This is a genomic window from Burkholderia sp. SR8, from assembly GCF_052851275.1.
In genome coordinates, this window is the sequence record NZ_JAULUC010000013.1 from 1 (window position 1) to 57,671 (window position 57,671).

The 57,671-nt window shown below is 68.7% G+C and carries 45 protein-coding genes; 26 read left to right on the plus strand and 19 right to left on the minus strand.

Annotation, left to right across the window (positions count from 1 at the left end; all coding sequences use genetic code 11):
* Nucleotides 1-4,874: beta strand repeat-containing protein (locus Q3A80_RS17750; protein ID WP_446330228.1), on the plus strand; the 4,874-nt coding region annotated here is incomplete at its 5' end.
* 460 nt (nt 4,875-5,334) lie between these two features.
* On the opposite strand, the gene Q3A80_RS17755 is transcribed toward Q3A80_RS17750, so the two are convergent.
* Nucleotides 5,335-5,889, minus strand: a complete 555-nt coding sequence (locus Q3A80_RS17755) for a kelch repeat-containing protein (protein ID WP_446330229.1) — start codon at nt 5,887-5,889, stop codon at nt 5,335-5,337.
* Nucleotides 5,890-5,941: 52 nt separating this feature from the next.
* Nucleotides 5,942-6,955 carry a LacI family DNA-binding transcriptional regulator gene (locus Q3A80_RS17760; RefSeq protein ID WP_446330230.1) on the minus strand — a complete coding sequence of 338 codons (1,014 nt, stop codon included), beginning with the start codon at nt 6,953-6,955 and terminating at the stop codon, nt 5,942-5,944.
* 262 nt (nt 6,956-7,217) lie between these two features.
* On the opposite strand from Q3A80_RS17760, the gene Q3A80_RS17765 reads away from it, so the two are divergent.
* The 6 genes from Q3A80_RS17765 (at nt 7,218) to Q3A80_RS17790 (ending at nt 14,840) form a co-directional block, all read left to right on the plus strand.
* Nucleotides 7,218-8,372, plus strand: coding sequence for an ABC transporter ATP-binding protein (locus Q3A80_RS17765; RefSeq protein WP_446330231.1), 1,155 nt, complete (start codon nt 7,218-7,220; stop codon nt 8,370-8,372).
* Between the two features lie 63 nt (nt 8,373-8,435).
* Nucleotides 8,436-9,674 (plus strand): ABC transporter substrate-binding protein, encoded by a 1,239-nt coding sequence (locus Q3A80_RS17770; RefSeq protein WP_446330232.1) that lies wholly within the window; start codon nt 8,436-8,438, stop codon nt 9,672-9,674.
* 85 nt (nt 9,675-9,759) lie between these two features.
* Nucleotides 9,760-10,677 (plus strand): carbohydrate ABC transporter permease, encoded by a 918-nt coding sequence (locus Q3A80_RS17775; protein WP_446330233.1) that lies wholly within the window; start codon nt 9,760-9,762, stop codon nt 10,675-10,677.
* A gap of 11 nt (nt 10,678-10,688) precedes the next feature.
* A complete protein-coding gene (locus Q3A80_RS17780) occupies nt 10,689-11,540 on the plus strand; it encodes a carbohydrate ABC transporter permease (protein WP_446330234.1) in 852 nt (283 codons plus the stop codon).
* A gap of 35 nt (nt 11,541-11,575) precedes the next feature.
* Nucleotides 11,576-13,546 carry a beta-galactosidase gene (locus Q3A80_RS17785; RefSeq protein ID WP_446330235.1) on the plus strand — a complete coding sequence of 657 codons (1,971 nt, stop codon included), beginning with the start codon at nt 11,576-11,578 and terminating at the stop codon, nt 13,544-13,546.
* Nucleotides 13,547-13,550: 4 nt separating this feature from the next.
* Complete coding sequence (locus Q3A80_RS17790; RefSeq protein WP_446330236.1) at nt 13,551-14,840, plus strand: sugar efflux transporter; 1,290 nt, start codon at nt 13,551-13,553, stop codon at nt 14,838-14,840.
* 43 nt (nt 14,841-14,883) lie between these two features.
* Here the strand turns inward: Q3A80_RS17790 and Q3A80_RS17795 are convergent, their stop codons facing one another.
* The 4 genes from Q3A80_RS17795 to Q3A80_RS17810 form a co-directional block, all read right to left on the minus strand.
* Nucleotides 14,884-16,044: a glycoside hydrolase family 53 protein gene (locus Q3A80_RS17795; protein ID WP_446330237.1), complete on the minus strand. Its 1,161-nt coding sequence runs from the start codon at nt 16,042-16,044 to the stop codon at nt 14,884-14,886.
* Nucleotides 16,045-16,186: 142 nt separating this feature from the next.
* Nucleotides 16,187-16,366 carry a hypothetical protein gene (locus tag Q3A80_RS17800; RefSeq protein ID WP_446330238.1) on the minus strand — a complete coding sequence of 60 codons (180 nt, stop codon included), beginning with the start codon at nt 16,364-16,366 and terminating at the stop codon, nt 16,187-16,189.
* Between the two features lie 113 nt (nt 16,367-16,479).
* Nucleotides 16,480-17,568, minus strand: a complete 1,089-nt coding sequence (locus Q3A80_RS17805; RefSeq protein ID WP_446330239.1) for an aldose epimerase family protein — start codon at nt 17,566-17,568, stop codon at nt 16,480-16,482.
* A 27-nt stretch (nt 17,569-17,595) separates the two neighbouring features.
* The gene (locus Q3A80_RS17810; RefSeq protein WP_446330240.1) at nt 17,596-18,789 is read right to left on the minus strand and encodes a XylR family transcriptional regulator; all 1,194 of its coding nucleotides are present in this window, start codon (nt 18,787-18,789) and stop codon (nt 17,596-17,598) included.
* A gap of 266 nt (nt 18,790-19,055) precedes the next feature.
* On the opposite strand from Q3A80_RS17810, the gene xylA reads away from it, so the two are divergent.
* The 5 genes from xylA (at nt 19,056) to Q3A80_RS17835 (ending at nt 25,834) form a co-directional block, all read left to right on the plus strand.
* Entirely contained in the window at nt 19,056-20,378 is a 1,323-nt protein-coding gene (gene xylA, locus Q3A80_RS17815) for a xylose isomerase (protein WP_446330241.1), read from the plus strand.
* Nucleotides 20,379-20,382: 4 nt separating this feature from the next.
* On the plus strand, nt 20,383-21,861 hold the full coding sequence (gene xylB / locus Q3A80_RS17820) for a xylulokinase (protein WP_446330242.1): 1,479 nt from the start codon (nt 20,383-20,385) through the stop codon (nt 21,859-21,861).
* Nucleotides 21,862-21,948: 87 nt separating this feature from the next.
* A complete protein-coding gene (gene xylF / locus Q3A80_RS17825; RefSeq protein WP_446330243.1) occupies nt 21,949-22,977 on the plus strand; it encodes a D-xylose ABC transporter substrate-binding protein in 1,029 nt (342 codons plus the stop codon).
* Nucleotides 22,978-23,078: 101 nt separating this feature from the next.
* Complete coding sequence (gene xylG, locus Q3A80_RS17830; RefSeq protein ID WP_446330244.1) at nt 23,079-24,638, plus strand: D-xylose ABC transporter ATP-binding protein; 1,560 nt, start codon at nt 23,079-23,081, stop codon at nt 24,636-24,638.
* On the plus strand, nt 24,635-25,834 hold the full coding sequence (locus tag Q3A80_RS17835) for a sugar ABC transporter permease (protein ID WP_446330245.1): 1,200 nt from the start codon (nt 24,635-24,637) through the stop codon (nt 25,832-25,834). The genes xylG and Q3A80_RS17835 overlap by 4 nt, the downstream gene beginning before the upstream one ends.
* A 9-nt stretch (nt 25,835-25,843) precedes the next feature.
* Here the strand turns inward: Q3A80_RS17835 and Q3A80_RS17840 are convergent, their stop codons facing one another.
* Nucleotides 25,844-26,746 (minus strand): LysR family transcriptional regulator, encoded by a 903-nt coding sequence (locus Q3A80_RS17840; protein WP_446330246.1) that lies wholly within the window; start codon nt 26,744-26,746, stop codon nt 25,844-25,846.
* A 100-nt stretch (nt 26,747-26,846) separates the two neighbouring features.
* On the opposite strand from Q3A80_RS17840, the gene Q3A80_RS17845 reads away from it, so the two are divergent.
* The gene (locus tag Q3A80_RS17845; RefSeq protein WP_446330247.1) at nt 26,847-27,722 is read left to right on the plus strand and encodes an aldo/keto reductase family oxidoreductase; all 876 of its coding nucleotides are present in this window, start codon (nt 26,847-26,849) and stop codon (nt 27,720-27,722) included.
* A gap of 135 nt (nt 27,723-27,857) precedes the next feature.
* On the opposite strand, the gene Q3A80_RS17850 is transcribed toward Q3A80_RS17845, so the two are convergent.
* From Q3A80_RS17850 to Q3A80_RS17895, 10 genes are all read right to left on the minus strand, one after another.
* Nucleotides 27,858-28,028: a hypothetical protein gene (locus Q3A80_RS17850; protein ID WP_446330248.1), complete on the minus strand. Its 171-nt coding sequence runs from the start codon at nt 28,026-28,028 to the stop codon at nt 27,858-27,860.
* Nucleotides 28,025-28,996, minus strand: coding sequence for a DUF72 domain-containing protein (locus Q3A80_RS17855; RefSeq protein WP_446330249.1), 972 nt, complete (start codon nt 28,994-28,996; stop codon nt 28,025-28,027). Before Q3A80_RS17855 ends, Q3A80_RS17850 begins: the two co-directional genes overlap by 4 nt.
* A gap of 171 nt (nt 28,997-29,167) precedes the next feature.
* Nucleotides 29,168-31,126, minus strand: coding sequence for a phosphatase PAP2 family protein (locus Q3A80_RS17860; protein ID WP_446330250.1), 1,959 nt, complete (start codon nt 31,124-31,126; stop codon nt 29,168-29,170).
* Between the two features lie 209 nt (nt 31,127-31,335).
* Complete coding sequence (locus tag Q3A80_RS17865; RefSeq protein ID WP_446330251.1) at nt 31,336-32,856, minus strand: diguanylate cyclase; 1,521 nt, start codon at nt 32,854-32,856, stop codon at nt 31,336-31,338.
* 229 nt (nt 32,857-33,085) lie between these two features.
* The gene (locus Q3A80_RS17870) at nt 33,086-34,558 is read right to left on the minus strand and encodes an NAD-dependent succinate-semialdehyde dehydrogenase (RefSeq protein WP_446330252.1); all 1,473 of its coding nucleotides are present in this window, start codon (nt 34,556-34,558) and stop codon (nt 33,086-33,088) included.
* Between the two features lie 105 nt (nt 34,559-34,663).
* Nucleotides 34,664-35,155, minus strand: a complete 492-nt coding sequence (locus tag Q3A80_RS17875; protein WP_006749694.1) for an Lrp/AsnC family transcriptional regulator — start codon at nt 35,153-35,155, stop codon at nt 34,664-34,666.
* Nucleotides 35,156-35,241: 86 nt separating this feature from the next.
* On the minus strand, nt 35,242-36,642 hold the full coding sequence (locus Q3A80_RS17880; RefSeq protein ID WP_446330253.1) for an aminotransferase class III-fold pyridoxal phosphate-dependent enzyme: 1,401 nt from the start codon (nt 36,640-36,642) through the stop codon (nt 35,242-35,244).
* 158 nt (nt 36,643-36,800) lie between these two features.
* Nucleotides 36,801-37,727, minus strand: coding sequence for a 2-hydroxyacid dehydrogenase (locus tag Q3A80_RS17885; protein WP_446330254.1), 927 nt, complete (start codon nt 37,725-37,727; stop codon nt 36,801-36,803).
* Between the two features lie 12 nt (nt 37,728-37,739).
* Complete coding sequence (locus Q3A80_RS17890; protein WP_446330255.1) at nt 37,740-38,600, minus strand: GNAT family N-acetyltransferase; 861 nt, start codon at nt 38,598-38,600, stop codon at nt 37,740-37,742.
* A 166-nt stretch (nt 38,601-38,766) separates the two neighbouring features.
* Entirely contained in the window at nt 38,767-38,946 is a 180-nt protein-coding gene (locus Q3A80_RS17895) for a hypothetical protein (RefSeq protein WP_446330256.1), read from the minus strand.
* 123 nt (nt 38,947-39,069) lie between these two features.
* Between Q3A80_RS17895 and Q3A80_RS17900 the strand changes: the two genes are divergently transcribed.
* Both Q3A80_RS17900 and Q3A80_RS17905 read left to right on the plus strand, forming a co-directional pair.
* Nucleotides 39,070-39,738: a haloacid dehalogenase type II gene (locus Q3A80_RS17900; protein WP_446330257.1), complete on the plus strand. Its 669-nt coding sequence runs from the start codon at nt 39,070-39,072 to the stop codon at nt 39,736-39,738.
* Between the two features lie 207 nt (nt 39,739-39,945).
* Nucleotides 39,946-41,484 (plus strand): methyl-accepting chemotaxis protein, encoded by a 1,539-nt coding sequence (locus tag Q3A80_RS17905; protein WP_446330258.1) that lies wholly within the window; start codon nt 39,946-39,948, stop codon nt 41,482-41,484.
* 140 nt (nt 41,485-41,624) lie between these two features.
* Here Q3A80_RS17905 and Q3A80_RS17910 read toward each other — a convergent pair whose 3' ends face one another.
* The gene (locus Q3A80_RS17910) at nt 41,625-42,254 is read right to left on the minus strand and encodes a hypothetical protein (protein ID WP_446330259.1); all 630 of its coding nucleotides are present in this window, start codon (nt 42,252-42,254) and stop codon (nt 41,625-41,627) included.
* Between the two features lie 125 nt (nt 42,255-42,379).
* On the opposite strand from Q3A80_RS17910, the gene Q3A80_RS17915 reads away from it, so the two are divergent.
* The 11 genes from Q3A80_RS17915 (at nt 42,380) to Q3A80_RS17965 (ending at nt 55,101) form a co-directional block, all read left to right on the plus strand.
* Nucleotides 42,380-43,963, plus strand: coding sequence for an ABC transporter substrate-binding protein (locus tag Q3A80_RS17915; RefSeq protein ID WP_446330260.1), 1,584 nt, complete (start codon nt 42,380-42,382; stop codon nt 43,961-43,963).
* A gap of 79 nt (nt 43,964-44,042) precedes the next feature.
* Nucleotides 44,043-44,996 (plus strand): ABC transporter permease, encoded by a 954-nt coding sequence (locus Q3A80_RS17920; protein ID WP_446330261.1) that lies wholly within the window; start codon nt 44,043-44,045, stop codon nt 44,994-44,996.
* Between the two features lie 30 nt (nt 44,997-45,026).
* The gene (locus Q3A80_RS17925; protein WP_446330262.1) at nt 45,027-45,986 is read left to right on the plus strand and encodes an ABC transporter permease; all 960 of its coding nucleotides are present in this window, start codon (nt 45,027-45,029) and stop codon (nt 45,984-45,986) included.
* A complete protein-coding gene (locus Q3A80_RS17930) occupies nt 45,986-47,851 on the plus strand; it encodes an ABC transporter ATP-binding protein (RefSeq protein WP_446330263.1) in 1,866 nt (621 codons plus the stop codon). The genes Q3A80_RS17925 and Q3A80_RS17930 overlap by 1 nt, the downstream gene beginning before the upstream one ends.
* 200 nt (nt 47,852-48,051) lie before the next feature.
* The gene (locus Q3A80_RS17935) at nt 48,052-49,329 is read left to right on the plus strand and encodes an NAD(P)/FAD-dependent oxidoreductase (protein WP_446330264.1); all 1,278 of its coding nucleotides are present in this window, start codon (nt 48,052-48,054) and stop codon (nt 49,327-49,329) included.
* 82 nt (nt 49,330-49,411) lie between these two features.
* Nucleotides 49,412-49,867, plus strand: a complete 456-nt coding sequence (locus Q3A80_RS17940) for a helix-turn-helix transcriptional regulator (RefSeq protein WP_446330265.1) — start codon at nt 49,412-49,414, stop codon at nt 49,865-49,867.
* A gap of 66 nt (nt 49,868-49,933) precedes the next feature.
* Nucleotides 49,934-50,107 (plus strand): hypothetical protein, encoded by a 174-nt coding sequence (locus Q3A80_RS17945; protein WP_446330266.1) that lies wholly within the window; start codon nt 49,934-49,936, stop codon nt 50,105-50,107.
* The gene (locus Q3A80_RS17950) at nt 50,104-50,838 is read left to right on the plus strand and encodes a cupin domain-containing protein (protein WP_446330267.1); all 735 of its coding nucleotides are present in this window, start codon (nt 50,104-50,106) and stop codon (nt 50,836-50,838) included. The genes Q3A80_RS17945 and Q3A80_RS17950 overlap by 4 nt, the downstream gene beginning before the upstream one ends.
* Before the next feature lie 2 nt (nt 50,839-50,840).
* Nucleotides 50,841-52,166 (plus strand): NAD(P)/FAD-dependent oxidoreductase, encoded by a 1,326-nt coding sequence (locus tag Q3A80_RS17955; RefSeq protein ID WP_446330268.1) that lies wholly within the window; start codon nt 50,841-50,843, stop codon nt 52,164-52,166.
* Between the two features lie 198 nt (nt 52,167-52,364).
* A complete protein-coding gene (locus Q3A80_RS17960) occupies nt 52,365-53,834 on the plus strand; it encodes an aldehyde dehydrogenase family protein (RefSeq protein ID WP_446330269.1) in 1,470 nt (489 codons plus the stop codon).
* 67 nt (nt 53,835-53,901) lie between these two features.
* Nucleotides 53,902-55,101, plus strand: a complete 1,200-nt coding sequence (locus Q3A80_RS17965; RefSeq protein WP_446330270.1) for a M20 aminoacylase family protein — start codon at nt 53,902-53,904, stop codon at nt 55,099-55,101.
* Nucleotides 55,102-55,342: 241 nt separating this feature from the next.
* Here Q3A80_RS17965 and Q3A80_RS17970 read toward each other — a convergent pair whose 3' ends face one another.
* Nucleotides 55,343-57,556 (minus strand): LamG-like jellyroll fold domain-containing protein, encoded by a 2,214-nt coding sequence (locus Q3A80_RS17970; protein ID WP_446330271.1) that lies wholly within the window; start codon nt 57,554-57,556, stop codon nt 55,343-55,345.
* Between the last annotated feature and the right edge of the window lie 115 nt (nt 57,557-57,671).

Below are 57,671 nucleotides of genomic sequence, written 5' to 3' on the forward strand. Positions count from 1 at the left end.
TCGGTACGGTCACGGGCGCCCTGGGCGGTGTCGGCGGGGCCGGTGGTCTCGGTGGTGTGGTTGGCACGGTAACCGGTGCACTGGGTGGCATCGGTGGTGGTAATCCGACTGGCGGTCTCGGTGGCGTCGTTGGCACGGTCGCGAACACGGCAACGGGTGCAGTCGGAACGCTGACTGGCGCACTGGGTGGCGTCGGCGGCGGGAGCGGTGGTGGGACTGGCGGGCTGGGCGATGTCGTCGGGACGGTGGGCAACGCGGCAAGCGGCGCAGTCGGTACGGTGACGGGTGCCTTGGGCGGTGTCGGTAATCCGACCGGCGGTCTCGGTGGTGTGGTTGGCACGGTGACCGGCGCACTGGGTGGCATCGGCGGTGGCAATCCGACTGGTGGCCTTGGTGATGTCGTCGGGACGGTGGGCAACGCGGCAAGCGGTGCAGTCGGCACGGTGACGGGTGCCCTGGGCGGTGTCGGCGATCCGACCGGCGGGCTTGGTGGTGTGGTCGGTACCGTAACCGGTGCACTGGGTGGTATCGGTGGCGGCAACCCGACTGGTGGCCTCGGTGGCGTCGTCGGGACAGTGGGCAACGCGGCAAGCGGTGCAGTGGGTGCGGTGACGGGTGCGTTGGGTGGTGTCGGCGATCCGACCGGCGGTCTTGGCGGTGTGGTCGGTACGGTAACCGGCGCACTGGGTGGCATCGGTGGCGGCAATCCGACTGGCGGCCTCGGCGGTGTTATCGGCACGGTAGCGAACACGACGACGGGCGCAGTCGGAACACTGACTGGCGCACTGGGCGGTGTCGGCGGCGGCGGGACCGGTGGCCTCGGTGGCGTCGTCGGAACGGTGGGCAATGCGGCAAGCGGTGCAGTCGGAACGGTGACGGGTGCCCTGGGCGGTGTCGGTGATCCGACCGGCGGGCTTGGTGGTGTGGTTGGCACGGTAACCGGTGCCCTGGGTGGCATCGGTGGTGGCAACCCGACTGGTGGTCTCGGTGGCGTCGTCGGCACGGTCGCGAACACGGCCACCGGTGCAGTCGGAACGCTGACTGGCGCACTGGGCGGTGTCGGCGGCGGGACCGGTGGTCTCGGCGGCATTGTCGGGACGGTGGGTAATGCGGCAAGCGGCGCAGTCGGTACGGTGACGGGTGCCCTGGGTGGTGTCGGTGATCCGACCGGCGGTCTCGGTGGTGTGGTCGGTACGGTAACCGGTGCACTGGGCGGCATCGGTAGTGGTAACCCGACTGGTGGCATCGGTGGCGTCGTCGGGACAGTGGGTAACGCGGCAAGCGGCGCAGTGGGAACGGTGACGGGTGCCTTGGGCGGTGTCGGTGATCCGACCGGCGGGCTTGGTGGTGTGGTCGGTACCGTAACCGGTGCATTGGGCGGCATCGGCGGTGGCAATCCGACTGGTGGCCTTGGTGGCGTCGTCGGGACGGTGGGCAACGCGGCAAGCGGTGCAGTGGGAACGGTGACGGGTGCGTTGGGTGGTGGCGGCGATCCGACCGGTGGCCTTGGTGGCGTGGTTGGCACGGTAGCGAATACGGCGACGGGTGCAGTCGGAACCCTGACCGGCGCACTGGGCGGTGTCGGCGGTGGCGGGACCGGTGGTCTCGGTGGCGTCGTCGGAACAGTGGGCAACGCGGCCAGCGGCGCAGTCGGTACGGTAACGGGTGCCTTGGGCGGTGTCGGCAATCCGACCGGTGGTCTCGGTGGTGTGGTCGGTACGGTAACCGGCGCGCTGGGTGGCATCGGTGGCGGGACTGGCGGCGTCGGTGGCGTCGTCGGAACGGTGGCGAACACGGCAACCGGTGCGGTCGGCACGCTGACCGGCGCACTGGGCGGTGTTGGTGGCGGGACCGGTGGCCTCGACGGTGTTGTCGGCACGGTCGCGAATACGGCGACGGGTGCAGTGGGAACGCTGACTGGCGCACTGGGCGGTGTTGGCGGCGGGACCGGCGGTCTCGGCGGTGTTGTCGGGACAGTGGGCAACGCGGCAAGCGGCGCAGTCGGTACGGTGACGGGTGCCCTGGGTGGCGTCGGCGATCCGACCGGTGGTCTTGGTGGCGTGGTTGACACGGTAACCGGTGCCCTGGGTGGCATCGGTGGTGGCAATCCGACGGGCGGCCTCGACGGTGTTGTCGGCACGGTCGCGAATACGGCAACGGGTGCAGTCGGCACGCTGACTGGCGCACTGGGCGGTGTTGGCGGCGGGACCGGCGGTCTCGGCGGTGTTGTCGGGACAGTGGGCAACGCGGCAAGCGGCGCAGTCGGTACGGTGACGGGTGCCTTGGGTGGTGTCGGTGATCCGACTGGTGGTCTTGGTGGCGTGGTTGGCACGGTAACCGGCGCATTGGGTGGCGTCGGCGGCGGGGCCGGCGGTCTCGGCGGCGTTGTCGGAACGGTCGCGAACACGGCAACGGGTGCAGTCGGCACGCTGACTGGCGCGCTGGGCGGTGTTGGCGGCGGGACTGGCGGCCTCGGTGGTGTCGTCGGCACGGTGGCGAATACGGCGACGGGTGCAGTCGGGACATTGACTGGCGCTCTGGGTGGTGTTGGCGGCGGGACCGGCGGTCTCGGCGGTGTTGTCGGGACAGTGGGCAACGCGGCAAGCGGTGCAGTCGGTACGGTGACGGGTGCCTTGGGTGGTGTCGGTGATCCGACCGGTGGTCTTGGTGGCGTGGTTGGCACGGTAACCGGCGCACTGGGTGGTGTCGGCGGCGGGGCCGGCGGCCTCGGCGGCGTTGTTGGAACGGTCGCGAACACGGCGACGGGTGCAGTCGGAACGCTGACTGGCGCACTGGGCGGTGTTGGCGGCGGGACCGGCGGCCTTGGCGGCGTTGTCGGAACGGTAGCGAACACGGCGACGGGTGCAGTCGGCACGCTGACTGGCGCACTGGGTGGCGTCGGCGGTGGGACCGGCGGTCTCGGCGGTGTTGTCGGAACGGTAGCGAACACGGTAACGGGTGCAGTCGGAACACTGACTGGCGCACTGGGCGGTGTTGGCGGCGGGACCGGCGGCCTTGGCGGCGTTGTCGGAACGGTAGCGAACACGGCGACGGGTGCAGTCGGGACGCTGACTGGCGCACTGGGTGGCGTCGGCGCCGGGACCGGCGGTCTCGGCGGTGTTGTCGGCACGGTAGCGAACACGGCAACGAGTGCAGTCGGAACGCTGACCGGTGCACTGGGTGGTGCTGGCGGCGTGACCGGCGGTCTCGGTGGCATCGTTGGCACGGTGGGTAACACGGCAACGGGTGCAGTTGGAACGGTGACCGGTGCCCTGGGCGGTGCTGGCGGTGCGACTGGCGGCCTCGGTGGCATCGTTGGCACGGTAGCTAACTCGGCAACTGGCGCAGCCGGAACGTTGGCTGGCGCAGCGGGCGGTCTCGGCGGCGTCGTGGGCGCGGTCGGCAACTCGGCAACCGGCGCAGTCGGGACGTTGGCCGGTGCAGTGAGCGGTGTCGGCGGCGGCGCGACCGGTGGCCTCGGCGGTCTCGGTGGCATCGTGGGTGCGGTCGGCAATACGGCAACTGGCGCAGCGGGAACGCTGGTCGGCGCGCTGGGCGGTGCCGGCGGCGTGACCGGCGGCCTCGGCGGCGTTGTTGGCACGGTAGCCAACTCGGCAACTGGCGCAGTCGGAACGCTGGCTGGCGCAGCGGGTGGTGTCGGCGGCGCGACCGGCGGTCTCGGTGGCATCGTTGGCACGGTCGCCAACTCGGCAACTGGCGCAGTCGGAACGCTGGCTGGTGCAGCGGGCGGTGTGGGCGGCGCGACCGGTGGTCTCGGTGGCATCGTCGGCACGGTTGCCAACTCGGCAACTGGCGCAGTCGGAACGCTGGCTGGCACAGCGGGTGGTGTCGGTGGCGCGACCGGCGGTCTCGGTGGCATCGTGGGCACCGTGGCCAACGCGGCAACCGGTGCAGTCGGAACGTTGGCCGGTGCAGCAGGTGGTGTCGGCGGAGGCGCGACCGGTGGCCTTGGCAGTCTCGGTGGTGTCGTTGGTACGGTCGCTAACTCGGCAACCGGCGCAGTCGGAACGTTGGCCGGCGCAGCGGGTGGTGTCGGTGGCGTGACCGGTGGCCTTGACGGTCTCGGTGGCATCGTTGGCACGGTGGGCAACGCGGCAACCGGCGCAGTCGGAACGCTGGCAGGCGCAGCGGGTGGTGTCGGTGGCGTGACCGGTGGCCTTGGCGGTCTCGGCGGCATCGTCGGCACGGTCGCCAACGCCGGCCCGGGCGTCGTCAACGCCGTCACCGGAGTCGCGGGCAACGGCGGCGCGCTGATCACGCCGATCACGAGCATCGTCGGCAATCTCGGTGGCTCGTTGCCGGTCGGCGCAGCCACCGGTGCGATCGGCGCGGCGCCCGGCGCGGTAACCGGCATCGCCGGCAGCGGCACCGCAGCGATCACACCGATCGCATCGACCGTCACGTCGTTGATCGGATCCGCCACGGGTGGCGCCGGCAACGTCGTCGGCTCGGGCACCGGTGCGCTCTCCGGCGCCACCGGTGCGGCGGGCTCGCTCGCGACGGTCACCACTGGCCTGACGGGCTCGCTCGCACACACCGTGACGGGCACCGCGGGCGCGGTCGCCGGAACGCTTCCGGCACTGAGCGTCGCGCTCAACGGCGGCACGGCAGCCGGTGCGGTCGGCGGGGTGACGAACGCCGCCGGGGCGCTCATCTCCGGCGGCGCGACGATCGCCAACGCGGCGGTGCAGTCGGTCGGTTCGGCTGTCGGCTCGGTGGCCGGCGTCGTTCCCGCACTGGCGGTTTCGCTGAACGGCAATTCCGCGCAAGGGGGAGGTAGCGCGTCGGGCGGTCTGCTGGCACCCGTGACGTCGCTCGTCACTTCGCTCACCGTCCCGGTGATCAAGAAGTAGGCGACGTCGATACCGCGGCCGCCGCATGCTTCGGGCGGCCGCCAATCTTCACGCGTCAGGCGCGTCACCCGTGACGCCCGCGAAACGACGAATCATGTCGAATCGCGCGGCGTTGTCGCGGTGACGCGCCATTTTGCGTTTTGGGGAGCCGCAGCATCGGATGCCGCCATCTCGAGCTTCCCGATCTCTTCCCGCCCGCATCGGTTCGCCGTGCTTCGAAGGTGGCGATGTGCCGCTTTCCGTCGCCGTCGGATGACGTCAGGCGCGACGCGGACGAACGCGTTCACCTGCCGCACCAAAGTCCCGTCTCATGGTTCAGTGGGATGGAGTGATATACGGAAGACTTATCCAGTAAGGCTCCCGCCCCGTGCTGTAGCACATCCGTGGCACGTGAAAAAACCCGCTCGCAGCGGGCTTGATATTGCTCGAACGACCAAGGTAGTTTCACTAGCGCGGTCCATTACGGGACGTACATTTCGGCACTGGCGGTCGAACTGTCGATGTCTGCAATGCCGGTGGCAACTAACACGGTGGCGTCGTGCAACAGCGTCGCGGTGTGACCTCGGCGTTTAACGATCATGTCGCTTGCGGGCCCCCAGGTCTTCGAGCGGCGGTGGTACAGCTCGGTGCGGTTGGTGCCCGCCTGGTAGCCAAAGCCAGCTGCGACAAGCCCGCTTCCGTCGGGTAACCGTGTGGCCGTGTGCTGATTGCACGCAACTTCCATGTCGCCCACGGGTTCCCAAGTCTTCGAGTCGGCACGATACAACTCGGTCCTTTGGAAGATAGCGCTGCCGCTCGTGCCTCCTGCGACGAGTACGGTTCCGTCGGACAGTGGCGTCGCGGTGTGTTGGCGGTGCGAATAAAAAGGTGAGGTGCGGGAACAGCCACACGCAATACCGCGACGCGTAGCAGGTGTCGATCGAACGAACCACGCCAGCAATTCGCCGATGCGGTTCAATGGAAGGCGCTGGACGGTACGGGCGTCGCGCTTGCCGACCGACGCCACGCCATTCATTCCCGACGCATACGCGGCATGCCACACGCGGCAACGCGCGCATATCGAACCATCAGTCCGGCGCCGTCGCGGTCGATTCGCGCACCACGAGCTCGGGCGCTCCGATCGTATGCACGGCCGCGGCCGGCTCGATTTCGTCGATCATGTCGAGCGTCAATGCGATCGCCCGTGCGGCGATCTGCGCGGTCGGGAACCGCACCGTCGTCAGCGCGGGGCGGAACTGGTGCGCGAGCTGGATATCGGTCATGCCGACTACCGACAGATCGGCCGGCACGCGCAACCCGAGATCGGCAGCGGCCTGCATCGCGCCGATCGCCATCAGGTCGTTGGTCGCGAACAGCGCGGTCACGCCGGGTTTCTCCTGCAGCAGCGCGGCGGCCGCTTCGTAGCCGCCTTCGATCGAATCGTGCGCCGACACGGTCGTCAGCGCGTCGGCCGAATGGCCGCGCGCCGCGAGTTCGTCGGCGAAACCGCGCAGGCGCACCGACTGCGGACCGCCCGACCCCTTTCCGACGAGCGCGCCGAACGCACGATGGCGCAGCCCGGACAGATGCGCAGCCGCCAGCGCGCCCGCCGCCGCGAAATCGACGGTCACGCACGGCAGCGTGCGCGACGCATGCACGTGCTCCCACATGCACAGCACGATCGATGCGCCGTGACGCGCGATGTCCGCGAGTTCCGCTTCGGCGAGATCGGTGTTCATCACGATCGCGCCGGCCGCGAGCGTGCCCGCGATCCGCTCGAGGTAGTTGCGCGTGATCGCCGGATCGTCGTCGGTATTGGACACGAGCAGGTAGTGGCCGCGCTTGCGCGCCTCGCGTTCGGCGGCCAGCACGAACTCCGGATAGAACGGGTTCGTGATGTTCGACAGCATCAGCGCGAGCGTCGACGTGCGGCCCTCGGCGAGCGCGCGCGCGGTCAGGTTCGGCCGATAGCCGAGTTCGCGGATCGCCGCCATCACGCGCTCGACGGTGGCCGGTTTCACCTTCTGCGGATTGCGCAGCACGTTCGAGACGGTGGCCGCCGTGACGTTCGCGCGCTGCGCAACCTGCGCGAGCGTCACCATGCGCGGCCTCCGGTCGGCCGGGCAGCGTGGTGCAGCGGAACTGAAGCGAGGGAGTGTCTGCTCATATTCTGGGAGTGTGTCCCACAAGTTGCACAGGGACAGCCGATACGCTAATTTCTCGACACATCAGAGGAAGGAGACGACATGGTACGGCGAACCGGGCGAATCGCGCCATCGAAATTTAAGCGTTTAAATTTTCGCGTGCGATCCGTGCGATCTGTGCGATCCGTGCGATGCATGCGACCGGCGTGAGGAGAGCGCGATGACCGCCATTTCATTGAAGGATGTCTCGAAGCGCTACGGCGACCACGCGCCGGTGCTGCGCGACGTGAACCTCGAGATCGCGTCGCACGAGTTCTGCGTGTTTCTCGGTCCGTCGGGCTGCGGCAAGTCCACGCTGCTGCGAATGATCGCCGGGCTCGAGGACGTGACCGACGGCGAGCTGCGGATCGGCGGCGCGCGGATGAACGATACGCCGCCCGCCGAGCGCGGCGTCGCGATGGTGTTCCAGAGCTATGCGCTGTTTCCGCACATGACCGTGTTCGACAACATCGGTTTCGGGTTGCGGATCGCCGGCACGCCGAAGGACGAGATCCGCCGCCGCGTGACCGAGGCCGCGCGCGTGCTGCAGCTTGAAGCGCTGCTCGATCGCAAGCCGAAGGCGTTGTCGGGCGGGCAACGGCAGCGCGTCGCGATCGGCCGCGCGATCGTGCGCGAGCCGCGCGTGTTCCTGTTCGACGAGCCGCTGTCGAATCTCGACGCGACGCTGCGCGGCCAGACGCGCGTCGAAATCGCGCGGCTGCACGCGCGCTTCACGCAATCGAGTTCGGTGTACGTCACGCATGACCAGATCGAGGCGATGACGCTGGCCGACCGGATCGTGCTGCTGCATGCGGGCGACGACGTCGCGCGTTTCGGCAGCATCGCGCAGGCCGGCGCGCCGCTCGAGCTGTATCACCGGCCGGCCAATCGCTTCGTCGCGGGCTTCATCGGCTCGCCGCGGATGAACTTCCTGCCGGCCGTGGTCGAAGCGGGCGATGCGCACGGCTGCCGGCTGACGCTGGAAGGCACCGGCGAAACGCTGATGCTGCGCGATCGTCCGCTGCCACGCCACGTCGGCCGCGGCGCGCGCGTGACGCTCGGGATTCGTCCGGAGCATCTGACGGTCGTTGCGTCCGGCGATGCCGACCTGTCGGCGATCGTGCGCGACGTCGCGCTGGTCGAGCAACTCGGCGAAGCCGCCTACGTGCACCTCGACCAGCCCGGCGGCGTGCCGCTGCTCGCGAAACTGCCGGGGCAGGCTGCGTTGCGGCGCGGCGAGCGGCATGCGTTTCACGTGGCGCCGTCGCGCTGCCATCTGTTCGACGAAGCCGGCATCGCGGTGCCGGCGCTTCACGCCGAAGCGGCGTTCGCATAGCGGGCGCGGCGAGTCCGGCCGCGCGCGACGCGGCACCCATCACACCAATACCAGGAGACAACGATGAGACTTCGTGCGAGCCGACTGCTGCTTGCCCTGACGACTGCCGCGGCCTTCACCGCGGGCATGGCCGACGCGGGTACGCTGAAAGTGAACGTGGCCGCGCGCGGCAACCAGCGCGCGACGTGGCAGGCGGTGTTCGACCAGTTCCACAAGGCGAATCCGGACGTGGACCTGAAGATCAGCTACGTCGGCGAGGAGGCGTACAAGGTGCAGATGTCCGGCTGGCTCGCGACCGATCCGCCCGACGTGCTGAGCTGGAACAACGGCGAGCGGCTTGCGTATTTCGCGAAGCGTGGATTGATCGAGGACCTGAGCGCGGACTGGCAGAAGAACGGCTGGAACGACACGTATGCGTCAGTCAAGCAGTCGTCGACCTACGGCGGCAAGCTCTACAGCCTGCCGCTCGGTTACGACGCATACGGGTTGTTCTACCGCAAGGACCTGTTCGAGAAGGCCGGCATTCACGGCGAGCCGGCCGACTGGCCGCAGTTTCTCGACGCATGCCGCAAGCTGAAGGCCGCCGGCATCGCGCCGATCGCGGTGGCGGCACGCGATGCATGGACGCTCGCTGCGTGGTTCGACTACCTCGATCTGCGGATCAACGGCTACGCGTTCCACCAGAAGCTGATGGCCGGAGACGTCGCCTATACCGATCCGCGTGTGCGTGCCGTGTACGCGGCATGGAAGAAGCTGATCGACGACAAGTATTTCATCGACAACGCGCTGTCCTACGACGTCGATTCGCTGAGCCCGTTGATCGTCAACGGGCAGGCCGCGATGACGCTGATGGGCACCTGGTATTCGGCAGGACTCCTGAGCGCGACGCGCAGCCCAATCAGCTTCTTCCGCTTCCCGGTGATCGACGCGTCGGTGCCGCTCGCCGAGGACGGTCCGGTCAACGTGCTGATCGTGCCGGCGAAAGCGCATAACAAGGCCGATGCGCGACGCTTCCTCGCGTTCATGGGGCAGCCGGCGGTCAACGGCGAGTTCGCGAAGGGAATGGGGCAGCTGCCGTCGAACAACAAGGCGCCCGAGCCGCAGGATCCGATCTCGAGGATCGGCTTCCATACGCTCGCGACGACGCCGGGCGGCATCGCGCAGTTCTACGACCGCGACATGACGAAGGAAATGGCGGACGAGGGCATGAAGGCGATGCAGCAGTTCCTGTCCGACCCGACGCAGCTCGATGCGATCCTGCAGCGCCTCGAGCAGACCCGCAAGCGCATCTACCGGAAGTAGCGCGCCGCGCGGCCGGGCCGGCGATGCCGGTCCGGTGCTTCGTCACCGCCACGTCCGTTTCGTTCGTTTCATCGAAGGTCATTACATGTCAACCAGCCTGTCCGAAAGCGCCGCGCGCCGCGATGCCGGCCCGCAGCGGCATGCGCGCGCGTCGCTCGCGCGGCGGCGCAACCGCGCGGCCCTGTGGTTCGTGCTGCCGGGTTTCGCGCTCTTCACCGTGTTCGTGCTGTATCCGATCGTCAGCAGCATCTGGCTGAGCTTCCATCACTGGGACGGAATGACGCCGATGACGTACGCGGGGCTCGACAACTACCGCGAGCTGCTGCAGTCCGATACGTTCTACGTCGCGCTGAAGAACAACGTGCTGTGGCTCCTGCTGTTCCTCGCCGCACCGCCGCTCGGCCTCGCGTTCGCGCTGTACCTGAACCAGAACGTGTTCGGGATCCGGCTCGTGAAGTCGCTGTTCTTCGCGCCGTTCGTGCTGCCGGGCGTGGTGGTCGGCCTCGTGTTCTCGTGGTTCTACGACCCGACGTTCGGGCTGCTGAAGCTGATCGTCGGCCACGGGATTCCGGTGCTCGGCGATCCGCGCTATGCGACCTACGGCGTGATCGCCGCCGCGCTGTGGCCGCAGATTCCGTTCTGCATGATCCTGTACCTCACCGGGCTGACCGGCATCAACGGCGAGATCGTCGAAGCGGCGCGGATGGAAGGCGCGCGCGGCTTCACGCTGTTGTGGCACGTGATCCTGCCGCAGCTGCGGCCCGCGACCTTCATGGCGGTCGTGCTGACGGTGATCGGCGCGCTGCGCAGCTTCGACCTGATTTCGGTGATGACGGGCGGCGGCCCGTTCGACAGCTCGACCGTGCTTGCGTACTTCATGGTCGACCAGGCGATCAAGTACTACCGCGAAGGCTATTCGGCCGCGATCGCAGTCGTGCTGTTCGCGATCATGCTCGTCTATATCGCGTGGCAGCTGCGCAAGCTGGTCCGCGTGGAATCGTAAGGATCACCAACATGTATCCGATGCCCGTGTCCCGCTGGGGACGTCCCGCCCGCCTGCTGTACCGGCTGTCGCTGCCGTGCGCGCTCGCGCTGTGGCTCGTGCCGCTGCTCGCGGTGCTCGTCACGTCGATCCGTTCGACCGACGAGATCGTGGCCGGTCATTACTGGGACTGGCCCAAGCAGTTTGCGCTCGTCGACAACTACGGCACCGCGCTCACGCAGACGCCGATGCTCCATTACTTCGCGAACAGCATTCTGATCACGGTGCCGTCGGTCGCCGCGTCGATCCTGCTCGCGTCGCTCGCCGGGCACGCGCTCGCGAACTACCGGTTCCGCGGCAATCTCGTGCTGCTCGGCCTGTTCGTCGCAGGCAACTTCGTGCCGATCCAGATCCTGATGATCCCGGTGCGGCAGATCATGCTCGGCGTCGGCCTGTACAACACCGTGTGGGCGCTCGTGCTGTTCCACACTGCGTTCCAGACCGGCTTCTGCACGCTGTTCCTGCGCAACTTCATCCGCGAGCTGCCGTTCGAGCTGATCGAGGCGGCGCGCGTCGAAGGCGCGTCCGAGTGGGCGATCTACTGGCGCGTCGTGCTGCCGCTCGTGCGGCCCGCGCTCGCGGCGCTCGCGATCCTCGTGTTCACGTTCGTATGGAACGACTACTTCTGGGCACTGTGCCTCACGCAAGGCGACGACGCGGCGCCGATCACCGTCGGCGTCGCCGCGCTGAAAGGGCAGTGGACGACGGCCTGGAACATCGTGTCGGCCGGCTCCGTGCTCGCCGCGCTGCCGTCGGTGCTGATGTTCTTCGCGATGCAGAAGCACTTCGTCGCGGGGCTCACGTTCGGCGCGACCAAGGGCTGACCCGTCCATCCTCTTTCTTCTGCAAGGAATCCACGATGTACCTCGGCGTTTGCTATTACCCCGAACACTGGCCGCGCGAACAATGGGAGCGCGATGCACGCCGGATGGCCGAACTCGGCCTGACCCGCGTGCGCATCGGTGAGTTCGCATGGAGCCGGATGGAGCCGGAGCCCGGCCGCTACGACTGGGCGTGGCTCGACGAAGCTGTCGATACGCTCGCCGGCCAGCAGTTGAAGATCGTGCTCGGCACGCCGACCGCCGCGCCGCCGAAATGGCTCGTCGATCGCCATCCGGAGATCCTGCCGGCCGGCGCGGACGGCGCGGTGTGGCAGTTCGGCTCGCGTCGCCATTACGACATCGCGAGTCCCGTGTATCGCGAGCATTGCGTGCGCATCGTCGACGCAATGGCGCGGCGCTACGGCGCGCATCCTGCCGTGATCGCATGGCAGACGGACAACGAGCTCGGCTGCCACAACACGCTGCCGAGCTATACGCGGGCGGCGCTCGAAGGCTTCCGTGCGTGGCTCGCCGTGCGCTACGGCGATATCGGCACGCTGAACCGCGCGTGGGGCAACGTGTTCTGGAGCATGGAGTATCGCGGCTTCGACGAGATCGAACTGCCGCGCCATACGCCGACCGATGCGAATCCCGCGCATCTGCTCGATTTCCGGCGCTACCAGTCGGACGAGGTCGCGCGATTCCATGCGGTGCAGGTCGACGCGATCCGTCCGCACGCGCCGGGCCGCGACGTGCTGCACAACTTCATGGGCTTTTTCACCGAATTCGATCACTACGCGTTCGCGCGCGGCGGGCTGGATGTCGCCGCGTGGGACAGCTATCCGGTGCCGCGTACCGAAGTGCTGCCGTTCGACGAAGCGGACAAGCGGCGCTGGGCTCGCACCGGGCATCCGGACGTGTCGGCGTTCTCGCATGATCTCTATCGCGGTGTCGGCAACGGCCGGATGTGGGTGATGGAGCAACAGGCGGGCCCCGTCAACTGGGGGCCGTACAACCCGGTGCCGCACGCGGGTGCGGTGCGCCTGTGGACGTGGGAAGCGTTTGCGCACGGCGCGGAGCTCGTGTCGTATTTCCGCTGGCGGCAGTATCCGCACGCGCAGGAGCAACTGCACTCGGGGCTCAACGCACCGGACGACCGTCTGTCGCCGGGCGGCCACGAAGTGGCGCACGTCGCGCGCGAACTGGCCGCGCTGGATCCCGCGCTCGTCGATGCGAGCCGCGGGCCGGCGCGTGTCGCGCTGCTGTTCGATTACGAGGCCGACTGGATGATTCGGATCCAGCCGCACGGCGCCGATTTCGACTATCAGCAGCATGCGTTCGACTGGTATCGCGCGCTGCGCGAGCTCGGGCTCGACGTCGATATCGTCGCGGCCGGCGCCGACGTGTCGCGTTACGCGTTCGTCGTCGCACCGACGCTGCCGGTCGTCACGGATCGCATCGTCGAGCAGGTCGCGAGCGGCACCGCACAGTGGCTGTTCGGGCCGCGCACGGGTTCGCGCACCGCGGAATTCGCGATCGCCCCGGGCCTCGCACCGGGCAAGCTGCGCGACCTGCTGCCGGTGCGGATCGGCCAGGTCGAGTCGCTGCGGCCGTCGCTTGCTGCGCGCGTGTCGTTCGACGGCGTCGACGGTCATGCGCTGAAATGGCGCGATCACGTCGATATGGACGAGGCACCCGGCGTCGACGTGCTCGCCGCATGCGACGACGGTGTGCCCGCGCTCGTGCGGCGTGGTCACGTGACGATGGCGACCGCCTGTTTCGACCGGACGCTGTTGCGCGCGATCGTCGCCCGCTGCGCACGCGATGCCGGCGTTCCGGTGCGCGCGCTGCCGGACGGTGTGCGGTTGCGGCGACGCGGGCGCGTAACGTTCGCGTTCAACTACGGCGACGCGCCGTGCATGCTGCCCGTGCCGGACGGTGCGCGCTTCGTGCTCGGCAGCCGCGAGCTCGGCGCGGTCGACGTGGCCGCATGGGTCGAGCCGGACTGACGCGATGCAGTCGTTGCGGTCTCTGCAGTTGCACTTCGCGCGCCTCGCCGGGATCGCGTACTTCGTCCCGCTGTCCGCGGCGGCGCTGATGCTCGGCGTCGCGATGTCGTTTACGGCGCCGTACCTGTCGCTGTTCGGCGTGGAAGCGGCGGGGATGTCGCCGTTTCTCGCCGGCGTCTTCATGACGCTGATCGCGGCGAGCGGCGTCGTCGCGAGCACGTGGGCCGGGCGCTGGTCCGATCGTCGCGACCGGCACAGGCCGCTGCTCGTGGCATCGCTCGTGGCTGCCGCGCTCGGCTTCGCGCTGCTCTGCGTGCTGCGCGCACACGGGCCCGTGATCGCGGCCGGCACGATCCTGCTCGGCGCGGGCGCCGTGTCGCTGTCGCAGATCTTCTCGTTCGCGCGCGCGGTGCTGCCGGTTGCCGACGACGCGCAGCGCGAGCTTGCATCGGCCGCGCTGCGCACGATGCTGTCGGTCGCGTGGGTGTTCGGTCCGGCGCTCGGTGCGCTGATTCTCGCGCAGGCGGGCTTTACCGGGCTCTTTCTTGCGGCTTCCGCGGGGTTCGTCGCCTGCGCGGTGATCGTCGCGCGGATTCCGGAGCACGCGCGGCGGCCTGCCGCTGCTCATGTGCAAGCAATGGACCGAGCTGTGCCTCTACCGGATGATGCGCGTGCTGCGGCCGTCGCCGCGCCGCCCGCCAGCGTGATGCGCACCCTCGTCGCGCTGACGCTGATGGGGCTCGCGGCGAACGCGACGATGATCGTGCTGCCGCTCTACATCGTGCGTGCGCTCGGCGGCACGCCGGCGAACGTGTCGGCCGCACTGGGCCTCGCCGCGTTGCTCGAGATTCCGATGATGCTGTGGCTCGGCATCCGTTCGACGCGGCTCGACAAGGCACGCTGGCTGACCGCTTGCGCGCTCGTGCATGCGCTGTATTTCATCGGGCTCGCGGCGATCACGCGGGTCGACATGATCCTGCCGCTGCAACTGTTGAGCGCGTGCGTGGTCGCGATCACGTCGTGCCTCGGGATGACGCGCGTATGCGACCTGATGCCCACGCGCCCCGGCACCGCGACCGCGATGTTCTTCAGCACCGCGCGCGTCGGTTCGATTGCGTCGGGCGTGCTGTCGGGTGCATCCGTCGACCTGTTCGGCTATCGCGCGACGTTCATCGGGTGCTGCGGGCTCGCGCTCGTGGCGTGCGTGCTGCTCGCCCGCGATGCGCGCGGCGAGCAGCGCGGTGCGGGCGGCACGACGGCGTCCGCGCGACGCCGGTTCGATACACCGCACTGACGCGGCATGCGCCGGTGCGGTGAAGGCGCGATGCGGCGACGCGTCAACGCCGACGATACGCGTCGAGCGACGACAGCGCGTTGCCGTGGAAGTCGAACAGCGTGTTGTTGTCCCACTGATCGCCCGCGCCGACCTTCCAGCCCACACCCGGCGTCGGAATCCATTCCGGCTCCCACCAGAACACGCCCTTGCCGCGATTGCCCGGCACGCCCTTCACGATATCGACGACCGCCGCGAGGAATTGCGCCTGCCCGGCCGGCGACGGCGGGAACGGCGTCGAACCGGTATTCGTCATCGCGTTCGGCTCCGAGTCGCCGTCGCTGGTGGTCCACGGGTACGCAGTCTCGACGACGATCAAATCCTTGTCGTAACGCACCGCGAGGTCATTCGCGTTGTTGCGCAGGTCGTCGAGCGAGCCTTGCCACTGCGGGTAATACGACAGGCCGATCACGTCGAACGCGACACCGCGCTGCGTCGCGCTGTCGAACCACCAGCGGCTTTTTCCGTTGTCGCCGCCGCTGTCGATGTGCAGCATCACCTTGATCCGCGGATCCACCGCCTTCACCGCGTCGTGGCCCGTCTTCAGCAGTTGCGCGAGGTTGTCCCACTGATCGTAGCGGCCGAGCGGCCACAGCATGCCGCCCGTGATCTCGTTGCCGATCTGCACCCACTCGGGCCGCACGCCGGCGCGCTGCAGCCGGCGCAGCACATCGGTCGTATAGGCCGACAGCAGCGCGCACGTATCGGCGAGATTCTTGCCGGCCCACGCATGCGGCGGATACTGCTTGCCGGGGTCGGCCCACCAGTCGCTGTAGTGGAAATCGATCAGGATGCGCATCCCGAGCGCGGCCGCGCGCTTCGCGAGTGCGACGACGTGCGCGGCATTGTTGTAGCCTGCGGCATCGCTCTGGTTCGCGGGGAAGAAATCCGGGTTGCCGGGATCGTTCCAGACCTTGATGCGGATCGAATCGACGCCGTGCGCGTGCAGGATCTTCAGGCAGTCGCGTGCATGCCCGCGGTCGAAGAACTGCGCGCCGTGTGCCTCGAGTTCGGGCAGCGTCGATACGTCGGCGCCCATCGCCAACGGCGCACCACTTGCGGCGCGCGACGCACCCTGCGCGAAGGCCGGCAACGTGCCGGCCAGGTCGACACATGCGAGCGCCGCGGTCGACACACTCCAGCGCAACATCGATCGTCTGTTCATCGTCATCCTCCATTGTTCGGCCCGGTCGGTTTCATGAGCGCGGGCTTTGCGGTTTAAGCGCTTAAATTTCGGCTTCGACGTGAAGCCGAAACGAGCGTAGCGCAGCAGCCGACGCGGACGCAAAGAACGCGTGCGTTGCCTACTATCTGGCGAACGAGGCGAACGAGGCGAACGAGGCGAACGAGGCGAACGAGGCGAACGAGGCGAACGAGGCGAACGAGGCGAACGAGGCGAACGAGGCGAACGAGGCGAACGAGGCGAACGAGGCGAACGGGGCGAACGAGCGAATGAGCGGCACCGGCCGCGATTCGCTATCGTTCACACGTCGAGCGCAGGCACGCGCGGCGCGAAGACCGCTGCGCGCTACCGGCGCGCCGACCGATCACCTCCATGACCGGCCGCACGATCGGCGAGACAATTCACCGGACGTATCGACTACCCGCGAACCCCGACCCGATACCGCGTCGTCTGCCGATAAGTGTCGCCCGGATGAAGAATGGTTTCGTCGCGCAACGCGTCCATGTTGACCTGGTTCGGAAAGAACCCGGCCTCGACGCACAGCGCCGCATGCCGCACGCACGACACACCGCCGCTCACGCGCACGCCATCGAGATAGTTGCCGGTATACAGCTGCAACCCGCGCTGATCCGTCGACACGGCGAGCTCGCGACCGCTTTCCGGATCGTAGATCGAAGCGACGGCCCGCACGCCGCGCTCCGGGTCGCGCAGCACGTAGCAATGATCGAAGCCGCGTCCGCGTACGAGCTGCGCATGCGGCCAGTCGAGCCGCGCGCCGATCGGCGCGCTCTGCCGGAAATCGAACGCGGTGCCCGTCACGTCGGCCGTGCCGGTCGGGATCAATGCGTCGTCCACTTCGACGAACGCATCGGCGTCGATCTGCAGCAGATGGCCGCGCACGTCGCTGCCCGCGCGTCCGCTCAGGTTGAAGTAGCTGTGATTGGTCAGGTTCAGCGGCGTCGGCGCATCGGTCACGCCCGCATAGTCGATCGTCAGCGTGCCGTCGTCGTCGAGCGTGTAACGCACCTGCACGCTCACGTTGCCGGGAAATCCCGCGTCGCCTTCCGGCGACTCGAGCCGCAGCGTCAGCCCGTCGCGATCGTCGATCACGTCCCAGCGGGCACGATGAAAGCCGCTGGCGCCGCCGTGCAGCAGGTTGCCGTTTTCGTTGCGGTCGAGCGGGTAGTCGACGCCGTCGAGCGAGAAGCGCGCGCCCGCGATCCGGTTCGCCCAGCGGCCGACCGTCGCGCCGAGGTACGCACCCGATTCGACGTAGCCGGCCGGCGTGTCGTGCGCGAGCACGATATCGGCGAGCCGCCCGGTGCGGTCGGGCGCGAGCCACGACACGACGGTCGCGCCGAGATCGCTGACGACGACGCGCATGCCGTGCGCATTGCGCAGCGTATAGCGCCGTACCGGGTCGCCGCCGGGCAGCGTGCCCCACGGCTCGGACGGAATGCGGCCGACGTCGGACGCCGGACGGGAAGAATCGGTATCGATACGCATGAGTGGGTTCGCTCGTGGGCGGTGAATTCAGTGGGCGGGCGCGGTGCGCTCCTGGTATTCGCGCGGCGTGCAGCCGAGTTCGCGGCGAAACACCGCATGCATGTACTGCAACGACGTGAAGCCGCAGCGGATCGCGACTTCCGCGCTCGACGCATGCCGTGCCGCGAGTAGCGCCTGCGCGGCCTCGAGCTTGTGACGCAGGATCTCCTGGTGCACGGTGCGCTGCAGCTCGCGCCGGAAGTGTTCCTCGAGCAGCGAGCGCGACACGCCGACATAGTCGGCGACCTGTTCGGTCTTGATGCCCTGGCACGCGTACTGCCGGATGAAGTGCCGCGCGCGCATCACGTGCGGGCTCGCGAGCGGCTGATGACGCGTCGATTCGAGCACGTTGATGCCGACCGGCGGCACGAGGATGCGCTGTCCGGGAAAACGCGCACCGCGCAGCATCCGGTGCAGCAGGTGCGCGGCCGTGCGGCCCATTTCCTCGGTGCCCTGGATCACCGACGACAGCGGAATGCGCGTCAGCGTGCGCGTGAGCGGATCGTTGTCGATGCCGATGATCGCAACCTGTTCGGGCACCGCGATGCCGGCGATCAGGCACGCCTGCAGCAGGTGCCGCGCGCGCGCATCGGTGACGGCGATCACGCCGACGGGCTTCGGCAGCGCATGCAGCCAGCCGATCAGCTGCTCGATCGCGTGATTCCACCCCGACGCGCTCGTCGACAGCCCGCGGTAGATCGGCGCATCGAGCCCGTCGGCCCGCGCGAGCCGGTCGAACGCGAGTTCCCGCTGCTGCGCCCAGCGGTTCTCCTGCGCGACCGGCAGGCTGTACATCGCGAAATGCGCGAGGCCCGCGCCGATCAGGTGTGTGTACGCGAGCGACACGAGCTTCGGGTTGTCCGTCGCAATATATGGGACGCCCACCGGATACTGCGCGGGATCCTCGTATGACGAACCGACCGCGACGATCGGCAGCGGCGAGCCGGCGAGCGCGTCGGCGACGGCCGGATCGTCGAAGTCCGCGATGATGCCGTCGCCGTCGAAGCGCTCGATGCCGGCGAGCCGGCAGCGGAAGTCGTCTTCGAGGAACAGGTCCCACACGACGCGCGTCGTATGCAGGTACTGGCCGATGCCCGCGATGATCTCGCGATCGTAGACCTTGTTCGCGTTGAACAGCAGCGCGATGCGGTGCGGCGTCTGGGCGGAAGGAGTGCGGGTCATTGCTGTCTCGGGGCGCGTGCCGCGCGGGCTTCGTGCCGTTGTCTCCGGGGCGCGCTCGTCACGCGCCGCGCGATCGTCAGGTGTCCGGCGATTGTAGGACGGAACGCGCGCCGCGCGAGCGCGGCTGGCAAGAAACATTACGCGGGCTGCGCAATTTCGCAATTGCCGGCCGGCAGGCGCGCGGGCACGATCCAGCCAACCGGATCAGGCAGCGTGCGTCGCCGCGACGCGCGTTGCGCTGCAACAAGACCCTGCACGGAGACGCCATGTCGTATTTCGAACACATTCCCGCGATTCGCTACGAAGGTCCGCAGTCGGACAACCCGCTGGCTTACCACTACTACGACCCCGAGAAGCGCGTGCTCGGCAAGACGCTGGCCGAGCATCTGCGGATCGCGGTCTGCTACTGGCACACGTTCGTGTGGCCGGGGCACGACATCTTCGGGCAAGGCGCGTTTCAGCGCCCGTGGCAGCAGCCGGGCGACGCGCTCGAACGCGCGCGGATGAAGGCCGATGCCGCATTCGAATTCTTCTCGAAGCTCGGCACGCCGTTCTACACGTTCCATGACACCGACGTCGCACCGGAAGGCGACAGCCTGCGCGAGTACGCGGCGAATTTCGCGCGGATGGTCGACTATCTCGGCGAGCGCCAGCAGGCGAGCGGCGTGCGGCTCTTGTGGGGCACCGCGAACCTGTTCTCGCATCCGCGCTTCGCGGCGGGCGCCGCGACGAACCCGAACCCCGACGTGTTCGCATGGGCCGCGACGCAGGTGCGCCATGCACTCGACGCGACGCACCGGCTCGGCGGCGAGAACTACGTGCTGTGGGGCGGCCGCGAAGGGTACGAGACGCTGCTCAATACCGACCTGAAGCGCGAGCGCGACCAGTTCGCACGGTTCCTGTCGATGGTCGTCGAGCACAAGCACCGGATCGGCTTTACCGGCGCGCTGCTGATCGAGCCGAAACCGCAGGAGCCGACCAAGCACCAGTACGACTACGACGTCGCGACCGTGCACGGCTTCCTCGTGCAGTACGGACTGCAGAACGAGATCCGCGTGAACATCGAGGCGAACCACGCGACGCTCGCCGGCCATTCGTTCCATCACGAGATCGCGAATGCGTTCGCGCTCGGCGTGTTCGGCAGCGTCGACGCGAACCGCGGCGATCCGCAGAACGGCTGGGACACCGACCAGTTCCCGAACAGCGTCGAGGAGCTGACGCTCGCGTTCTACGAAATCCTGCGCCACGGCGGCTTCACGACCGGCGGGATGAACTTCGACGCGAAGGTGCGGCGCCAGAGCGTCGATCCGGAGGATCTGTTCTACGGCCACGTCGGCGCGATCGACGTGCTCGCGCTCGCGCTCGAACGCGCGGCGGTGCTGGTCGAGAACGACCGGCTCGATGCGCTGCGCCGGCAGCGTTACGCGCAGTGGGACGATGCGTTCGGCCGCAAGATCCTGTCGGGCGGCTATACGCTGCAGTCGCTCGCCGACGATGCGCTCGCGCGCGGCGTCGATCCGCGGCATGCGAGCGGCGCGCAGGAGCGGCTCGAGAACATCGTGAACCAGGCGATCTACGGGCTGCGCTGACATCATGTATCTCGGACTCGATCTCGGCACGTCGGGCGTGAAAGCCGTACTGCTCGACCGCGACGGCGCGGTGCGGGCGAGCGCGAGCCGCCCGCTGACGGTCAGCCGGCCGCAGCCGCGCTGGTCCGAACAGGCGCCGCACGACTGGTGGGACGCCGCGTGCGGCGCGCTTGCCGCCGTCGTCGACGAAGCCCGCGCGGCCGGCATCGATGCGCGCGACATCGCCGCGCTCGGGCTGACCGGCCAGATGCACGGCGCGACGCTGCTCGACGAGCACGGCGACGTGCTGCGTCCCGCGATCCTGTGGAACGACGGCCGCGCGGATGCGGAATGCGCGGAGCTGGAGCGGCTCGCCCCCGCGTTGCGCACGGTCGCCGGCAACATCGCGATGCCGGGCTTCACCGCGCCGAAGCTGCTGTGGGTGCGCCGCCACGAGCCCGGCGTGTTCGCTCGTGTCGCGTACGTGCTGCTGCCGAAGGACTATCTGCGCTACCGGCTGACCGGCGCGTTCGCAACCGATCCGTCGGATGCCGCGGGCACGCTGTGGCTCGACGTCGCGAAGCGCGACTACGACGACACGCTGCTCGCCGTGTGCGGGCTGTCGCGCGCGCAGATGCCGGCGGTGTTCGAGGGCAACCGCGTGACGGGCACGCTGTTGCCGGCCGTTGCGCGCGCGCTCGGACTGCGGGAGATTCCGGTGGTCGCGGGCGGCGGCGACAACGCGGCCGGCGCAGTGGGCGTCGGGATCGTGCGGCCCGGCGATGCGCTGCTGTCGCTCGGTACGTCCGGCGTCTATTTCGCGGTGTCGGACGGATTTCGTGCGAACCCCGAATCGGCGGTGCACAGCTTCTGCCACGCGCTGCCCGATACGTGGCATCTGATGTCGGTGATGCTGAACGCGGCCGGCTGCATCGACTTCACCGCGCAGCTGGCCGGCTACGACGGCGTCGCGGCGCTGCTCGCCGATGCCGAAACGAACGCGCGCACCAGCCGGCCGTGGTTCCTGCCGTACCTGAGCGGCGAGCGCACGCCGCACAACGACGTGAATGCGAAGGGCGTGTTCTATGGGCTCACGCCCGACACGCAGCGCGCGGATCTCGCGAACGCGACGCTCGAAGGCGTCGGTTTCGCGCTGCTCGACGGGATCGACGCGCTGCACGCGGCCGGGCTCGCGCCTGACGGCATCACGGTGATCGGCGGCGGCTCGCGCAGCGCGTACTGGACGCAGATGCTCGCCGACCTGAGCGGCCGCGCGCTGACGCTGCGCGCGGGCGGCGAGGTCGGCCCGGCGCTCGGCGCCGCACGGCTCGCGCACCTCGCGCTCGAACCCGATGCGCGGCTGGCGGACGTGTGTCCGCAACCGCCGATCGTCGCGGTGCGCGAGCCGGATCGTGCGCGGCATGCGTGGTATCGCGACGCGCGGCGGCCGACGTTTCGCGCGCTTTACCGCGCGCTCGAACCGGTGTTTGCAACGGGCGCGTGACGCGCGTTGCAGTGACTCGATGCGGGCGGCCCATTCCGGCGGCCGTCCGGCATTGGTGACGTGGTTCCATAACAAGGAGTGGAGACAATGAAATCCGTGACGCGTCGTACCGTATTGAGTTCGCTTGCCGGCGCCGCTGCGCTGGCGATGCTCGCGCTGGGCACGCCGCTCGCGCACGCGAGCAAGGACAAGCCCGAGATCGGCTTCTGCATCGACGACCTGCGTGTCGAGCGCTGGTCGCGCGATCGCGACTATTTCGTTGCAGCCGCAACGAAGCTCGGCGCGAAGGTGTCGGTGCAGTCGGCCGACGCGAGCGAGGAGCGGCAGATCTCGCAGATCGAGAACCTGATCTCGCGCGGCGTCGACGTGATCGTGATCGTGCCGTTCAACTCGAAGACGCTCGGCAACGTGGTCGCCGAAGCGAAGAAGGCCGGCATCAAGGTCGTGTCGTACGACCGCCTGATCCTCGACGCGGACGTCGATGCATACATCTCGTTCGACAACGAGAAGGTCGGCGAACTGCAGGCGCAGGGCGTATTCGCGGCGAAGCCGAAGGGCAACTATTTCCTGCTCGGCGGCGCGCCGACCGACAACAACGCGAAGATGCTGCGCGAAGGCCAGCTGAAGGTACTCAAGCCGGCGATCGATCGCGGCGACATCAAGGTCGTCGGCCAGCAGTGGGTGCCCGAATGGAGCGCGTCGACCGCGCTGCGCATCGTCGAGGATGCGCTGACCGCGAACAACAACAAGATTGACGCGATCGTCGCGTCGAACGACGGCACCGCAGGCGGCGCGATCCAGGCGCTCGCCGCGCAGCATCTGGCCGGCAAGGTGCCGGTGTCCGGGCAGGATGCGGACCTCGCGGCCGTGAAGCGCGTGATCGCCGGCACGCAGACGATGACCGTCTACAAGCCGCTGAAGCTGATCGCGAGCGAAGCCGCGAAGCTCGCGGTCGATCTCGCGAAGGGCACGAAGCCCGCGTTCAACGCGCAGTACGACAACGGCAAGAAGAAGGTCGACACGGTGCTGCTGCAGCCGACGCTGCTGACCAAGCGCAACGTCGACGTCGTCGTGAAGGACGGCTTCTACACCCAGGCCCAGCTGGCGAGCCAGTAACGGCGTGATCGGCACGGTGCGCGCGGCCGGCCCGGTGCGGCCAGCCGGGTACGAGCGGAGTCATGCGGGCCGCCGCGCGCACCTCACGAGACGATGAACGTATGACCGAACCCCTGCTGACGATGCGCGGCATCGTCAAGGCATTCGACGGCGTGAAGGCGCTCGACGGCATCGACCTGACCGTGCGCCCCGGCGAATGCGTCGGGCTGTGCGGCGAGAACGGCGCCGGCAAGTCGACATTGATGAAGGTGCTGTCGGGCGTCTACCCGCACGGCACGTGGGATGGCGAGATCCGTTGGGAAGGCGCGCCGCTCGTCGCGTCCGGCGTGCGCGACACCGAGCGCGCGGGCATCGTGATCATCCACCAGGAGCTGATGCTCGTGCCGGAGCTGTCGGTCGCCGAGAACATCTTCCTCGGCAACGAGATCACGCTGCCGGGCGGCCGCATGCACTACGCGGAAATGGTGCGGCGCTCGGAAGCGCTGCTGCGCGAGCTGCGCATCGACGCGATCAACGTCGCGCAGCCGGTGATGAACTACGGCGGTGGCCACCAGCAGCTGATCGAGATCGCGAAGGCGCTGAACAAACGCGCGAAGCTGCTGATCCTCGACGAGCCGTCGTCGTCGCTGAGTGCCGCCGAGACGCGCATCCTGCTCGACATCGTGCGAGACCTGAAGCGCCGCGGCGTCGCATGCGTGTACATCTCGCACAAGCTCGACGAGATCGACGCGGTATGCGACACCGTGACCGTAATCCGCGACGGCCGCCATGTCGCGACCGAGCCGATGCGCGCGCTGACCACCGACCGGATCATCGCGATGATGGTCGGGCGCGAGATCAGCAATCTGTATCCGCGCGAGCCGCACGAGATCGGCGAGGTCGTGCTGGAAGCGCGCAACGTGACCTGTCACGACGTCGCGAACCCGCGCCGCAAGCGCGTCGACGACGTGTCGTTCAGCGTGCGGCGCGGCGAGATTCTCGGCGTCGCCGGGCTCGTCGGCGCGGGCCGAACCGAGCTGATGCAGGCGATTTTCGGTGCGTATCCGGGCGCGAGCACGGCGAGCGTGCGCATGAACGGCCGGCCGCTCGCGATCCGCGCGCCGGCCGATGCGATCCGTGCGGGCATCGCGATGGTGCCCGAGGATCGCAAGCGCCACGGGATCGTGCCGCAACTCGGCGTCGGCCACAACATCACGCTGTCCGTGCTGCGCCGGTTCGCCGCGCGCGGCCGGATCGACGCGGCGGCCGAACTCGACGCGATCCGCACCGAGATGCAGCGGCTGTCGGTGCGCGCCGCCCACCCGTTCCTGCCGATCGCGAGCCTGTCCGGCGGCAACCAGCAGAAGGCGGTGCTCGCGCGGATGCTGCTGGCCGACCCGCAGGTGCTGATCCTCGACGAACCGACCCGCGGCGTCGACGTCGGCGCGAAGGCCGAGATCTACCGGCTGATCTTCGCGCTCGCGAAACGCGGCGTCGCGCTGATCGTCGTGTCGTCGGAGCTGCCGGAAGTGCTCGGTCTCGCCGATCGCGTGCTCGTGATCGGCGAAGGCGAGCTGCGCGGCGATTTCGTCAACGAAGGTCTCACGCAGGAACAGATTCTCGGCGCCGCGCTCACGCCCGCGCGACGTCCGGCCGAACCCATTGCAGCGAGTGCGACATGAACACCGAACTTTCTTCCTCTTCCGCCGTACCGCCGGACGCCGATGCGCGCCGCATGCGCGGCCATCCGCTGCGCCAGGTCTTCGTCCGCTACAAGGTGCTCGCGCTGCTGTTCGCGGTCGCGGCGATCTGGGTGTTTTTCTCGGTGCTGACCGACGGCGCATTCGTCACGCCGCGCAACGTGTCGAACCTGCTGCGGCAGATGTCGATCACCGGGATGCTCGCGTGCGGGATGGTGTTCGTGATCATCGCGGGCGAGATCGACCTGTCGGTCGGCTCGCTGCTCGGGCTGCTCGGCGGCGTCGCCGCGATCCTCGACGTGAATCGCCACTGGCCGGTCGTTGCGACGGTGCCGGCGGTCCTCGCGCTCGGCGTGCTGGTCGGGCTGTTCAACGGCTGGTGGTCGACGTACCGGCGCGTGCCGTCGTTCATCGTCGGGCTCGGCGGGATGCTCGCGTTCCGCGGGATCCTGCTCGGCGTGACGGGCGGCTCGACGATCGCACCGGTATCCGACGGCTTCGTGTTCATCGGGCAGGGCTATCTGCCGCGCGCGGCCGGCGACGGCCTCGCGGTGCTGCTGTTCGCGCTGGTGGCGCTGCTCGTCATGCGGCAGCGCGGTACGCGGCACCGCTACCGGCTCGCGGTCGCGCCGCTGTGGCAGGACGTCGCGAAGATCGTCGGCGCCGGCGCCGTGCTGTTCGCGTTCGTCGCGACGCTCGACCGCTACGGCGGCATCCCCGTGCCCGTGCTGCTGTTGCTCGCGCTGCTCGGCGTGTTCTCGTGGATCGCGACGCAGACGGTGTTCGGCCGGCGCATCTATGCGGTCGGATCGAACCTGGAGGCGACGCGGCTGTCGGGCGTCGACACCGATCGCGTGAAGCTCGCGATCTTCGCGCTGATGGGGCTGATGTGCGCGTTCGCGGGTATCGTCAATACCGCGCGGCTCGCGGCCGGCTCGCCGTCGGCGGGCACGATGGGCGAGCTCGATGCGATCGCCGCGTGCTTCATCGGCGGCACGTCGATGCGCGGCGGATCGGGCACCGTCTACGGCGCGCTGATCGGCGCGCTCGTGATGGCGAGCCTCGACAACGGGATGTCGATGCTCGACGTCGACGCGTACTGGCAGATGATCGTCAAGGGCGCGGTGCTGGTGCTGGCCGTGTGGATCGACGTGGTGTCGCGGTCGAACCGGCGGTGACGCGCCGCGTTACGCGGCGTCCGCCTTGATGAAGTCGACGAACGCCCGCAGCGGCGCCGGCACGAAGCGCCGCCCCGGGTAGTACAGATACGGGCCCGAGAACGGCCGCCACCAGCCGTCGAGCACCGGCTCGAGCGCGCCGCTCGCAAGTTGCGGACGCAACCAGTCTTCGTACAGATGCACGATGCCGAGCCCGGCACAGGCAGCATCCACGACGAGATCGACGGCGCCGCCGATCTGCACGACGAGCGGCCCCGACGGCTCCACGCGCACGACTTCTCCGTCGCGCTCGTACTCCCATGCCGGCATCGCGCCGCTCGCGAAGCGGCCGCGCAGGCACGCGTGATCGAGCAGGTCGCGCGGATGGGCCGGGCGGCCGCGCCGGTCGAGATAGGCGGGCGCCGCGGCGGTCGCGAAGCGTTGCGAACGCGGGCCGATCGGCACGGCGATCATGTCCTGCTCGAGGCGCTCGTCGTAGCGGATCCCGGCATCGCAGCCGGCCGCGAGGATGTCGACGAAGCTTTCGTCCGCGACGATTTCGAGCCGGATCTCCGGATACGCGTCGAGAAAGCGCGGGATGATCGACGGCAGCACGAGCCGCGCGGCGCTCGTCGGGACGTTGAGCTTCAGCGTGCCGACCGGCTTCTCGCGGAACGTGTTGACCACGTCGAGCGCCGCCTCCACCTCGCTCAGCGCCGGCGTGAGCCGTGCGAGCAGCCGCTGCCCGGCTTCGGTCGGCGACACGCTGCGCGTCGTGCGGTGCAGCAGCCGCACACCCAGCTGCGCTTCCAGTCTGCGCACCGCTTCGCTGAGCCCGGACGCACTTGCGCCGGCCACGCGCGCGCCTTCGCGGAAGCCCTTCGCGCGGGCCACCGCCACGAACGCATTCAGATCGCCGAGATCGACTTGCATTGTTCGCCTTTTCGTACAGGTTGTGCGCATTATGACCTGTTATCGCGCAGTGCAATGCGGCGTAACCTGCGAATCATTCATTCGATCCAGGAGCACGTTCATGTCAGCCGTCGTTCAATCCGGCACGTTTTCCATTGCGGGCCGCCGCGTGCACCGCGTCGGTTACGGCGCGATGCAGCTGGCCGGTCCGGGCGTATTCGGGCCGCCGAAGGACCGCGACGCGGCGCTCGCCGTACTGCGCGAAGCCGTCGAATCGGGTGTCGACCACATCGACACGAGCGATTTTTACGGTCCGCACGTGACGAATCAGTTGATCCGCGAAGCGTTGCATCCGTATCGCGACGACCTGCTGATCGTGACGAAGATCGGCGCGACGCGCGGTAACGACGGTTCATGGCTGCCGGCGTTTTCCGCCGACGCGCTCGCCGCCGCCGTGCACGACAATCTGCGCAACCTCGGCCTCGATGTGCTCGACGTCGTCAATCTGCGGATCATGTTCGACGTGCACGGCCCGGCCGAAGGCTCGATCGAAGCGCCGCTGACCGCGCTCGCGGAACTGCAGCGGCAGGGCCTCGTGCGGCACATCGGGCTGAGCAACGTGACGGCTGCGCAGCTCGCCGAAGGCCGGCGAATCTGCGATATCGTCTGCGTGCAGAATCATTACAACCTCGCGCATCGCGACGACGATGCGCTGATCGATGCGCTCGCACGCGACGGCATCGCGTACGTACCGTACTTTCCGCTCGGCGGCTTCAATCCGTTGCAGTCGTCGACGCTCGATGCGGTCGCCGCGCGGCTCGGCGCGACGCCGATGCAGACGGCGCTCGCGTGGCTGCTGCGTCGCGCGCCGAATATTCTGCTGATTCCGGGAACGTCGTCGGTTGCGCATTTGCGCGAGAACCTGGCGGCCGGCGCGCTGGTGTTGCCGGAGGATGCCGTGCGCGAACTGGACGGTGTCGCGGCGGCCGGCGGGTGAGCCGGGCGCAACGGGGATTCGATGCGCGCGGCGTGCCGCGCCGCGCACGACGGGAAAAGGCGCCACGCGCATCGGCACGATACGCCGTGCGCGCCGGGGGCCGGATTCGTCGGGCGCTGCGCCGGCGCGACCGCGCTACGACCGGTCGCGATTGCGCGCACGCGTCGCGCCGGTAATGACGGCGATGCCGAACAGGATGAGCGCCACGATCTCGATGATGTGTTGCGAAACGTGCAGCGTCGTCAATCCCCACGCGACGCCGGCGATGAAAATGATCCATCCGACCAGGTAGATGAGCAGGGTCATTGTCGTTCTCCTTGCGGTTCGGGTTGACGCCGCGCGGTTGCCCGCGGCGCCGAATCGTCGGCCGGCGCTTCGGGCGCGTGCTGCCCGAGCCGCGCCATCAGGCGCTGCGCGTCGAACGGCGCATTCGTCTTTGCATCGTTGTCGAAGTAGCAGTACACGTCGCGCGTTTTCGCGCGCGGCGGCGCGCGTTCCGGTGCGGCCAGGCGCGCGTCGTCGGGCTGCGAACCGCGGCTCCACGATTCGATCCTGCGCGCCCACTGCTCGAGCGACGCGTCCGAGTACTCACCGGAATACTTCGTCTCGGTGCCGTGCAGCCGCATGTAGACGAAGCCGGCGCTCAGGTCTTCGAACTGCGGCCACGGTTCGGTCGAATCGGACACGACCAGCGCCACCTTGTGGCGGCGCAGCAGCTTCACGAATGCCGGATCCACGAAGCTCGCGTGACGCACTTCGATCGCATGACGCAACGGGCGCTTGCCGTCGATCTGCAAATACGGCGTCCTGACCCTGCGATCGTGCTGCTTCGCGAGTGCGAGTGCGGCTTCGGTATCCGGCGGCAACAGGCTCAGAAACCGCTCCATGTGCTCGGGGTCGAAGCGCAGCGACGGCGGAAACTGCCACAGGATCGGCCCGAGTTTGTCGTTCAGCGCGAGCAGCCCCTGCGCGAAGAAATTCGCGCAGCCGACGGTTGCCGCTTCGTCGCGAAAGCGCAGCATGTGCGTCAGGTAGCGCGCGCCTTTCACGCTGAACGTGAAACCGGGCGGCGTGTCGGCGTACCAGCGCCGCCAACTGGCCAGCGCCTGCAGACTGTAGTGCGTGCCGTTGATTTCGATCGTCTGCATCCGGCGCGATGCGTACCGCAATTCCGTCGCCTGTTTCAATCCTTTCGGATAGAAGGTGCCACGCCAGCCTTCGTAGCGCCAGCCCGATATGCCGATGTGAAGCTTGCCTGATGAATTTTCTTTCACGTCGATGCCGGAATGCCCGCAAGCCCAGGATAGTCGACATCGCGAGCAATCGGTGTGCCCGCATGCGGCGCGACGCTCGCTTTCGTGCGCATCACGCGGCCCGTTGGTGGACGCTTGCGATCCGGCGTGCGGGCCGCGCACCGCCCGCGCGACCCGTTGCAACCTACGGCTTTACGATGCCGACAACCTGACCGACACCCCCGTCGCCGTATAAACCGGCGTCGCGTTGAACCCGTCGACCGTCACGCTCGAGAACTTCGCGGACGCCGCCGCACCGTCGATCAGCGCGATCGTGTCGCCGGCCTTCGGCGCGTAGCCGTTCACGAACTTCACGTGCAGCGTGCCGCCCGCGATCGTGAATGGGCCGCCCACGCGCAGCCGGCCGCCGCCGTTGCCGTCGATGTCGAGTTCGAGCGTCGCGTTGTCGAGCTGCGTGTAGCGCGTCGCGATCGTCACCGGCGCCGCGGCCGCGATCCTGACGCTGCCGCCCGAGCCGACATAGACGTCGCCGGTGCCGAACGCGCTCGCCGATCCGGCGGCGAGCGTGCCGCCGTTCACCTGCGTGCCGCCCGTATAGCCGTTGTTGCCGGCGAGCGTCAGCGTGCCGGTGCCTTGCAGCGTCAGCTTGCCGCTACCGGTGATGTCGTTGCGCCACAGATCGGCTGCATTCAGGCCGCCCTGCGACGCGTCCATCGATACGATCACGTTGCCGTTGAACGAGCCGTAACCGTCGGCCGCCGCGAACAGGTTCAGGCGGCCCCAGCCCTCCGCATCGTCCATCACCGGGTAGCCGGACTGCACTTCGGTCGTCTTCAGCACGACGCGCCGCTGGTCCGCGCTCAGATACGGAAAGCGCGTCTGCAGCAGAATTTCCGCGCCCTTCGGTACGACCGGCGGCGCGCCGGTCGATTCGATCGTGCCGAAGCCGAACGTCATGCGGCGCGCGAACGCGGCCTTGTTCGTCGCGTAATCGGCGAACCGGTCGGTTGCCGCCGTGCCCGAGTGCGCGAACGCGGCGAACGTCGTGCCGGTCGTGCCCGTGAGCTGCTGCAGTGTCTGGTGGGCCTGCGTATACGCGGCCTGCGCGTCGCTCGCGTACGCCGTCAGGTTCGCCGCGCTGACGGCCAGCGCGAGCATGCGCCCGCCGATCACGTCGAGCGGCGAGTGCATGCCGGCAAGGATCCGGTTCTCGCCGAGTTCGAGGCCGCGGCTGACCATCTCCTGGAAACGCTCGGGCACGAGCCACGCCATCGTCATCGCGTCGCGCATCGCTTCGGCTTCGTGGCCGCTGATGAAGCCGCCGTCGGTCGCGGGCGTCGTGCTTTCCGCGGGCACGAGCGTCGGCGCGACGACGACGCTCGTGCTCCAGCGGTACGGCCGCGCATATTTGTAGAAGCGCTTCGACGGTTCGGTCGACGCGTTGGTGCCCATTTCGTTGAGCAGATCGACGACCTTGCCGAAGCTCGCGTTCGTGCTGCTGCCGACGCCGACGTTGTTGCCGGAATCGTTGTACAGCACCGACGTCGCGTCGGACGGAATGCCGGTGATGCTGGTCGTTTGCTGAGCCGCGGTACGCCATGCGTCGGTCAGTGGGCCCATGCCGTCGGTCACGCTGTAGCCCTTGCCGCGCCGGTCGTCGAAGTATGCGGCGTCCGCCTGCTGTTGCGTGCGCGCGGTGGTTGCGTTGATCACGTACTGGACATTGGCGCCGAGCACCGTGTCGTTCAGGATCGTGCCGCACGGCGTGCCGCTGCCCGGCAGACCGGAGCAGGTCGACGGCGAGATCGCCGGAAACGCACCGTTCGCCGGTGCGGTGACGCCCGCATCGACGAGCATCGTCGACGGCTGCCACAAGTCCAGGAAGCGGCTCACCACGCGCACCGCGGCATTGGTCGACAGCGTCGCATAGCGTGCGTCGCCGCGCTGATTGGTCGCGATGTTGTCGACGAAGGCCGGCACGCTCGGCACCGGCGCGCTGTCGACGAAGCCCGGATCGGCCGGCGGGGCCGGCATCGCCGCGCTGGTCGCAGGGGGCGACGCGACGTCGTCGCCGCCGCCACAGGCAGCGAGAACGATCGCACTCGACAGCGCTGCGACGTGCAGCGGAAAACGGCTTCGTGATGCGAGCATGCAGGACTCCATCCTGAGGGTCGAAGATGGCGGATTGTCGTGCGCGATCGTGACGCGGCCGTTAAGGTTTTGTTGCGTGTCGCGATCGATGTGCACGAATTCTCACTATCTGGAGAATTCGTGATGCTGAACGTTTGCGAACGAATCGAGCGGCTCGCCGAACCTGTGCTGCGACTGCCGGATTGAGCGGCGTCGCGAGCGCGGCGCAGTCAAGCCGGTTCGGCGACGGGTTCCGCTTCGGCACGGCACACGCGGTTTCTGCCCTGGCGCTTCGCCGCATACAGGGCGAGGTCCGCCTGATGCGACAGCGCATGCACGGAGCGCGGATGCGCGCGATGGCCGGTCGCGTAGCCGATGCTGACCGTGAACGGCGGAATCGTCGCGTCGAAGCCGTCGAGGCGGTTTTGCTCGACGGCACGCCGGATCGCTTCCGCGACTTCCGCGGCGGCACTTGCGTCGGTATCGGGCAGCACCGCGACGAATTCCTCGCCGCCGTAGCGCGCGGCGATGTCGCCGCGCCGCCGCACGTTCGCGCGGATGCATTCGGCGAGGAAGCGCAGTGCCGTGTCGCCCTGCGCGTGCCCGTAGCGGTCGTTGTACTGCTTGAAGTGGTCGGCGTCGATGAACAGCACCGACAGGCTGCCGCCGCTGCCGCGCTGCAGCCGTTCCCATTCGTCGGCGAGCGCCGCGTCGAGCGCGCGGCGATTGTGCAGGCCGGTCAGCGGATCGGTGCGCGTGAGGCCGGTGAGCAGCGCCTGCTTGCGCTGATTGTCCCGAAGCGCCAACGCGAGCAGCCACATCACCGTGCAGAACAGCGCGCCGATGACGGACGCCGACACGCCGACCGTCCACGTGAGCCGGCTGATGCCGGCCAGCACGTCGCGCTCGGCCGGCGCGACGACGGCGATCAGCGGCGTGCCGGGCACCCGCTGGTATGTATACAGCCGCGGTGTGCCGTCGATGCTCGAGCGCGCCGCATAGAAGCCCGCTTCGCGGCTGACCATCCGCTCGAACGACTTCGACCGGCGCAGGCGAACCATCTGGTGATCGCTCAGCGGCGGATTGCGCGCGAGGATCGTGCCGTCCGCGCGCAGGATCGCGCTGACGCCGTGCGGCCCGACGTTCAGGCGCGACAGCAGCTGGTCGAAGTACGCGAGGTCGACGGCGACCACCGCGATTCCGTCGAACGTGTGATCCGGCCGTTCGATGCGCCGCGACAGCGCGATCGATTCCGTGCCGCCGCGCGAACGTGCGCGATACGCCTCGGACACGTACAGGCCGACGTTGTCCGCATCGCGATGGACCTTGAAGTAGTCGCGATCGCTGAAATTCCAGTTGTGGGTCGGCCCGCAACAGCCGTCGATCAGCTGCCCGTACCGGTCGGTGACGCCCATGCCGGTCACGTATTGCGCGGCGGTGCGCTCGAACAGCACGTCGTGGCGCAGCCCGGCGTCCATGCGGACGATCGCCGGGTTGCCGAGATCGGCCGCGAGCGCGACGAGCGCGTTGTTCGATGTTTCGACGGTGCGCGCGATCTCGCTGACCAGCACCGCGGTGACGTTGCGCGACGTCTCGTGCGCGTGTTCGACGACTTCGCTGCGTGCGGCCCACAGCGTTGCCGCGCTGATGCCGAGCGCCGCGAGCGACATCAGCGTGCCGAGTGCGCCGACGACCCGGTAGTGGCGGCCGGCCCAATCGGCGATTGTCTCGATCGAAGTGAATCCGGACATGCTCGCGTTCGTGTGGAAGGCCGGCCGCGAGAACGCGGCGCCGGCGCAAATCCGGGTTAACGGCAGGTGCGTCCGGAAATCGAGGGTGGCAGGCGGACGGATATGCACGGTCCCGCCGTCAACGTGTGCGGCCGGGCTCGCGTGCCGGCTGCGCGAACGGATCGGCGAACCCGCGCGCAGGCGTGCGAGCGCATTCGAAACGGCAATGCGGGCGGCCGTCGGTGCGGTTTCAGTCGAGCCCGCCCTGGCACAGGTACTTGATCGACAGGTAGTCGTCGAGACCGTAGCGCGAGCCTTCGCGCCCGTAGCCCGACTCCTTCACGCCGCCGAACGGCGCGGCCTCGCTCGCGAGCGCGCCTTCGTTGATGCCGACGATGCCCGTCTCGAGCCGCGCCGACACGCGTGCGATGCGCCGCACGTCCTGCGTGTAGAAATACGCGGCGAGCCCGAACGGCGTGTCGTTCGCGGCGTCGACGGCTTCGTCCTCGGTGTCGAAGCGAAACAGCGCGGCGACCGGGCCGAAGGTTTCCTCGCAGGTCAGCTGCATGTCGGCGCTCGCGTCGGCGAGCACCGTCGGCGCGTAGTAGTTCGGCCCGAGTTCGGTCAGGCGCTTGCCGCCCGTCAGCACGCGCGCGCCGCGCTCGAGCGCATCGCCGACGTGTCGCGCGATCTTGTCGACCGCCCGCGCATTGATCATCGGGCCGATCTGCGCGGCCGGGTCGGTCGCCGGCGCGACCTTCAGCGCGGCGACGCGCGCCGCGAGCTTCGCGGCGAACGCGTCGTAGACACCGGCCTGCACGTACACGCGGTTCGGCGACACGCAGGTCTGGCCGCCATTGCGGAACTTGGCGGCCATCAAGCCGTCGACCGCCGCATCGAGTTCCGCATCGTCGAACACGATGAACGGCGCATTGCCGCCGAGTTCGAGCGACAGCTTCTTCAGCGTCGCCGCCGATTCCCGTGCGAGCAGTTTGCCGACGGCCGTCGATCCGGTGAACGTGATCTTGCGCACGCGTGCGTCGGCGAGCCAGTCGGCCGCGGCGTCGATGCCGCGTTCGCGCGACGCGGCGATCAGGTTCAGCACACCGGCCGGCACGCCGGCTTCCTGCGCGAGGAATGCGAGCGCGAGCGCGGTGAGCGGCGTGTCCTCGGCCGGCTTCGCGACGACCGTGCAGCCGGCCGCGAGCGCGGGCGCGATCTTGCGCGCGATCATCGCGAGCGGGAAATTCCACGGCGTGATCGCGGCGACCACACCGATCGGCTCCTTCACTGCGCTGAGCCGCTTGCCGCGCTGCTGCTGCGGGATCAGGTCGCCGTACGTGCGCGTCGCTTCCTCCGCGAACCACAGCACGTACGACGCGCCGTACGCGACTTCGCCGCGCGCTTCCGCAAGCGGCTTGCCCTGTTCGCGCGACATCAGCTTCGCGAGATCGTCGGTGTGCGCGACGATCGCCGCATGCCATGCACGCAGGATCGCGGCGCGTTCGCGCGCGGGCGTCGCGCGCCATGCGGGCAGCGCGCGGGCTGCGGCGTCGGTCGCGGCGCGCGCGTCGGCGGCGCCGCTGTCGGGTGCGTGGGCAACGGTCTCGAGCGTCGCCGGATCGGTGACGGCGAAGCGGCGGCCGTCGAGCGCATCGCGCCAGGTGCCATCGATCAGGTTGGCGGTGCGAACGAGTTCGGTTCGGGACAGCGTAAGCGGCATGACAGGTCCTAAGATGAAGCGGTTCGGCGACACTGGCGGAGCGTTGCGGACGCGACGACCCCGCGCGGACAGCGGGCTGCCGCGTTCACGCGTGTCGCGCGCGCGTCAGTGACGTTCGCCGAACAGCGATTCGAGCGGGTAATGCCGTTTGACGAACGGCGACTTGATGATCACGTAACTGAAATACTTCTCGATGCCGATGTTCTGCTCGAGCAGCCCTTCGACGATCGTCTGGTAATGGCTCACGCTGCGCGTGATGAACTTCAGCAGATAGTCGTAGCCGCCGCTCGCGAGGTGGCATTCGACGATCTCGTCGACGTTGCGGATCGCCGCGACGAAGCGGTCGAAGTCTTCGCGGCGGTGGTCCGCCAGCGTGACTTCGGTAAACACGACCTGCACGTCGCCGAGTTTCTCGAGCTGGATATGCGCGCCGTAGCCGCCGATGTAGCCGGCCTTCTCGAGCCGCTTCACGCGGATCAGGCACGGGCTGGGCGACAGCCCGACCGCATCGGCCAGCTCGACGTTGGTCATGCGGCCGCGCTTCTGCAACTGGGAGAGGATGCGCAGGTCGATGCGATCCAGCTTGCTGTCCGTCATGTTCACGTGAGAGCGGAAAAAATGGAATGTCCGGTTACTTTAGAGTCGAACGATGGCCGCCACAAGCCCGGCTTTCCCTTGACCCGTCAGGCCGGCTGCGCGTGTGCGGCGTCGAGCGCGCGCTGCACGCCCGCGTCGGCCAGCACGTCGTCGAGCGTCTTGCGCACGCGTTCGAACATCAGGTCGAACTCGCCCGCGGTGAAGCTCAGCGCCGGCGCGAAACCGAGCACGCCGTCGCCGAATGCGCGGAACACCACGCCGTTCGCATACGCGGCGGCCGCGATCTTGTCGGGCACGTTCAGCGCCGGGTCGAAGCGCGTCTTGCGCGCCTTGTCGGCCACCAGTTCGAGCGCGCCGAGCAGGCCGACCGAACGCGCGTCGCCGACGAGCGGATGCGCGCGCAGCGCATCGAGCCCCGCGGCGAAGCGCGGCGCCAGCGCCTGGCCGTTCGCGAGCAGCCCGCCTTCGTGATACAGCTTCAGCACTTCGAGGCCGATCGCCGCGCTGACCGGATGCGCGGAATACGTATAGCCGTGGCCGACCGCGGGCGAATCGGCGCGGTTGCCCGCGATCCCTTCGTAGATTTCGTCGGACATCAGCACCGCGCCCATCGGCGCATAGCCGGCGGTCAGCCCCTTCGCGACGGTCATCAGGTCCGGATCGACCTGTTCCGCCTCGCACGCGAACAGCGGGCCCGTGCGGCCGAAGCCGGTGATCACCTCGTCGGCGACGAACAGGATGCCGACGCGCCGGCACGCGTCGCGCATCGCCTTCAGCCAGCCGGCCGGCGGCACGATCACGCCGCCGGAGCCCTGCACGGGTTCGCAGAAGAACGCGGCGACGTTGTCCGCGCCGAGTTCGGCGACCTTCGCTTCGAGCGCGGCGACCGACGCGGCGATCAGCGCCTGCGGATCGTCGCCGAGCGGATGGCGGTACGGATACGGCGACGGAATATGGTGCTGGTCCGCGCGCGGCAGGTCGAAATGGCGGTGAAACGCGGGCAGCGCGGTCAGGCCGGCGCCGATCGACGACGAGCCGTGATAGCCGCGTTCGAGCGCGATCATCTGCTTTTTCGACGGGCGGCCGGTCGCGTTGAAATAGTGCGTGATGAAGCGCACCGCGGAGTCGATCGCGTCCGAGCCGCCGAGCGTGAAGTACACGCGGTTCAGCGACGGCGGCGCGAGCGCCGCGAGCCGCTCGGCCAGTTCGATCGCAGGCTGCGAGCCGAAATGGAAATAGCCGGTCGCGTACGGGAGCTTCGCCATCTGCTCGGCGGCCGCCTTCACGATGCTGTCGCGGCCGTAGCCGACGTTCACGCACCACAGGCCGGAGAACGCGTCGAGCAGCGTGTGGCCGGCGCCGTCGCGCAGGAACACGCCGTCCGCGGATTCGAGCACGGTGACGCCGCGCGCTTCGTGCGCCCGGTAATTGACGACGGGGTGGATCAGGTGTTGTCGATCGGCTTCGATCAGCGCGGCTTGGTTCATGGCAGGGGGACTCTCGTCGGGTGTCAGCGTGAGTTCATGCTACCGGGCGAGCCATCGGCACGCGTCTTCAATTTGCGGCCCGAAACGTATGGATACGGCGTTTGCACGGCGCGCTGCGGCATTTTCTGCTGCGCGCGTCGCCGCGCCGGGCGTGTGCGTCAGTAGCCGCGCGCGCGGTCGACGACGCCGATCATCGGCTGCCCCGCGCGATGACGCGCGAGGTTCGCCAGCACGGCGTCGACCGCGGTGTCGGGCCGCGTCGCGCTCGCGATGTGCGGCGTGATCCGCACGCGCGGATGCATCCAGAACGGGTGGCCGGCCGGCAACGGTTCCGGGTCGGTCACGTCGAGGATCGCGCTGTCGAGACGGCCGCTCGCGAGCGCCGCGAGCAATGCGCGTTCGTCGAGCTGCGGGCCGCGCCCGACGTGCACGAGCGACGCACCGTCCGGCAGCGCATCGAACACGCGCGCGCCGAGCAGGCCGCGCGTGCTGTCGGTGAGCGGCAGCAGGCAGATCAGGATGTCGGTGCGGGCGAGGAACGTATCGAGCGCCGCGTCCCCCGCGTAGCAGTCGATGCCGTCGAGCGTGCGCGGCGTGCGGCTCCAGCCGGCGCACGGGAAGCCGAAGCGCCGCAGCGTGTCGAGCACGGCTTGGCCGAGCGTGCCGAGCCCGAGCACGCCGACGCGCCGCGATGCGGCCGCGCGTACCGGCTGCTCGCGCCACACTTGCGCGCGCTGCTGCGCCGCATAGTCGAACAGGTCGCGATGAATCGTCAGCACGGCCTGCGTCACGTATTCGACCATCCCTTCGACGATGCCCGGCTCGATCATCCGCACGACCGGAATGTGCGCGGGCACGCGCGACAGGTCGAACTGGTCGATGCCGGCGCCGACCGAGAACACGACTTCGAGATTCGGCAGCAGCGTGGCCGGGTCGTCGGGCGGCTGCCACGCGGCGAGATAGCGGACGGCTTCTGGATCGCCGAGGTCCGGCCAGATCCGGAACGGCAGGTCGGGCGCGTGCTGCGCGAAGCGTTGCGCCCATTGCGCACCGCGCACCGGGTCGGCCTTGTAGAGAAAGGTCATCGTGCGCGCCGCTCAACCGAGCGCCTGGTTCACGACCGCGAACGCGCGCAGCGCCGGATCGCGCGCGGGGGCCGCGCCGCGCGCCATCGCGACGACGGTATCGACGCGCGGCAGCCCGAGCCCCTGCAGCCAGTCCGACAGCCCGCTGTCGCCCGGCACGTCGAGGCGCACGAACATCCCTTCGTGCAGCGCGAGCCAGTGGCTGATCAGCGCCTGCGCACGCAGCGCGTCCGGCGCGATCACGGGGCCGATCACGTGACCGCGGCCGAAGCGGCGGAACAGCGCGAAGCCGAGCAGTTCGCCGTCGCGATCGAGCGCGATGCCGTTCGCGACGTCGAGCAGCGCGTCGATCACCGCGCCGCGTTCGTAGCCGGCCGCGCGCGACGCGAGCGCGGCGAGCCGCGGGCCGTCGTTGGTGCCGAGCGGGCGCAGGCGCTCGCCGGGCGGCAGCGAGATCAGCGGCGGCTGGAACGCCGCGCCCTGGTGCTGGTCGATCGTGCCGATCGCTTCGAAGCCGAATTTCACGTAGAGCGGTTCGCCGGACGGCGTCGCATGCAGGAAGATCGTGCGCGCGCCGAGGCTGTCGACGACGCGCGACAGCAGTTCGCGGCCGATGCCGCGGCCCTGGCGTTCGGGCGACACGATCACCATGCCGAGCGCGGCGTGAGCATCGCCGAAGCGCCAGCCGAGCGCGGTGCCGACGATGCCGGCGTCGTCCTCGGCGACGAAGCCGTTGCCGAGCTGGAACGCGAAACGCCAGTCGTCGAGCCGGTGCGGCCACTTGACGGCTTCGGACAGCCGGTGCGCGGCGGGCAAGTCGGTTTCGGCGAACGGGCGATAGGTGAGCGTGCTGGAAGGGTTGAGGTCGGACACGCCGGACTCCGGATGGGTAGGAATGACGCATTCACTCTGCCAGCGCCGTTGCGGCCCGGATAGGACGATTCGCCTGTTTTCCGGCTGCGGCGGCCCGCCGCGCGGGTTCGACGCAAACCGGCGCGATCGGCGCGCCGCAACGCGCGCTTCATGCCGGCCGCGCCGGTCATTCCGGCAGCATCTGCTGCATGAACGCCATTACGATGGAAAACAAGGTAGCGCAGGCGGTGCGCGGTTCGCCGCGGCGCCCGGCACGCGTTGCACGGTATCGCGCGTGCAGCGGCCGGGCCGGCGGCGCGGTACCCGCAGGCACGCCGCAGATCGTGCCGTACAGCGCGCCCAACACGCGGCGATCGTGCGTTTTGAGCGGCGTCGAACGATGCGCACGGGATTTTTTGCCCTGGTTCAATTCCGTACAACCCAGCCCGTCCCCGGCCCTGCCGGGGCTTCACACAGACAGGACGTCACCATGATCCAGTTTGAACCGAAGTTCATCACCTTCGACTGCTACGGCACGCTGACCCATTTCCGGATGGCCGAGACGGCGCGCGAAATTTATGCGGACCGGCTGTCGCCGGTCACGATGGACGCATTCGTGCGCGCGTTCGCCGCCTATCGGCTCGACGAGGTGCTCGGCGCATGGAAGCCGTATCGCGACGTCGTCGTCAACGCGGTCCGCCGCACCTGCGCACGGGTCGGCGTGCAGTTCGACGAAGCCGAGGCCGAACGCTTCTATCACGCGGTGCCGACGTGGGGCCCGCATCCGGACGTGCCGGCCGGCCTGTCGCGGCTCGCGAAGAAGTACAAGCTGGTGATCCTGTCGAACGCGATGGACGACCAGATCATGAGCAACGTCGACAAGCTCGGCGCGCCGTTCCACGCGGTGTTCACCGCGCAGCAGGCGCAGTCGTACAAGCCGCGGATGCAGGGCTTCGAATACATGTTCGACAAGCTCGGCTGCAAGCCGGAGGACGTGTTCCACGTGTCGTCGAGCCTGCGCTACGACCTGATGACGGCCGAGGATCTCGGGATCAGGCACAAGGCGTTCGTAAACCGCGGCCACGAGCCGGGCACGCCGTTCTACAACTATTACGAAGTGTCGGACATCGGCGCGCTCGCGACGCAGTTCGGGCTGTAAGTCGCGCGCGCCGGCGGGGCTGCCCGGGCCGGCAGATCCGCCGGTCGTCGCGACGGGACGCGGCCGCGCTGCCGCCGGGGCCCGGTGCGTCCCGGTGCGCGTTCGATCAGCGCACGAAACGAGGGTAATTACCGATATTGAGTCGTTCAAGGCATGGCGGCATGGGCCGATATATGTACCGAACGGTTAATATCGAGAGGCCCTCGCATGAAGTTGTCCACGAAACTGCTGATGCTCGTCGCCGCGGCGCTGCTGGGTGTCGTCCTGCTCGCCGCGTTGTCGCTGCACACGCTGCGCGACGCGCTGATCGACAGCCGTCGCGAAGAGATCGTCATTCTGCTGACCAAGGCCGAGCATCTGGTCGATTCGTATCGCGCGCTGCAGGCGAGCGGCACGCTGACCCGTGAGCAGGCGCAGCAGCAGGCCAGGACTGCGCTGTCGGCGCTCAACGCGAATTCGAAGAGCTACTTCTGGGTCACGACGTCCGACGGCGTCAACCTCGTGCATCCGAACGCGAAGTTCATCGGCACGCGCGCGAAGGGCAATCGCACGACCAGCGGCCTGACCGACAGCGAGGCATACCGCGCGGGGATGGCGCAAGCGCATTTCGCGCTCGTCGACGTGCTGATCAAGCGCAGCCCCGACGCGGACGTCGAGCCGAAACTCCAGGGCGTCGTGCCGATCCCCGACTGGGACTGGTGGATCGGCACCGGATTCTTCTACGACGACATCAACGCGGCGTTTACGCGGCTCGCGACGGTGCTGGGCGCGATCACGCTCGTCATCGCCGCCGCGCTCGCGGCCATCGCATGGGGTGTGCTGCGCAGTGTCAGGCGGACGCTCGGCGGCGAGCCCGCGCACGCGACGCAGATCGCGGCCCGCATCGCCGCCGGCGAGCTCGACGTGCAGTTCGACACGACGCACGCCGCGCCGGGCAGCCTGCTTGTCGCGCTGGGCGACATGAAGGCGCGGCTGACCGAGACCATCGCCGATATCCAGACCACGACCCATTCGATTGCCGTCGGCACCGGCGAGATCGCGCAAGGCAACCTGGACCTGTCGCAGCGCACGGAGCAGCAGGCTGCGTCGCTGCAGGAAACGGCCGCGAGCATGGAGCAGATCACGTCGACGGTCCGGCAGAACGCCGACAATGCCCGCCAGGCGAATGCGCTCGTGACGCACGCGAAGGAGGCGACGGAACTCGGCGGCGCCGCCGTGCAGCAGGTCGTCGAAACGATGCGGCAGATTTCGGACGGATCGGTGCGGATCGCCGACATCACCGTCGTCATCGAAAGCATCGCGTTCCAGACGAACATTCTCGCGCTCAACGCGGCGGTCGAAGCCGCGCGAGCCGGCGAGGAAGGGCGCGGCTTCGCGGTCGTGGCGTCGGAGGTGCGCTCGCTCGCGCAACGCAGCGCCGCCGCCGCGAAGGACATCAAGGGGTTGATCGAGGCGTCGGTCGAGCGGGTCGGCAGCGGCAGCCGGCTCGTCGAGACGGCCGGCGCGCGCATGACGGAGATCGTCCGGTCGATCGACCGGGTGGCCGACATCATGGGCGAGATTTCGGCGGCATCGGCCGAGCAAAGCGCCGGCATCGAACAGATCGGCCGGACGGTCGCGCAGATGGATGAAGTCACGCAGCAGAATGCCGCGCTCGTCGAACAGGCCGCGGCTGCGGCGTCGTCGCTGGACGAGCAGGCGGCACGATTGAGGGCCGCCGTGTCGGTGTTCCGGCTGGCTGCGTGACGGTATTGCGGCGTCCGCGCGCAAGCAGCGACGCTGCCTCTGCCTCTGCCTCTGCCGCTGTCTCTGCCGCGCTGGCGTGCGTTCTGCATGCGCATCGGCATGCCGGTGTCGAGCGCGGTGCCCGGTAGACAGCCGACGCATCACGCCGGCTTCGTCGCGCCGTACCGGCATGCGTCTGACGTGCGGATCGGCGTGCCGGCGCCGAGCAGGCGCCGCATCGGCAGCCGATGCATCATCGTGCCTCCGGCATGCCGCGCCGTCATGTGCACCGACAGGCCGGTGTCGGACATCGGCGCCTCGACGTAGCACAGCCCGACGGACCGGCCCGAGTCCACGCCGGGTTTCCCTGCATGCGCGCCGGCTTCCGGCCGTCTTCGCGTCATCACGCACGACCGCTTCGATCGCGCGGCAATCATCTGAACTTTCACGCGACGCGTGCCGCCGAGACGGCCGCCGCTCACCCATGCGCGCGGGGCGACGAAACGCCCGCGCTGCCTCACCGCTTGCGTCGGCCGCCGCCTGGCGCGCCAGTGGGCCGTCGACACAAACATGCGGTTTGCGCGAGCCGAACGCGCGCCCGATGCCGAATGCGCAATTTTGTCGGCGCAATCTGCCGCGGGCGTGGCTTTACGATTGACTGCGTCGGCACAGGGTACGCGGTCGCCGGGCAAACGGCGATGCATGCGCGCACGCAGCAATTCATGCTGCGCGGGCGGCTCAAAACGGTCGAATCGTATCGTACGGGCTGCCCGAATCGCGACAAACCGCATTTTGGCGATGCTTAAATGAATTGCATGCGCACGACGTGGCGCCCGCCACCAGCACGCGGGCGCCGCGGGATTCGAGAACCACGCTGGACCCAAGGACCCACTTTCCACAGTCAGGAGCAGTTCGGATGAGCGACGATATCGACAACGGCGGCAAAGGCGGCTTCACGCGCCGCGACATGATGCGGGTCATGGCGGCGAGCGGCATGATGGCCGTCGGCGGCGGCGGACTGCTGCTGGATGCGCAATCGGCGTTCGCCGCGCCGGCGCCCAAGCGCGGCGGCAAGATCCGCGTCGCGAACGAATCGAGTTCGACGGCCGACACGCTCGACCCGGCCAAGGGCTCGACGGGCGCGGACTACATTCGCTTCTTCATGTTCTACAGCGGCCTCACGCAGCTGGATCAGAGCCTCACGCCGCAGATGAACCTCGCCGAGTCGCTGCAGACGACCGACGCGAAGACCTGGATCATCAAGCTGCGCAAGGGCGTCACGTTCCACGACGGCAAGCCGGTCGGGCCGGCCGACGTCGTGTACTCGCTGATGCGCCACAAGAACGCGGCCACCGCGTCGAAGGTGAAGACGATCGCCGACCAGTTCACCGACGCGAAGGCGAGCGGCCCCGACGAAGTCACGCTCGTGCTCGCCAGCGCGAACGCGGACCTGCCGGTGATCCTCGCGACGCCGCAGCTCGTGATCACCAAGGACGGCACGACCGACTTCAGCACCGGCATCGGCTGCGGCCCGTACAAGCTGAAGTCGTTCAAGCCGGGCGTGTCGACGGTCGGCGTGCGCAACGACAGCTACTTCAAACCGGGGATGCCGTATCTCGACGAGATCGAGCTGATCGGCATCACCGACAGCGCCGCGCGCCTGAACGCGCTGCTGTCCGGCGACGTGCACCTGATCAATGCGATCGATCCGCGCTCGACGCAGCGCGTCGCGTCCACGCCGGGCTACGCGCTGAAGGAAACCAAGTCGGGGCTCTATACCGACCTGATCATGCGCAGCGACAATCCGATTACCGCGAACCCGGATTTCGTCGAAGGGATGAAGTACCTGTTCGATCGCGAGCAGATCCGCTCGGCGGTGTTCCGCGGCTATGCGGTGATCGGCAACGACCAGCCGATTCCGCCGGGGCATCGCTACTTCAACGCGTCGCTGCCGCAGCGGCCGCACGATCCGGACAAGGCGAAGTTCCTGTTCCAGAAGGCGGGCGCACTCGGCGCCGCGCTGCCGCCGATGTATGCGACGTCCGATGCGAACGGGTCGATCGAAATGGCCGTGCTGATGCAGCAGGCCGGCCAGAAGATCGGGCTGAACCTGCAGGTGAACCGCGTGTCGGCCGACGGCTACTGGTCGAACCACTGGATGAAGCATCCGCTCGGCTTCGGCAACATCAACCCGCGCTCGAGCGCCGACGTGCTGTTCACGCAGTTCTTCAAGTCGGACGCGCCGTGGAACGAGTCGGGCTGGAAGAACCCGAAGTTCGACCAGCTGCTGCTCGCCGCGCGCTCGGAGACCGACGACGCGAAGCGCAAGCAGATGTACGGCGACATGCAGGTGCTCGTCGCGCAGCAATGCCGGATCGGCATCCCGGCGTTCATCAGCTTCCTCGACGGCTACGACAAGCGGCTCGCGGGCCTCGGCTCGATCCCGACCGGCGGGATGATGGGCTTCATGTTCGCCGAGCACGTATGGTGGAACGCCTGACGCCGGCACGTGCCGCCGCCGCGCGGCCGGTGCGGGCAACCGCGCCGGTCGCGCGCGACCTTTACGGGAGTGCCGCTTCATGAATCGAATCCTGCTCGGGCTGATCGGCCGGCGCGTCGCGGTCACCGCGCTGACGCTGCTGATCGTGTCCGCGATCATTTTCACGATCACGAACCTGCTGCCGGGCGATGCCGCGCAGGCCGCGCTCGGCCAGTCGGCGACGCCGGAGACGGTCGCCGCGCTGCGCCAGCAGTTCGGCCTCGACATGCCCGCGCACGTGCGCTACCTGCACTGGCTCGCGGGGCTGCTGCACGGCGATTTCGGCCGCTCGCTGTCCGGCGACATGCCGGTGTCGGAGCTGATCGGCGGGCGCCTGCCGAAGTCGCTCGCGCTCGCCGCGATCACGACCGCGGTGTCGGTGCCGATCGCGCTGCTGCTCGGCATCCTCGCGGCGGTCAAGCGCGAGTCGGTGATCGATCGCGTGATCAGCCTCGGCACGCTGTCGCTCGTCGCGACGCCGGAGTTCCTGATCGCGACCGTCGCCGTGCTCGTGCTCGCGGTGAAGCTGCACTGGCTGTCGGCGCTGTCGTACAGCGGCCCGATCGAAAGCCTGCACGATTTCCTGCGCGCGTATGCGATGCCGGTGCTGACGCTGTGCGCGGTCGTGATCGCGCAGATGGCGCGGATGACGCGCGCCGCGGTGATCGAGCAGCTGAGCGCGTCGTACGTCGAGATGGCCGTGTTGAAGGGCGCGAGCCCGGCGCGCGTCGTGCTGCGTCATGCGCTGCCGAACGCGATCGGGCCGATCGCGAATGCGATCGCGCTGAGCCTGTCGTATCTGCTCGGCGGCGTGATCGTCGTCGAGACGATCTTCAACTATCCGGGCCTCGCGAGCCTGATGGTCGATGCCGTCGGCAACCGCGATTTCCCGCTGGTCCAGGCGTGCACGCTGATCTTCTGCGTCGCCTACCTGACGCTCGTGCTGTTCGCCGATCTGTGCTCGATCGTGTCGAACCCGCGACTGCGGACCTGAGCGTCCCGTCCACCTTCCGAGATGCCGCCCATGCACCCGACCGAACCCGTTCAACGCAGCAGCGCGCTGCCGCCGTCCGGCGATCCGCGCCCACCGTGGGGCAGCGCGACGCCGCCCGCCGCACCGGCGCCCGAGCAGCCGCGCAAGCGCCGCGCACCGCGCATGAAGCTGACCACGGGCGGCCGCGTCGGCCTGTCGATGGTCGGCCTGATGCTGTTCATCGCGGTGTTCGCGCCGCTGCTCGCGCCGCACGACGTCGGCGCGATCGTCACGCCGGAGGTGTTCGCGCCATTCGGCGCGAAGCTGCCGTTCGGCTCGGACTTTCTCGGCCGCGACATGCTGAGCCGGATCCTGTACGGCACGCGGCTCACCGTGCTGCTCGCGCTCGCCGCGGTGCTGCTCGCCGCGCTGACCGGCACGACGCTCGGGCTGCTCGCGACCGTGTCGGGCCGCGCGGTCGACGAGACGATGAGCCGGCTGCTCGACGCGCTCACGTCGATTCCGTCGAAGATGTTCGCGCTGATGTTCGTCGCCGCATTCGGCTCGTCGCTGCCGCTGCTGATCCTGACCGCCGCGGTCAGCTACATGCCGGGGTCGTACCGGATCGCGCGCGCATTGGCGGTCAACATCAGCACGCTCGAATTCGTGCAGGTCGCGAAGGCGCGCGGCGAGAGCGCGCTGTACATCGCATGCGTCGAGATGCTGCCGAACATGATCCATCCGATGCTGGCGGACACCGGGCTGCGCTTCACGTTCGTCGTGCTGCTGCTGAGCGGCCTGAGCTTTCTCGGGCTCGGCGTGCAGCCGCCGTACGCGGATCTCGGCTCGCTCGTGCGCGAGAACATCGCGAGCCTCGGCGACGGCTCGGCCGTCGCGATCATGCCCGCGGTCGCGATCGCGATCCTGACGGTGGGCGTCAACCTGTTGATCGACGGCCTGCCGCATCGCGGCCGCCGCAAGGGCGCGGCCGCGGCCGCCGGAGAACACTGATGCGAGATCAATCGACTCCGCTCGTCGAGGTGCGCGGGCTGCGCGTCGTCGGCGGCCGCCCGGGCGGCGCGGAAACGACGATCGTCCACGACGTCGACTTCGAGATCGCGCGCGGCGAGGTGCTCGCGCTGATCGGCGAATCGGGCTCGGGCAAGACGACGATCGCGCTGTCGCTGATGGGCCATGCGCGCGCCGGCTGCCGGATCGCCGGCGGCTCGGTGAAGATCGGCGGCACGGACGTCTGCACGCTGTCCGCGCAGCAGCTGACCGCGCTGCGCGGCCGCAAGGTCGCGTATATCGCGCAGAGCGCGGCCGCCGCGTTCAACCCGTCGCGCACGATCCTCGACCAGGTGATCGAGAGCGCGCTGATCCACAAGACGATGCCGAAGCGCGACGCGCAGGCGAAGGCGGTCGAGCTGTTCCGTGCGCTCGCGCTGCCGGAGCCGGAGACGATCGGCAAGCGCTATCCGCACCAGGTGTCGGGCGGGCAGCTGCAGCGGCTGATGGCCGCGATGGCGCTGATCACCGATCCGGAGCTCGTGATTCTCGACGAACCGACCACCGCGCTCGACGTGACCACGCAGATCGACGTGCTGCAGGCGTTCAAGAGCGTGATCCGGCGCTGCGGGATGAGCGCGGTGTACGTGTCGCACGATCTGGCGGTGGTCGCGCAGATGGCCGACCGGATCGTCGTGCTGAGCGACGGTGTGATCCGCGAGACCGGCGACACCGAACAGATCCTGCATGCGCCGGCGCATCCGTACACGCAGAGCCTGATCGCGGCGGTCACGCCGAACGATGCGCACCGCGACGAGAAACCGGCGCCGGTCGAACCGGCGCCGCTGCTCGCCGTGCGTGGCGCGGTCGCGGGCTACGGCGGCCGGCCCGCGAAGGGCCGGCCCGCGAAGCTGATCCTGCACGAAGTCGACCTGCGCATCGCGCGCGGACAGACGGTCGGCGTGATCGGCGAATCGGGCTCCGGCAAGACGACGCTCGCGAAGGTGATCGCGGGCCTCGTGCCGGCGACGGCCGGGCAGATCCTGCTCGACGGCGAACCGCTCGCGCTCGATATCGGCAAGCGCACGAAGGAACAGCACCGCCGCGTGCAGATCGTGTTCCAGAACGCCGACACGGCGCTCAACCCGGTGCATACCGTCGAGCGCACGCTCGCGCGGCCGCTCGCGTTCTATCACGGGATCAAGGGCGCGCGTGCGCGGCAGCGCGTCGCGGAGCTGCTCGAACTCGTGCGGCTGCCGCAGGCGGTCGCCGCGCGGCGCACCGGCGAATTGTCCGGCGGGCAGAAGCAGCGCGTGAACCTCGCGCGCGCACTCGCGGCCGAGCCCGACCTGATTCTGTGCGACGAGGTCACGTCGGCACTCGACACCGTGGTCGGCGCCGCGATCATGGATCTGCTGCGCGACCTGCAGGCGAAGCTCGGCGTGTCGTACGTGTTCATCACGCACGACATCGCGAAGGTGCGCGCGATCAGCGACGACATCGTCGTGCTGTACGCGGGCCGCCGGGTCGAAACCGGCAGCCGCGACGCGCTGTGCGCGCCGCCATATCACCCGTATTCGCACCTGCTCGTGTCGTCGGCACCCGAGCTGCGCGCCGGCTGGCTCGACGACGCGGCCGAGCGCTGCCACCGTCCGCTGGTGCCGATCGGCGCGCGCGCCGACGACGCCGAGCTGTGTCCGTTCCTGGCGCGCTGTTCGATGCGGATCGACGGCGTGTGCAACCGGACGGCCCCGGTGCTGCGCACGCTCGACAACGGCGCGCAGGTGCTGTGCCATCGCAGCGAGGAAGACCTCGCGCGCTTCCAGGCCGAGCCGGTGCAGGCGAACGGCGCGCCGGTGCAGCTGTGATGCGCGCCGCCGGTCGTTCGCCGCGTGTTTCGCTGTCGGCGATCGGCGGTGCGCATAGTGTGCTGCGGCGGTCGCGCAAAACGGTGAATTGCGCGTGTGCCGCGCGCGAATACGCGGCAACTGCGCTTTTTGACGGTGATTAAATGGTTCTCATTGGACGGTCGCCGATCGTCGCCGCGGGAATGCTCGAGAACAATCCGATGAAACTGGAATCGTACTGGCTGGAAACCCGCCCCGCGTTTCACGGCGGCTGCGAGGGCCCCGTCGAAGGGCGCGCCGACGTGGTCGTGATCGGCGGCGGCTTCACCGGATTGTCGGCGGCGCTCGCACTCGCGCAGCGCGGCGTGTCGGTGGTCGTGCTCGAAGCCGCGCAGATCGCCGGCGAAGCATCGGGTCGCAACGGCGGCCAGTGCAACACCGGCGTCGCGCAGGACTATGCGTCACTCGCTGCGCGGATCGGCGCCGAGCCCGCGAAACAGTTCTATCGCGCGTACGAAAGCGCGGTGAAGAGCGTCGAGTCGCTCGTCGCCGAACACGCGATCGACTGCGACTTCCGGCGTGCGGGCAAGCTGAAGCTCGCTGCGAAGCCGCAGCATTTCGCGGCACTTGAAAAGACGTTCGATGCATTGCGTCGCGATGTCGACCCCGATATCGAACTGATCGAGCCGTCGCGGATCCGCGATGAAGTCGCGTCCGACGGTTTCTACGGCGGGCTGCTGCAACGCAACGGCGCGCAGATGCACATGGGCAAGTTCGGCGTCGGCCTCGCGCAGGCGGCCGCGCGTGCCGGCGCGCGTCTGTACGAGCATGCGGCCGTCACGCAGCTCGAGCGACTCGACGGCGAGCGCCACCGGGTCACGTGCACGCGCGGCACGATCGTCGCCGATCGCGTGCTGGTCGCGACGGGCGCGTCGCAGCACGGGCCGTTCGCGTGGTTCCGGCGGCGCATCGCGCCGGTCGGCAGTTTCATCGTCGTGACCGAGCCGCTGCCCGATGCGCAGCTGAACCGGCTGTTCCCGCATCGCCGTGCGTACGTGACGTCGCGCCAGATCGGCAACTACTTCCGCGTGACGCCCGACAACCGGCTGCTGTTCGGCGGACGCGCGCGCTTCGCGATGTCGAGCCCGCGCTCGGACGCGAAGAGCGGCGACATCCTGCGCGCCGGCATGGCTGGCTATTTCCCCGAGCTGGCCAACGTGCGGCTCGACTACTGCTGGGGCGGGCTGGTCGACATCACCGCCGACCGGCTGCCGCGCGCGGGCCAGCACGACGGCCTCTATTACTCGATGGGCTACAGCGGCCACGGCGTGCAGATGTCGGTACACATGGGCCGCGTGATGGCCGACGTGCTGTACGGCGCGGCCGCGTCGAACCCGTGGCGCGAGCTCGACTGGCCGGCGATGCCGGGGCATTTCGGGCACGCGTGGTTCCTGCCGATCGTCGGCGCGTATTACCGGATGCAGGACTTCCTGCACTGAAGCGAATGCCCCGAGAACCGAACATGACCGCACGACTCGTTTGCCCGCTCGCCGCGCGGGCGACTGCATGAGGACCGCCAGCATGGCCACCCTGTTTCAAGACTCGATCGACGCTGCGATGCCGCGCACGCCGCGCGTCGCGCGACCGGTGTCGCCGGCGATCGGCGACGTGCTGCGCACGATCGATGCGTCGTTCGCGCAGCCGCTGAACCTCGACACGCTCGCGGCCGTCGCCGGCTTGAGCGTGTCGCGTTTCACCGCACGCTTTCGCAGCGAAGTGGGATTGTCGCCGCATCGCTACCTGTGCGTCGTGCGCGTGCGGCGCGCGCAGGACCTGTTGCGTGCCGGTCTCGCGCCATCGGTCGTCGCGACCGAAGTCGGCTTCTTCGATCAGAGCCATCTGTGCCGGCATTTCCGGCGGGTGCTCGGGATCACGCCGCGCGATTGCGTCGTCGCGCGGCCGGCCGGCGCACCGGCGCGGACGTTGCCGCTGCGCACGCGTGCCGAACATCGCGAAGCGGCATGTCACGTCGCGTAGGCGCATGCGTGGTCGTTACCGGCGCTCGATGCGCGTTCGATCAGACCCACCGGCCGGCACCGCGCAATGGCAAGCAAGGCCGCCGGCCGCGCGATTGAACGAGTTTGTCGGGCGGCACCCGAAGCGGGACATTTCAGTGTCCTGACGGTGTGCGACCGGCGTGGCATCGAACAAACGATTTCCAATACCGTGCGACGCGGTCGAGACACCATCGTCGCGCACTGGCAGGAGCAGAAATGACCGCAGTTTTCGTGTTGCATCGTGCCGACGGCGCGGCTAACCCAACCGCGTTCCGCCAGCAGGCGTTCGGCGACAACGATCCGTTTGCGCAACATCGCGAGATCGCATGGGAAGGGCCGGACGCGATGGCAGCCGGGCGTATCCGTTTCGTCGGCACGCTGGACGTCGCGCAGTATCCGCACATCGAAACCGTCGTCGTCGTCGAAGGCGAGCTGACGCTCGAAGCGTCCGGCGCGGCGCCGCGGGTGCTCGGCGCGGGCGAAGGCGCCGTCATCGGCGGCGGCACCGCGCTTCGTGTCGCCGCGGAATCGCCGGTGCTTCTGATGTTCTGCGCGGCCATGTGCACGCAACCGACGAAACGCGGGCTGTTCCGGCTGCGCGCCGACGCCGATTTCAAGCCGTCGTCGACGTTGCCCGCGGAGGTGCTGCTCGGCCCGGCGCCGCAATGCCGCAGCGACAACGTGTTCGTCGACGACGGCGCCGAGTACTGCGCGGGCACGTGGGATGCGACGCCGTATCACCGGATCGTGCGAGCGCATCGCGTGAACGAATTCATGTTCCTGTTGGCCGGCGGCGTACGCTTCGCCGGGCCGGGCGGCGACGTGCTGTCGCTCGGTGCCGGCGACGCGCTGTTCGTGCCGCGCGGCGCGTCGATCGGGTGGGAAAGCAGCGAGCGCGTGGCGAAGTTCTACGTCGTGCAAAACGTCCACGTATCCATCGAACGAGACTGACCATGTCCCCTCCGCTGCGCCATATCGAAACGCTGCGCACACCGCCGGCTTCGGCCGACGTCGTCGTGATCGGCGGCGGCATCATCGGCGTCTTTACCGCCTACTACCTCGCGCGGCGAGGGGTGTCGGTCGCGCTGGTCGAGAAAGGCCGGATCGGTGCCGAGCAGTCGAGCCGCAACTGGGGCTGGTGCCGGCAGCAGAACCGCGACGCGCGCGAGTTGCCGATGGCAAGCAAGAGCATCGACCTGTGGGAACGCTTCGCGGCCGAAACCGGCGAAGACACCGGTTTCCATCGCTGCGGGCTGCTCTATCTGAGCAACGACGGCGACGAGCTGTCCCGCTGGGCCAGCTGGGGCGAGTTCGCGAAGACGGCCGGCGTCACGACGTACATGCTCGACAGCAAGCAGGCCACCGAGCGCGGGCACGTGACGGGCCGGACCTGGAAGGGCGGCGTGTTCTCCCCGACCGACGGCACGGCCGATCCGGCGAAGGCCGCGCCGGCCGTGGCCGCCGCGTTGATGAAACTGGGCGGCAGCGTGCACCAGCAGTGCGCGGCGCGCGGGATCGAACTCGAGGGCGGGCGCGTCAGCGCCGTCGTGACCGAGGCCGGCGTGATCAAGACGAAGACGGTCGTACTGGCCGGCGGCGCATGGGCGTCGTCGTTCTGCCGCCAGCTCGGCATCCGCTTTCCACAGGCGTCGATCCGCCAGTCGATCCTCAGCGTGTCGCCCGTCGAGCAGCCGCTGCCGGATGCGCTGTATACGTCCGGCGTATCGGTCACGCGCCGCAACGACGGGCGCTACGCGCTGGCGATCAGCGGCCGCGCGCGCGTGGACGTGACACCGCAGTTCCTGCGCTTCGCGCCGCAGTTCGTGCCGATGTTCGCGAAGCGCTGGCGCAATCTGCTGCCGGGCGGCCTCGAAGGCGTGCGCGGCGGCCATGAAACGCTGAAGCGCTGGCGCCTCGATGCGCCGACGCCGATGGAAGCCGTACGCATCCTCGATCCGAAGCCCGACATGCCGACGGTTGCCGAAACGTATCGCCGCGCGGTCGACCTGCTGCCCGAACTGCGCGATGCGAAGATCACGCATGCGTGGGCCGGCTTCGTCGACAGCACGCCGGACGGCGTGCCGGGGATCGGCGAGGTGCCGGGCGTGCCGGGGCTGATCCTGGCAGCAGGCTTCTCGGGACACGGCTTCGGGATCGGTCCGGGCGCCGGACACCTGATCGCGGATCTCGCGACCGGCGCGCCACCGCTGGTCGATCCGGTGCCGTATCAGCCGGGCCGGTTCAGCGATTCGGCCTGGGGCAAGGTGGCCGATTTCTAGATGCGGCTTCTAGATGCGGCGATCTGGCCGACGCGGTGACGGCGCGTGAACGATGCGCGTTCATCCGGATCGCACGTCACCGGCCGCAGTGATTTGGCGGTTTGGCGCCGCGCTCCGGCCGCCGTGCTGGCCACGTCGGCGCGCCACGGTTTGCGCCGTTCGTCGGCGCTTGGTATCGACTCGAGGACATTCCTCAACATGAATTCATCCGTCAATTCACCGCTTCAGCGCCTGAGGCACGCCGGCAGGCTAGAGCGATTCTTCATCGACGGCGACTGGGTGCTGCCGGATGGCGGCGACCGGTTCGCGGTCGTCTGCCCGTCCACCGAGGACACGCTGTGCGAGATTCCGCTCGGCAACGCACGCGACGCGGATCGGGCGGTGAGTGCGGCGCGTCGCGCGTTCGAATCCTGGTCGACCACATCGCCGCACGAACGCGCGTCGCTGCTCGATCGTATTCATGCGTTGCTCCTGGAGCGCGCAGAGCTGTTCGCGACGGCGCTCGCGCTGGAGATGGGCGCGCCGATCAGTTACGCACGCAGCGCCCACGTGCCGCTCGCGGCCGAACATATCCGTGTCGCACGCGACAACCTCGCGAGCTACCCGTTCATCAAGCCGCGCGGCACGACCGCGATCGCACGCGAGCCGATCGGCGTGTGCGCGCTGATCACGCCGTGGAACTGGCCGATCTATCAGATCACCGCGAAGGTCGGGCCGGCACTCGCGGCAGGCTGTACGGTGGTGCTCAAACCGAGCGAGCTGTCGCCGCTCAGCGCGCTGCTGTTCGCGGAAGTCGTCGCCGATGCGGGCGTGCCCGCCGGCGTCTTCAATCTCTTGAGCGGCAGCGGCGAAGCGGTGGGCGCCGCGTTGTCGTCGCATCCTGAAGTCGACATGGTGTCGATCACCGGCTCGACGCGGGCCGGTGTGCTGGTGGCGCAAGCCGCCGCGCCGACCGTCAAGCGCGTCGCGCAGGAGCTCGGCGGCAAGTCGCCGAACATCGTGCTGCCCGATGCGGACCTGCAGCGCGCGATCGCGCCGGGCGTGGCCGCCGCGTTCCGCAACATGGGCCAGTCGTGCAGCGCGCCGACCCGGATGATCGTGCCGCGCGACGCGCTCGGCGTGGTCGAGGAACTGGCCGTCGCGGCATTGGAACAGATGGCCGTCGGCGATCCGTTCAACGATGCGACGACGCACGGGCCGCTCGCCAATCGCGCGCAGTTCGGCCGGGTCGCGCAGATGATCGACGCGGGTGTCGGCGAACGCGCGAAGCTGATCGCCGGCGGGCCCGGGCGGCCTGCCGGGCTCGACCGCGGCTTCTATGCGCGACCGACGATCTTTTCCGAGGTGCGTACCGACATGGCGATCGCGCAGCAGGAGATCTTCGGCCCGGTCCTCGCGATCCTGCCTTACGACACCGTCGACGAAGCGATCGCGATCGCGAACGACACGGTCTACGGGCTCGGCGCGCACGTGCAGGGCACCGATATCGAGCACGTGCGCGCGGTAGCCGCACGCATCCGTTCGGGCCAGGTGCACCTGAACTACCCGGCATGGGATCCGCAGGCGCCGTTCGGCGGATACAAGCAGTCCGGCAACGGCCGCGAGTACGGGATCGAGGGGATGGAGGAGTACATGGAGGTCAAGTCGATCGTAGGCTTCTACGCTTGAAGCAGCCGCTGCGCGCGCGCGCAGCGGCAGTGCAGAATGGAGCCGTCCTTTTCCGAAGGTGCCGACATTGGAACACCCTGTCATCCCCGACACGTCGCTGAGCGCGCATCACGCGCACTGGGCGAAGCTGCGCCGCGACCTGCATGCGCATCCCGAACTGCGCTTCGAAGAACACCGAACGGCCGACGTCGTCGCGCGCGAGCTGCAGGCGCTCGGCTATGCGGTGTCGCGCGGGCTGGGCGGCACCGGCGTCGTCGCGAGCCTGCCCGGCGCCGATCCGCGCCGCGGCATCGTGCTGCGCGCGGATCTCGATGCGCTGCCGATCCACGAAGCGAACGACTTCGCGCATGCATCGTGCACGCACGGCATCATGCATGCGTGCGGCCATGACGGCCATACGGTGATGCTGCTCGGCGCCGCGCGCATCCTGAAAGAGTTGCCGCAGTTGCCGGGCGCCGTGCATTTCGTGTTCCAGCCCGGCGAAGAGGGCGGCGCGGGTGCGCGCAAGATGATCGACGACGGATTGTTCGACCAGTATCCGACCGAAGCGGTGTTCGGCATGCACAACTGGCCGGGGCTGCCGGCCGGGCAGTTCGGGCTGCGCACCGGGCCGATCATGGCCGCCGGGTGCCGGTTCAGGATCACGGTGACGGGCAAGGGCGCGCACGCAGCGCAGCCGCATCTGGGCATCGATCCCGTCCCGCTTGCATGTTCGATGGTGCTGCAATGCCAGACCATCGCGGCGCGCCACAAGGATCCGGTCGATCCGGCCGTCATCTCCGTCTGCATGTTCCATGCGGGCACGACCGACAACGTGATTCCCGACACGGCCGAGCTGCGCGGCACGATCCGCACGCTGTCGTCCGCGTTGCAACAGAAGCTGCAGCGCGACGTCCGGCTCGCGTGCGAGGCGCTCGCGCACGCGTACGGCGCGCAGGTCGACGTCGAGTTCTTCCAGTACTACCCGGCGACGGTTAACACGCCGGCCGAGACCGCACTGTGCGAAGCGGCGATTCGCGACACGTTCGGCGATGAACGCCTGTTCCGCGACGTGCCGCCGAACATGACGTCCGAAGACTTCGGCTTCATGCTGGAGGAGCGTCCGGGCGCGTACGTGCTGATCGGCAATGCGCGGGCCGACACGGCTGCACCGGCGCTGCATCACCCGCAATACGACTTCAACGACGACATCATTCCGGCCGGCGTCCGGTATTGGGTCGCGCTGGCACGGCGTTACTACAGCGGGGCGGCGGAAACCTGCGCGTGATGCCGCTCGGCTGCGGTCGCGGTGTCGGCCGCGACGCCGGCTACAGCGCGCGCGTTCGCGCGCGGGCAGCCGCTATTGCCGGATGACGACGGCGGGCGGACGAGCGTGCTCGCCGCGCTCAATCCGCTCGATCGGGTATCGGCTCACGCCAGTGGGATGCGGACGCTCGCCGAGCGGTGCGACGCGGGCCGGCATCGCGACGATTGTCCGTCACCGCCGAAACGCCGCGCAGCGGCCAGCATCACGCGCGCTGCGCGAGCGTCTTCACCTGCTCGGCCGACATGGCGCCGCGGTAGATCCTGAATTCGTCGATCGCGCCGTTGAAGAACGGGTCGCCCGGATACTGCGAACGTCCGATCCAGTTCTGCGCGCTTTTGCCGACACGCCACGGTGCGAAGATGACGTCGTTCGCCGAACCGATCGCATCGCCGTTCAGATAGAGCGTTGCGGTCTCGCCCGACAGCGTGACCGCGACGTGCGCCCATTGTCCGGCCGGCAGTGCCGCATTGCCGTCGATCGTGCGCTCGCCGTGCCCGCCATTGGTCGTGATCGCGAAGCGCATCGTGCCGCGCTGGCTCTTCGGCGTGACGAACAGGTAGCGTCCGGTGCCCGACCCGAAATCGAAGATGCGCGTCCACGTCTGGCCGCCGTGCCAGTTGACCCACGCGGCGATGGTGAAATCCGACACGTCGGCGACGATGTCGTTCGGCAACGCGACGTAGCCGGTCGACCCGTCGAGCAACACCGCATTGCCGAGCTTGCCTGCCACCCGCGACGCACCGCCGACGAGCGTGCTCGCATGGCCGTTGCCGCTTGCGTCCGCGGCAACGGTGCCGCCTACTTCGTCGAACGACAGCAGCGTGTGCAAACGCAGCGCGGTCGTTGCCGCGACTTCGGCCGAATTCACCGACTCCGCCGATGCGGTGCGTGCGCTGACCACGTAGTACCAGTCGCCTGCCGCGGGACTGTCGGTGTACGTCAGCGGATCGACGATGCCGGCTGCGATGGTCGTATACGGACCGCCCACGGTGGCCGCACGCTTCACGTCGTAGCTTGCCGCGTTCGCGACACCCCACCACGACAGCACGACCTGTCCGGCCGCCGGCCAAGCGGTCAGCCCGCTCGGGGCCGTTGCGGGCGCAACGGGATCGCGCGTGCACGTCAGCGTGCCGTAACCGAGCTGGTCGTAGCCGCCGCTGGCCTCGCCATAGTTGCCGCCACCGCCTTCGGGCTGGATCGCGCGGGCGAACTTCGCGGACCACGGCGCGGCCAGTCCCTTGCGATTCACATAGTGGTTGTACACGAGCGCCCAGCATGGGCGAATCGTGCCCTGGCTCGCTGTCGAGAACTGCGTCTGCGTGACGTCGACGTTCGCATACGGCACGTACGGCACCGACAGAAACGTGCCGTCCGGCTGCACCAAATTCGCCTTCGCGACGTATTCGGCGCCCGCGAGAAAGCGGTTGTTGTCGTGGCCGTACAGGTCGATGCCCTGGTTCCACGCCATTTCGCAGATGGCGCCGGCGAGCGCGATGCCGAGCGTGTTGTGCCCTTGATCGCGGCCCGACTCCTGCCATTGGCCGAGATGGCCGGGATGCACGTAATAGACGGCCTGCGCGATCGCGCCGTTGCCCGGCCCGTCGATGAAGTAGTTGACCGCTGCGTCGAACTTCGCGTGGTCGTCGCACAGCACGCCGATCGCCATCATCGACGCGAGATTGCACAGATCCCAGTTCGCCCAGTAATGCGTGATGTCGGTGTTGTTGTGGCGATTCAGGAAGTCGGCGTTGATCGGGTAGAACTTGTCGGCCATCATCGCCTGGAACGCGGCGAAGTCGGCTGCGGCCCAGCCGGAATACGTGCGCATGATTTCGCCGGCGTTCGCGAATTCGTAGCCGTAGATGCCGGCGGCCAGATCGACGTTCGAGTCGCCCGCGAGGTTCTGCAGCGTCGACGACCACGCGTTCATGATCTGCACGGCCTTGTCCGCATACGCGCTGTTGCCGGAGATCTTCCAGCGCAGCGCGCACGCATAGGCTGCCGCGATGTCCTTGTACAGCACCGGATAGTTTTGCGCGCCCGTGCCGCCGCGCGAGACGACGGCCTGCGGGCGCGGCGACCACGACAGCTGCGCATGACCGTTCGCGATCAGCGTGTTCCAGCCGTCGAGCCATGGCGACGCGGCCGCCGCCACCTTCTGCGCGATCCGGTCGAAGTCCGCTTGCGTATGCAGCAGGCCGGGATGCGCGAACGCCGCGTTCGTCGCGATGGCCGCCGTGCCGGACGCCACGCGGGCAACGGCACGGTTGCCGGCTGCCGCGAGCGATGGGCCCGTCGCGCTTTCGCTCGCCCCCGTGCCGCCGCATGCCGAAAGCGCGAGCGCACCGATGCTGTAAAGGAACGTGCGCCGGGAAAGGCGCGCGCCGGATTCAAGCCGAAGCTGCGAGTCGTTCATGTTGCGGTCGTTTCTTCCGTGACGGGCCGGTAATCAGTCATCGCATGACGACGCGGATTGTACTGGAAGGTTGGGGGTTTTCGGCCACGTGTTCGAGCCGGATCGACACATTTTT

Coding starts and splice junctions, on each gene's coding strand:
- Q3A80_RS17755 (WP_446330229.1), bottom strand. CDS start 5,889: ATGAATGGCGTGGCGTCGGTCGGCAAGCGCGACGCCCGTACCGTCCAG.
- Q3A80_RS17760 (WP_446330230.1), bottom strand. CDS start 6,955: ATGGTGACGCTCGCGCAGGTTGCGCAGCGCGCGAACGTCACGGCGGCC.
- Q3A80_RS17765 (WP_446330231.1), top strand. CDS start 7,218: ATGACCGCCATTTCATTGAAGGATGTCTCGAAGCGCTACGGCGACCAC.
- Q3A80_RS17770 (WP_446330232.1), top strand. CDS start 8,436: ATGAGACTTCGTGCGAGCCGACTGCTGCTTGCCCTGACGACTGCCGCG.
- Q3A80_RS17775 (WP_446330233.1), top strand. CDS start 9,760: ATGTCAACCAGCCTGTCCGAAAGCGCCGCGCGCCGCGATGCCGGCCCG.
- Q3A80_RS17780 (WP_446330234.1), top strand. CDS start 10,689: ATGTATCCGATGCCCGTGTCCCGCTGGGGACGTCCCGCCCGCCTGCTG.
- Q3A80_RS17785 (WP_446330235.1), top strand. CDS start 11,576: ATGTACCTCGGCGTTTGCTATTACCCCGAACACTGGCCGCGCGAACAA.
- Q3A80_RS17790 (WP_446330236.1), top strand. CDS start 13,551: ATGCAGTCGTTGCGGTCTCTGCAGTTGCACTTCGCGCGCCTCGCCGGG.
- Q3A80_RS17795 (WP_446330237.1), bottom strand. CDS start 16,044: ATGAACAGACGATCGATGTTGCGCTGGAGTGTGTCGACCGCGGCGCTC.
- Q3A80_RS17805 (WP_446330239.1), bottom strand. CDS start 17,568: ATGCGTATCGATACCGATTCTTCCCGTCCGGCGTCCGACGTCGGCCGC.
- Q3A80_RS17810 (WP_446330240.1), bottom strand. CDS start 18,789: ATGACCCGCACTCCTTCCGCCCAGACGCCGCACCGCATCGCGCTGCTG.
- xylA (WP_446330241.1), top strand. CDS start 19,056: ATGTCGTATTTCGAACACATTCCCGCGATTCGCTACGAAGGTCCGCAG.
- xylB (WP_446330242.1), top strand. CDS start 20,383: ATGTATCTCGGACTCGATCTCGGCACGTCGGGCGTGAAAGCCGTACTG.
- xylF (WP_446330243.1), top strand. CDS start 21,949: ATGAAATCCGTGACGCGTCGTACCGTATTGAGTTCGCTTGCCGGCGCC.
- xylG (WP_446330244.1), top strand. CDS start 23,079: ATGACCGAACCCCTGCTGACGATGCGCGGCATCGTCAAGGCATTCGAC.
- Q3A80_RS17835 (WP_446330245.1), top strand. CDS start 24,635: ATGAACACCGAACTTTCTTCCTCTTCCGCCGTACCGCCGGACGCCGAT.
- Q3A80_RS17840 (WP_446330246.1), bottom strand. CDS start 26,746: ATGCAAGTCGATCTCGGCGATCTGAATGCGTTCGTGGCGGTGGCCCGC.
- Q3A80_RS17845 (WP_446330247.1), top strand. CDS start 26,847: ATGTCAGCCGTCGTTCAATCCGGCACGTTTTCCATTGCGGGCCGCCGC.
- Q3A80_RS17850 (WP_446330248.1), bottom strand. CDS start 28,028: ATGACCCTGCTCATCTACCTGGTCGGATGGATCATTTTCATCGCCGGC.
- Q3A80_RS17860 (WP_446330250.1), bottom strand. CDS start 31,126: ATGCTCGCATCACGAAGCCGTTTTCCGCTGCACGTCGCAGCGCTGTCG.
- Q3A80_RS17865 (WP_446330251.1), bottom strand. CDS start 32,856: ATGTCCGGATTCACTTCGATCGAGACAATCGCCGATTGGGCCGGCCGC.
- Q3A80_RS17870 (WP_446330252.1), bottom strand. CDS start 34,558: ATGCCGCTTACGCTGTCCCGAACCGAACTCGTTCGCACCGCCAACCTG.
- Q3A80_RS17875 (WP_006749694.1), bottom strand. CDS start 35,155: ATGACGGACAGCAAGCTGGATCGCATCGACCTGCGCATCCTCTCCCAG.
- Q3A80_RS17880 (WP_446330253.1), bottom strand. CDS start 36,642: ATGAACCAAGCCGCGCTGATCGAAGCCGATCGACAACACCTGATCCAC.
- Q3A80_RS17885 (WP_446330254.1), bottom strand. CDS start 37,727: ATGACCTTTCTCTACAAGGCCGACCCGGTGCGCGGTGCGCAATGGGCG.
- Q3A80_RS17900 (WP_446330257.1), top strand. CDS start 39,070: ATGATCCAGTTTGAACCGAAGTTCATCACCTTCGACTGCTACGGCACG.
- Q3A80_RS17905 (WP_446330258.1), top strand. CDS start 39,946: ATGAAGTTGTCCACGAAACTGCTGATGCTCGTCGCCGCGGCGCTGCTG.
- Q3A80_RS17910 (WP_446330259.1), bottom strand. CDS start 42,254: ATGCGGTTTGTCGCGATTCGGGCAGCCCGTACGATACGATTCGACCGT.
- Q3A80_RS17915 (WP_446330260.1), top strand. CDS start 42,380: ATGAGCGACGATATCGACAACGGCGGCAAAGGCGGCTTCACGCGCCGC.
- Q3A80_RS17920 (WP_446330261.1), top strand. CDS start 44,043: ATGAATCGAATCCTGCTCGGGCTGATCGGCCGGCGCGTCGCGGTCACC.
- Q3A80_RS17925 (WP_446330262.1), top strand. CDS start 45,027: ATGCACCCGACCGAACCCGTTCAACGCAGCAGCGCGCTGCCGCCGTCC.
- Q3A80_RS17930 (WP_446330263.1), top strand. CDS start 45,986: ATGCGAGATCAATCGACTCCGCTCGTCGAGGTGCGCGGGCTGCGCGTC.
- Q3A80_RS17935 (WP_446330264.1), top strand. CDS start 48,052: ATGAAACTGGAATCGTACTGGCTGGAAACCCGCCCCGCGTTTCACGGC.
- Q3A80_RS17940 (WP_446330265.1), top strand. CDS start 49,412: ATGGCCACCCTGTTTCAAGACTCGATCGACGCTGCGATGCCGCGCACG.
- Q3A80_RS17945 (WP_446330266.1), top strand. CDS start 49,934: ATGGCAAGCAAGGCCGCCGGCCGCGCGATTGAACGAGTTTGTCGGGCG.
- Q3A80_RS17950 (WP_446330267.1), top strand. CDS start 50,104: ATGACCGCAGTTTTCGTGTTGCATCGTGCCGACGGCGCGGCTAACCCA.
- Q3A80_RS17955 (WP_446330268.1), top strand. CDS start 50,841: ATGTCCCCTCCGCTGCGCCATATCGAAACGCTGCGCACACCGCCGGCT.
- Q3A80_RS17960 (WP_446330269.1), top strand. CDS start 52,365: ATGAATTCATCCGTCAATTCACCGCTTCAGCGCCTGAGGCACGCCGGC.
- Q3A80_RS17970 (WP_446330271.1), bottom strand. CDS start 57,556: ATGAACGACTCGCAGCTTCGGCTTGAATCCGGCGCGCGCCTTTCCCGG.